The sequence below is a fragment of the Phycisphaerae bacterium genome, assembly GCA_018003015.1.
In the GTDB taxonomy this organism is placed as follows: domain Bacteria; phylum Planctomycetota; class Phycisphaerae; order UBA1845; family PWPN01; genus JAGNEZ01.
In genome coordinates, this window is record JAGNEZ010000043.1 from 1 (window position 1) to 55,428 (window position 55,428).

Annotated in this window: 34 protein-coding genes and 1 tRNA gene; 20 read left to right on the top strand and 15 right to left on the bottom strand. The window is 63.2% G+C overall.

Annotation, left to right across the window (positions count from 1 at the left end; all coding sequences use genetic code 11):
• Positions 1 to 142: 142 nt before the first annotated feature.
• The 7 genes from KA354_17120 to KA354_17150 all read left to right on the top strand — a co-directional run bounded on the left by KA354_17120 (position 143) and on the right by KA354_17150 (position 8,484).
• Positions 143 to 215: transfer RNA gene (locus KA354_17120), tRNA-Gln, on the top strand.
• Positions 216 to 1,009: 794 nt separating this feature from the next.
• Complete coding sequence (locus KA354_17125) at positions 1,010 to 2,143, top strand: hypothetical protein (GenBank protein MBP7936364.1); 1,134 nt, start codon at positions 1,010 to 1,012, stop codon at positions 2,141 to 2,143.
• Between the two features lie 77 nt (positions 2,144 to 2,220).
• Positions 2,221 to 3,318 carry a hypothetical protein gene (locus tag KA354_17130; protein MBP7936365.1) on the top strand — a complete coding sequence of 366 codons (1,098 nt, stop codon included), beginning with the start codon at positions 2,221 to 2,223 and terminating at the stop codon, positions 3,316 to 3,318.
• Between the two features lie 38 nt (positions 3,319 to 3,356).
• Positions 3,357 to 4,409: a hypothetical protein gene (locus KA354_17135; GenBank protein MBP7936366.1), complete on the top strand. Its 1,053-nt coding sequence runs from the start codon at positions 3,357 to 3,359 to the stop codon at positions 4,407 to 4,409.
• The gene (locus tag KA354_17140) at positions 4,393 to 5,016 is read left to right on the top strand and encodes a hypothetical protein (protein ID MBP7936367.1); all 624 of its coding nucleotides are present in this window, start codon (positions 4,393 to 4,395) and stop codon (positions 5,014 to 5,016) included. Before KA354_17135 ends, KA354_17140 begins: the two co-directional genes overlap by 17 nt.
• A gap of 16 nt (positions 5,017 to 5,032) precedes the next feature.
• Positions 5,033 to 6,667, top strand: a complete 1,635-nt coding sequence (locus KA354_17145) for a hypothetical protein (GenBank protein ID MBP7936368.1) — start codon at positions 5,033 to 5,035, stop codon at positions 6,665 to 6,667.
• A gap of 20 nt (positions 6,668 to 6,687) precedes the next feature.
• Complete coding sequence (locus KA354_17150; GenBank protein ID MBP7936369.1) at positions 6,688 to 8,484, top strand: hypothetical protein; 1,797 nt, start codon at positions 6,688 to 6,690, stop codon at positions 8,482 to 8,484.
• Here KA354_17150 and KA354_17155 read toward each other — a convergent pair.
• From KA354_17155 to KA354_17170, 4 genes are all read right to left on the bottom strand, one after another.
• On the bottom strand, positions 8,453 to 11,512 hold the full coding sequence (locus KA354_17155; protein ID MBP7936370.1) for an ATP-binding protein: 3,060 nt from the start codon (positions 11,510 to 11,512) through the stop codon (positions 8,453 to 8,455). The genes KA354_17150 and KA354_17155 overlap by 32 nt on opposite strands.
• Before the next feature lie 310 nt (positions 11,513 to 11,822).
• Positions 11,823 to 13,532: a hypothetical protein gene (locus KA354_17160; GenBank protein MBP7936371.1), complete on the bottom strand. Its 1,710-nt coding sequence runs from the start codon at positions 13,530 to 13,532 to the stop codon at positions 11,823 to 11,825.
• Between the two features lie 653 nt (positions 13,533 to 14,185).
• Positions 14,186 to 15,643: a M48 family metalloprotease gene (locus KA354_17165; protein ID MBP7936372.1), complete on the bottom strand. Its 1,458-nt coding sequence runs from the start codon at positions 15,641 to 15,643 to the stop codon at positions 14,186 to 14,188.
• Positions 15,644 to 15,738: 95 nt separating this feature from the next.
• On the bottom strand, positions 15,739 to 16,290 hold the full coding sequence (locus tag KA354_17170) for a hypothetical protein (GenBank protein MBP7936373.1): 552 nt from the start codon (positions 16,288 to 16,290) through the stop codon (positions 15,739 to 15,741).
• Between the two features lie 333 nt (positions 16,291 to 16,623).
• On the opposite strand from KA354_17170, the gene KA354_17175 reads away from it, so the two are divergent.
• The 4 genes from KA354_17175 to KA354_17190 are packed head-to-tail and all read left to right on the top strand — an operon-like array spanning position 16,624 to position 23,238.
• Positions 16,624 to 17,313 (top strand): radical SAM protein, encoded by a 690-nt coding sequence (locus KA354_17175; protein ID MBP7936374.1) that lies wholly within the window; start codon positions 16,624 to 16,626, stop codon positions 17,311 to 17,313.
• A 6-nt stretch (positions 17,314 to 17,319) separates the two neighbouring features.
• Positions 17,320 to 18,840, top strand: coding sequence for a hypothetical protein (locus KA354_17180; protein MBP7936375.1), 1,521 nt, complete (start codon positions 17,320 to 17,322; stop codon positions 18,838 to 18,840).
• Positions 18,840 to 22,133 (top strand): AAA family ATPase, encoded by a 3,294-nt coding sequence (locus tag KA354_17185; GenBank protein MBP7936376.1) that lies wholly within the window; start codon positions 18,840 to 18,842, stop codon positions 22,131 to 22,133. Before KA354_17180 ends, KA354_17185 begins: the two co-directional genes overlap by 1 nt.
• Positions 22,123 to 23,238, top strand: coding sequence for a hypothetical protein (locus KA354_17190; GenBank protein ID MBP7936377.1), 1,116 nt, complete (start codon positions 22,123 to 22,125; stop codon positions 23,236 to 23,238). Before KA354_17185 ends, KA354_17190 begins: the two co-directional genes overlap by 11 nt.
• A gap of 48 nt (positions 23,239 to 23,286) precedes the next feature.
• Here KA354_17190 and KA354_17195 read toward each other — a convergent pair whose 3' ends face one another.
• Both KA354_17195 and KA354_17200 read right to left on the bottom strand, forming a co-directional pair.
• Positions 23,287 to 25,245, bottom strand: a complete 1,959-nt coding sequence (locus tag KA354_17195) for a hypothetical protein (protein ID MBP7936378.1) — start codon at positions 25,243 to 25,245, stop codon at positions 23,287 to 23,289.
• Positions 25,246 to 25,630: 385 nt separating this feature from the next.
• The gene (locus KA354_17200) at positions 25,631 to 27,274 is read right to left on the bottom strand and encodes a carbohydrate-binding protein (protein ID MBP7936379.1); all 1,644 of its coding nucleotides are present in this window, start codon (positions 27,272 to 27,274) and stop codon (positions 25,631 to 25,633) included.
• 698 nt (positions 27,275 to 27,972) lie between these two features.
• Here KA354_17200 and KA354_17205 point away from each other — a divergent pair.
• From KA354_17205 to KA354_17215, 3 genes are read left to right on the top strand one after another with little or no spacing between them, the layout of a single operon-like run.
• Positions 27,973 to 29,394: a cytochrome ubiquinol oxidase subunit I gene (locus KA354_17205; protein MBP7936380.1), complete on the top strand. Its 1,422-nt coding sequence runs from the start codon at positions 27,973 to 27,975 to the stop codon at positions 29,392 to 29,394.
• Positions 29,391 to 30,617 carry a hypothetical protein gene (locus KA354_17210; GenBank protein ID MBP7936381.1) on the top strand — a complete coding sequence of 409 codons (1,227 nt, stop codon included), beginning with the start codon at positions 29,391 to 29,393 and terminating at the stop codon, positions 30,615 to 30,617. Before KA354_17205 ends, KA354_17210 begins: the two co-directional genes overlap by 4 nt.
• Positions 30,618 to 30,641: 24 nt before the next feature.
• Positions 30,642 to 31,853: an anion transporter gene (locus KA354_17215; GenBank protein MBP7936382.1), complete on the top strand. Its 1,212-nt coding sequence runs from the start codon at positions 30,642 to 30,644 to the stop codon at positions 31,851 to 31,853.
• 58 nt (positions 31,854 to 31,911) lie between these two features.
• On the opposite strand, the gene KA354_17220 is transcribed toward KA354_17215, so the two are convergent.
• The 6 genes from KA354_17220 to nifA all read right to left on the bottom strand — a co-directional run bounded on the left by KA354_17220 (position 31,912) and on the right by nifA (position 41,031).
• A complete protein-coding gene (locus KA354_17220; GenBank protein MBP7936383.1) occupies positions 31,912 to 32,391 on the bottom strand; it encodes a twin-arginine translocase TatA/TatE family subunit in 480 nt (159 codons plus the stop codon).
• Positions 32,392 to 32,797: 406 nt separating this feature from the next.
• A complete protein-coding gene (locus tag KA354_17225; GenBank protein ID MBP7936384.1) occupies positions 32,798 to 34,978 on the bottom strand; it encodes a glutamine synthetase III in 2,181 nt (726 codons plus the stop codon).
• Positions 34,979 to 35,291: 313 nt separating this feature from the next.
• A complete protein-coding gene (locus KA354_17230) occupies positions 35,292 to 36,674 on the bottom strand; it encodes a porin (GenBank protein MBP7936385.1) in 1,383 nt (460 codons plus the stop codon).
• A 497-nt stretch (positions 36,675 to 37,171) separates the two neighbouring features.
• Positions 37,172 to 37,525 (bottom strand): P-II family nitrogen regulator, encoded by a 354-nt coding sequence (locus tag KA354_17235; protein ID MBP7936386.1) that lies wholly within the window; start codon positions 37,523 to 37,525, stop codon positions 37,172 to 37,174.
• A 65-nt stretch (positions 37,526 to 37,590) separates the two neighbouring features.
• Positions 37,591 to 39,225: an ammonium transporter gene (locus KA354_17240; protein MBP7936387.1), complete on the bottom strand. Its 1,635-nt coding sequence runs from the start codon at positions 39,223 to 39,225 to the stop codon at positions 37,591 to 37,593.
• 228 nt (positions 39,226 to 39,453) lie between these two features.
• A complete protein-coding gene (gene nifA, locus KA354_17245) occupies positions 39,454 to 41,031 on the bottom strand; it encodes a nif-specific transcriptional activator NifA (GenBank protein ID MBP7936388.1) in 1,578 nt (525 codons plus the stop codon).
• 229 nt (positions 41,032 to 41,260) lie between these two features.
• On the opposite strand from nifA, the gene KA354_17250 reads away from it, so the two are divergent.
• On the top strand, positions 41,261 to 42,418 hold the full coding sequence (locus KA354_17250; protein ID MBP7936389.1) for a hypothetical protein: 1,158 nt from the start codon (positions 41,261 to 41,263) through the stop codon (positions 42,416 to 42,418).
• Positions 42,419 to 42,424: 6 nt separating this feature from the next.
• Here KA354_17250 and KA354_17255 read toward each other — a convergent pair whose 3' ends face one another.
• Entirely contained in the window at positions 42,425 to 42,937 is a 513-nt protein-coding gene (locus KA354_17255) for a hypothetical protein (protein ID MBP7936390.1), read from the bottom strand.
• A 179-nt stretch (positions 42,938 to 43,116) separates the two neighbouring features.
• Entirely contained in the window at positions 43,117 to 44,397 is a 1,281-nt protein-coding gene (locus KA354_17260; GenBank protein ID MBP7936391.1) for a matrixin family metalloprotease, read from the bottom strand.
• Between the two features lie 284 nt (positions 44,398 to 44,681).
• On the opposite strand from KA354_17260, the gene KA354_17265 reads away from it, so the two are divergent.
• Positions 44,682 to 44,861, top strand: coding sequence for a hypothetical protein (locus tag KA354_17265; GenBank protein MBP7936392.1), 180 nt, complete (start codon positions 44,682 to 44,684; stop codon positions 44,859 to 44,861).
• 132 nt (positions 44,862 to 44,993) lie between these two features.
• On the opposite strand, the gene KA354_17270 is transcribed toward KA354_17265, so the two are convergent.
• Positions 44,994 to 46,658: a fucose isomerase gene (locus KA354_17270; GenBank protein MBP7936393.1), complete on the bottom strand. Its 1,665-nt coding sequence runs from the start codon at positions 46,656 to 46,658 to the stop codon at positions 44,994 to 44,996.
• Between the two features lie 348 nt (positions 46,659 to 47,006).
• Between KA354_17270 and carB the strand changes: the two genes are divergently transcribed.
• The 4 genes from carB to KA354_17290 all read left to right on the top strand — a co-directional run.
• Positions 47,007 to 50,780, top strand: coding sequence for a carbamoyl-phosphate synthase large subunit (carB, locus tag KA354_17275; protein MBP7936394.1), 3,774 nt, complete (start codon positions 47,007 to 47,009; stop codon positions 50,778 to 50,780).
• Between the two features lie 320 nt (positions 50,781 to 51,100).
• Positions 51,101 to 51,949 (top strand): prepilin-type N-terminal cleavage/methylation domain-containing protein, encoded by an 849-nt coding sequence (locus tag KA354_17280; protein ID MBP7936395.1) that lies wholly within the window; start codon positions 51,101 to 51,103, stop codon positions 51,947 to 51,949.
• A gap of 6 nt (positions 51,950 to 51,955) precedes the next feature.
• Positions 51,956 to 52,348: a hypothetical protein gene (locus KA354_17285; GenBank protein MBP7936396.1), complete on the top strand. Its 393-nt coding sequence runs from the start codon at positions 51,956 to 51,958 to the stop codon at positions 52,346 to 52,348.
• Positions 52,349 to 52,855: 507 nt separating this feature from the next.
• Positions 52,856 to 55,428, top strand: a 2,573-nt coding sequence (locus KA354_17290) for a hypothetical protein (protein MBP7936397.1), incomplete at its 3' end; no start/stop codon positions are given.

The window sequence follows — 55,428 nt, forward strand, 5'->3', positions numbered from 1 at the left end:
AGGCGGTGGTGGGCTGCGGATGGGTCTTGCCAAGGCCTGACTGGCGGGGTATTATTCAGCTGTTGCCGGTGGTGGCGTGGCGGTGTGGGCCCGTTCGCGACGGCGACGCAGACGATGTAATTCCTTGCACGGCAAGGACTTCTGGCCCGTGGTGCAATTGGTAGCACGCCTGACTCTGGATCAGGAAGTTCTAGGTTCGATTCCTAGCGGGCCAGTCAGCACGCGAAGTGGGCGGCAATGGCAGGCTGAGCATGCTTTTCGGGCGTCTGGGGGTGCGGCATCTGAAGTCCGGCCAATCCGGTATGGAGCCGGAGGGGTCGGCTGAGGAGGTAGCGCCGAGGGCACGTCTAGAAGGGAACACCCCGCCCGGTTACGGTCTTCACCCGTTCAGGGGACAGGTGGTCGTCGCGCTGCTATCAAGGATGTGTACTTTGGTTTGTGCAGCCCTGCGAGAGGTGTTCGCTCACCCGAAGCGGAGAGGGACGGGGGGTAGGGCTGGAGAACGGGCTGCAGGCGGTGAGGGGCGCGGCGTAGCGGGCACGCGGGGCACGTCGGCCGAGGAATGGGCGAGGCCCATCGAGGTCTTGCTGAACCGGATGCGCCGGGAACTGGAGTGGGTACGACCGACGGGCACCTTCATGTAAGCGGGACACAGGAAGGGACAGGGGCTTCACGTCACTTTGGGGCCAAGGACAACCTGAAGATGGTGAACCGGGAGTGAGAGGCAGGCCGCGAAGTGGTGGGCAGTTCATGCCGAGACGAGCAGCCCCTGGTGGCTGGACACTCGCACGATCGGGAGCATCAGGACTCTTGGTGCATGATTCGTGTCATGACTTGGAGATTGCCATGGGTATGCTCCTGGCCTGGCGTTGCAGCGATCCAGGCATCAGGTATACTGGTGTTTCGGTCCTGATGCGTCAGTCCGAAGGAAGGCGTCTCCGACCGACACGTCCCTGTCGACGCACCCTCCGGTCTGCCGACCTGCCTCGTGGCGTTGAGGATCGGGGTTATGATCTGCCCGTACTGTGTCCGCGAAGTCTCGTTCAGGCTTTCCCGAGCGGGGGCGACGGCCATCTCTGATGAGCCTGCCGTGGGCCAGCAACAGCAGGAATCCCCCAGTTCGGCAGGTCAGGCGTATCGCTGCTCGGCATGCAACCGCGAGATTCCCACGATGTTCGTTCGCGACTACCACCGCTATCCGCTGGTGGTAGGCAGCGGGGTCGGCTTTTCCGGTCACGGTAAGACGGTGTTTTTCGCATCCATGCTCCACGCCTTGCGGGATCATCGCCTCGCCGAGGCCTGGCCGCGGTTTTTCAGCCTGGCTCTGGACGATGCCAGCCTGACTACCGTGGTAGGCAACATGAACAGGCTTCAGAGTGGGGTGCTGCCGGAAGCCACGCCGCAGACTTTTGAGAATCCAACGCTGCTTCGGCTCAACAATCTTCCGCATCTGGGCAGTGCGGTGCTCTGCATGTACGACAACGGTGGCGAGGTGTTTCGGTCGGGCGGTGGCATTCAGCATTATGCGCACTACCTGGTTCACGCCCACACCGTGCTGTTCATGATCAGCATTCCGAGGCTTCGGGAACAGGATGACCTGCCGACGGCCATGTTTGGGCTGTTGAACGCGTTCATCCTGGGCATCCAGCAACTGGGTGGAGACACCCAGCGGCAGCACCTGGTGATTGCATACACCATGGCGGATGTCATGCTGCCCGATCTGGCAGAATGGGAGGTTCTGAGCGAGCATGTCAAGGGTGAGTCCTTTGATGATCTGGCGGACGTACGGGCGTATCTGCGGAAGATCTACGCCGTGTCCAGCCAGCTGCATCGGTACACGCAGGTTGGTCTGCGGGCGGCGGCGTTTCTCAACGCGGCGTTGGCGAACTTCGCCTCGGTGAGTTTCACGATTGTTTCTTCTCTGGGCGCGGCTCCCCAGGAGCGGCGGCTCACGACGCAGATTGCGCCGCGGCGTGTCCTGGACCCAATCCTGCTTCTCATCGCCAACTCTCTGACCAGGACCAAGAGCTGCGAATCGACTGATGAAACGGAGCCGACTTCGGCCCCGTCGGACTGGAGATTGCGCGCCCAGGGTCTCCTGCGAGACTCGTGGACCAAGGTCCGCGAGCGGTTTCTGCAGTAAACGGGGACCATCGTTGAGAGGTATGCGTCTTGAGTGACGGCACCCCTACGGGACCGAGACTTGCTGGTGCGATTGTCATGCCGGGAGCGGGCGTCGTCCATTGGTGGCGAAAGCTGACCGCCTCGCTGGACCGATCGCTGCCGGAGGATGCCAGCGCCGTTCCGAAGCTGCTGAGTCTGTTGCGACAGACGCGCAGGTTCATGGCTTTGGACGTCAGGGGCATGCTGCTGAGCTGGCTGGTCTTCTGGGGAGCGGCCCTGGGAGGGCTGGTTGGTCTCGTCCTGGTTGTCGCGGTGGCCAACTACCTTCTGAGCTGGTTCTGTCTCTGGCCGCTGCTGTTATTCGCAGCCAATGTTTTCGGGGTATGCGCTGTGTTGGGTGGTTTTGGAGGCATTGAAGCGTCACGGCGTGTTTCCTCGATGGACTATGTCATCTACGCCGCCTTGTGCGGGTTGCCCTGGTTGTTCTACCGCCATTGCGATCTGGCCGGTTGGCTGTACGGCCACGGCCACCCGCACCCGACCATGATGTGGGTGCTGCACATATTGATTCTAAGTATTGCCCTCGAAGCCGGCTGGCTGGCCTACCTGGCGAAGCGCGCGGTTACTGTTCCTGAGATCGTCGGTGAGCTGTTGCGTCGCCTGTACATGAACAAGCTGAGAGCCCTGCTTGCCGCGCGGGTTCAGGCTCTGGATGGTGATGAAGAGTCGGCGCCGGGGCAGGCGTTGTGCGGCCCCTGCCTGTCGCGAGTGGAGTTGTACACCGACAGGTTGCTTGGTGCTCGGTACTACCGGTGCCGGTCCTGCCGCCGTGATTACCCGGAGGGCGACGACTGGGAGTCCTTCGAGGAGGTCGTTGCCATCCTGCACCAGAGTTGGAACTCTGCATCGATGGTCAAGGGCGGACGCCTCTACGTCAATGCCGACAAGCGGGACGGGCTCTTTGATTTCGACCGTGTTGAGATCCACGAGGCCGACGACGTGCAAGTCGAGCGGTTCGTGATGGCGGTGTCGAACGACCCGGATGCTGAGCGGCGTAGTCGCAGACGGCGATGCACGATCAACCCTCAGATCAGCCTGTCCCAGCACACCGCCCACATGCTGGATGCCGTGTTCCAGGTGGCCAGGACGCAGCATTCCGCACGCGCCCTGCAGGGCGAGGAAACGGGCGCGTAGGGTTTGCCTCAAACGAGGAGCGAAGGAACTTGCGAGCCATGGATCGCCACATTCGCTGGTTCGATTTCGAGCTCACCACGATACCGAAGGTGCTGCTGGTCCTCGACGCCTCGGAAAGTGCGGAGGAATACGAGGAGGAGGTCCTGGAACTAGCCTCGGGCATCATCGCCGCTCTCCCGCATTGCGATGCTGTTCGAGTGGCTTTCCTGGGCGGAACAGAGTTGTTCAGCGCGGAGCAGTTCTCCGCGGGCAAGACCGAGTTGTGGAAGAAGAACCTGGGACGATGCAGTCTGATCAACCCGGTGTTCCGAGCAGCCTGCCCGACTGAGGAGCATCGCGTCGTGATCATTGGGACGGGCACGATCTTCGACCTGGAGGATCAGGCGGAGATGCTCGGTCGCCGGCTTCTTCTGGTCAGTGTGGGCCAGAGACTTGGGCCGGACGACGGTTCCTGGTTCTCGTTAGCGACTCGTCAGCTGCAGGAGGTGGTGGACCAGGTCTGGACCCGGGTGACGGGCGTTACGATCGGCGGGCCGGGTCTGTTGCCGATCTGCTGGGAGAATGATGCGTACCGGCTGGTACTTGGCAGCGACGGGGCGGCGTTGAGACTCGAAGGGAGCGCCGAGCCCTCCACCCGCGTCGGTTTCCTCGCTCACGGGAACCGCCTACCCGCAGCGAGAGTCGCCTACGCCGACGGTCGGGAGGTCGAGGTGGTGCTGAAGACAACGCGGTCCTTCGAACGCGAACTCCGGCCGCTGCGGTTATTCACTGCCGAGGAAGCCTACCCGTTTTACCTGACGGTGACGGACGGGGCGGCGTGCGGCGCGGCCGTCCTGCCCCAGATGTGCCGGTCGGTCGCGTCGGACTGGTCTGGCTTCATCCTTGTAGCCGAAGCGGCGGAGGGTCTGGCGGCCTATGCCTACCCCTGGGAAGTGATCGCGACCGGGCCCGATCTGGTAGCCGTCTACCAGCCGGGGGGTGTGGTTCCGATCATCTTTGATCAACTCAGCCATGAGTGGCGGATGCACCCGGAGCAGCCCATGGGCGGATGCCTGGAACTGGGAGGAGGCGTTTATGGCGTCGCCCTGTGATCGGACTGGCTTTCCCCTGCTAGCGATGCCGAAGTTGGGCGCAACCATGCACCTGTTGCCGGTGACGAAGGTTCAGTTCGAGTGTTTTCTCGCGGAGCCGTGCGGCTTTGGTGACGAATGGTACGAGGAAGTTCTGGAGACCAGTCCGCGAGTCTCGCCGACGCGGGCAACTGAAGCCGATCGGGAAGGACTGTTCATGGCCGGGGTGATCCCGTCCGAAGTTGAAGCATTTGCCCAGTGGCTGGGGCCGAAGTGGCGAGTTCCCTTGGCGAAGGAATGGCGGCAGGCGTACGCTTTGCTGAGGGCGGCGCCGTTTTCATCCGACGGGCTGGAGGCATGGGCGGGTTCAGATCTGAACCCGCTCGCCGCGGCGACCCTGCGTCTTCTTGAACACCAACTGAAGCCGAAGACATGGCTGGATCTCTCCCTGATGAGTGGCGCGCTGCTGGAATGGGTAGGTTCCGGAAGGGAATGGGGTGGCTTAGGCGAACCGCGGCCGCAGTTTGCCTCTTATCTCATCGATCCTCTTCGGAGTGACCCGATTCGGCCGATCCACCGCGACCGGCGGCTGAGAGATTTCGGAATGCGGCTCTGGTGTCCCCTGTGAGCGAGGTAATACCTCCATGACCGAACTTCGAGCTGGCCAGATTCTCTACACGCGGTTGAGCAAGGACCGTTCGCGAAGCGGCAAGGACGGGTACCAGACGCTGTGCTGCACGCGAGCGATCATCTGTGACACTGAACTCCCGGAGATTGAGGCTCGCTTCCTGTACTTTCCCACCGAGACCTCGCCGCCCAAGCACGTGTTTTTCGGTACGCGTAGTGGGAAGCTGGTGGTGGCCCGGATCAGTCGACTCGGGGAGACCGATGACCAGGGCAGGTTGATCAGCATCGCCCATGGGCTGGTGTTTACGGCGGCGGACCTGATTCGGGGGGGTCTGCTTCCGCTGGCCGTCTTCGACGTGTTTCCTTTTCTCACCGACCTCCGGAGGGCCTTCGAGGTCGATCAAGGCCGCTCGGGTGGCGCTCCTCCGGTCACGATTGTGTTCCCTGATCCTGTTCCGCCGTCTGAGGCCGCCCGTTGGCCGCTCGAGGAGTTGCGCAAGCTGGCCTTCTACGCCCTGCGTGCCCAACGACTCGCGGAGAAGAACACTGCCCTGGCCATGACCGGGTCACCGGAGGCGATCCTGGCGGCCATGCGTGTTGCCCAGGCGTTGCTTGCTCCGGCTCGCTATGGTGAATGCCCGATGGACACCTACTTCGTGGACGCCCACAAGAACCCGTGCAACCTCCACGGCAATTACTGCTGGGCGGTAGGTCTTCCGGAGCCGCCTCGATTCGGCAACTTCATTGCGGTGGATGCCGAGCGATGCCGGGTCAACGACAACCCTTCCTGGAAACCTGCCGACGCCTACGAATACTGGCTGGCCGCCAAGTTGGCGGCCGGTCGCCTGGATGACATTGTTCGCGACAAGGGGGGAGTCCATCAGGTATCGCGGGCTTTGGCGGGCGAGTCTCTGGGTGAGGCTGTAGGGCCGAGGGTCATTGAAGAAGTGTGCAGGGCCGCGCCAGAGCTCCTGCGGAGCGGGTTGCGGGACCGCATGGCCCGGCTGATCGGCGGGGAGCTGGCCGATCGACTGGTCGATTCAGTCATGGCCGGCATGAACCCGGCCGAGATCATGGAGCGTTTGCGTGGTGGCTTTGACGCCGCGGCACTTCTTCAGCGTCTCTTCGAGCATTACGCAGCCAATCGCTTCCGCCGGCCGGCGGCGGAGGAGCTGAAGACGCTGGGTTCTGTTCTCGAGGCCCATCCCCGACGGAAGCTTCAGCTTCTCTGGGCGGCGTGGAGAGGTGAAGATGCCGCGATCCAGCAAGCTGGGAGAGCTTTTGACGACGCCGGCTATGAGCAGGCGTGTGCTCTGTTTCTCGAGTATGGTCTGCCGGAGGTGCTCGGGCTGGTGCAGCCGGGTCGCGGAGCCGCTTTCCTTCGCGGCTACCTGACCAGTGACAGGGCTCATGCCATACCGCTGCCCGAGCTGGTGGATCGTCTGCTTCAAGTAGGCGAGGATGCGGCACTTGACTTGCTCGAGCCTCGGCTGGCTCGACTGGGGCTGGAGGACTTGAAGGAGCTGCGTCGTCTCTGCAAGCGGATAAAGAGCAAGAGGAGCTCGTTCACGGAGGCCCTTGAGAGCGCGTACAGCCAGGCCGTGAAGGAACGTGGGCTCTTTGCCCAGTTGCGTAACAAGTTCGGTATGTGATCTCAGCAGGAAGCACCACGATGTCACCGATGTTCTGTCCCTACTGTGTGCGCAAAGTGACCTTCAAGCTCACTGTGGCGGGCCCTTCCGGAATGTCCGATGCCCCTGTCGCGGCAAGTGTCGTTCCTGGTCCCGCGGCGTCGGGGAACCGTCGCGACAGCGTCTATCGCTGCCCGGAGTGCAACGAAGAAATCCCTCCGATGTACGTACGGGAATACCGGAAGTGTCCGCCGGTTGTGGGCAACTTTGTTGGGTTCACGAGGCACGGCAAGACGGTATTGCTGGCCTCGCTGCTGCATGAAATGCGCAGTGATCGTCTGGCCCAGGCATGGAAGCACTTTCACAGCCTGGCCCTGGACGATCCAAGCCTACAGACGGTTTTGAGCAACATGGCCAAATTGCGGGAGGGCATCTTGCCCGAGGCCACCGCTGCTGGCGGCAACTTCACTCGACCCACGTTGCTGCGACTGGCCAACGTACCGACGCTGGGCAGCTCGACGCTTTGCCTGTACGACGTGGGTGGGGAGACGTTCACATCCGGCCAGAGCATTGGGCAATACGCTCGATTCCTGTCCCAGGCCAAAACGGTGCTGTTTCTGGTGAGCCTGAGCACACTGGAGCAACAGTATCCCACGCTCAGCGATGGCCTGCACCACCTCTTGGGCGCCTACGTGTTAGGTTTGAACAACAGCCTGCAGGGCGACACGCGAAGCCAGCACCTGGTTGTGGTGTACACCAAAGCGGATGAGCTGATTGCTTCCCATCTGGCTTCGAGACCGGGGCTGCAGGAGTACATTCGCCACGAGGATTTGGACGAACTGAAGGACCCCAAGAAGTACCTAGCCAGAGTGTTCGCGGTTTCCCAGGAATTGCACCGGTTCACGCAGGAGGAACTGAAGGCTCAGTTGTTTCTGAACACTGCCCGCGACAGTTTCGCCTCGGTGAGCTTTGCGATCGTCTCGGCGCTTGGGGCCAGCCCAGACACCGGCAAAGGACGATTGACAACCCAGATCGCGCCGCGTCGTGTGCTGGACCCGCTGCTGCTGATGATGCTCAAAGGCAAGCTGCCGGTTGAGGAAGGAGATCGCGAAGACGAAGACGATGACGATGACAACGACGTGATTCCCTCAAGGCCCTGGACTGCGGGGCGGCTTCTGGGGACAGGTGGCGTCGTTGCCGCCATCCTGGCGGTCCTGGTGGTGACCGGTCTGCTCATCAGTATGGCCGTTCGGAGCGAGCCGAACAAAACGGCCGCGAAGCCGGTTCCGCAGGTTGTCGATCGAGGGCAGCCGGGGAAGGCTGGTCCGGTGACACCTCAGCCGTTTCAGCCGAAACCCGCGCCTGGAGCCGCTCAGGGTGGCTCAAGAATGAATCAAATTCCGTCGGCGCAGAGGGAAGCCATACGAGCACGAACCGGTGGAGGGGTTTCTCCCGGGGTTGCCCGAGGCCCGGTCCTACCACCCAGAGCAGAGGGGACGGTGACCTCGGTCACTCCCGCATTCACTCGTGAAGGAGGTTCAGTCACGGTGACGATCACGCTGGGAGAACGAGATGGTGTTCGTCGTGGTGAGGAGTTGAAAGTACAGGCCAAGCGGCATCCCATTCCCGACCCGATGAAGCCGGGCGGGTTGCTTGGTTTCGAGGAGTACTCTGTCAGGGTAGTGACCGTTGCGGCGGATACGTGTCAGGCTGAACTGCTGGACAGCACGCAGGGGGGGTTGCCGGCCAGCGGCGACGCGGTATCGCGTGGCGTTGCTGGGCCGAGCAGGGCCCCCGCGGATGCCCTCAGGTTGCCGTCGGGAAGACGTCGGCGATAGCCGTTGTCGGAGCGAGGTGGGCCTGTTCTGTGCAATGGACGAGGATGCAGAGCCCGAGCGAGTCGACGACCTCGGGGCATGGGGTGAAGAGGGCCGCGCCGGCCCGCTGCCTGCAGAGATCGCGGATCGTCTGGACCGGGGCCTTTGCGGCGTAGAGATCGGACAGGGTCTTGCGTAAGCCGGGCGTGGCAGCCAGACGCTCCCCCAAGGGGCTGAACAGGCAGACGTGGCGGCACGCTGTGCAGCCTGCCCATGGGTGGCCATTTGGGCTCGTGGCTTCGTCGATGTGCTGTCGCAGCTGGCTGGCCTGCGATGGCGAGGCGGTTCCTGTCTGCCGTGATTCGTGGACCAGGTTGATGAGGCTCTCGACGACATGCTGGATCGTGCGCAGGGTCGCTCGGTTGGAGCCGTGGAGTGCCCACAGTGTGCTTTCGCAAGCGGTGATGAAGACGCACCAAGCCAGGGCTTCATCTTCCGTGTCGCTCCTGCGGCTCCGTTTGCGATGCGGGGCCAGCTGTTCGATCAGTTGCGGCCACGCAGCGATTGCAGCGTTCGGGTCGTAGGCGCAGGACAGGGCGTAGGCCCAGAGGGTCTCGGCGGTGCCGCGGCCGGCGGCCAGCCGGCGGGCCTCCGCTCCGAACGCACAGATCTCGCGGCACCCGTGGCAGCCATGCCATGGGTGAAAGATCTTCTCATGCTGGATGATCACCCTTTCGGCAGCGGCCTTGACGTCGTGATTGCCGACGGGTTGCGTGTGGGCGTATCGTGGTATTCGGACGAGGGCTGGCGTTTCGCAGCCCTCGGCGTACGCGACGGCCTCGCCCCGCCGCAGACTCGTCACCGCCATTTTCTGTCGGCCCATGAGATTCATGGCGCCGCCGATGAGATCGCGATCATCGGTGGCGACGATTCGGTGCATCACCTTGAGATTCGTGTTCTTGATCATGTCGTCCGCGAGCTTTGCGGGGATTTGCTCGGCGACCAGGAGCCCCTCGCCGTAGGCCCGTATTTCGGCCAACATGTTGCAGAACGTCTCGACCGACTTGCCTTTGGGGTTAGCGCTCTCGGCGGAGGAGGTGTCGGTCGAGGTTCGGGTGAGTAGCCGGTGAGCCTCTTCGATGAGGGTAACGTGCTCGAGTCCGGGCTGTTCGCCGCGACGCTCGAGGGTCTCGTACAGTCGCATCAACAGGAGGCCCATGAAGAAAGCCTTCTCCTCGTCGCTGCCGAGATGGGCGATTTCGAGGACGGTTGGACGACTGAGGAGATCCTCGAACGGAATGGATCGGGGGCAATCGAACGTTTGCCCCTTCTGGCCGATCCGCAGGGTATCCACGCGAGCCTGGAGCCCCGCGGTCACATCCATGCGAATACGGCTCTCGTAGCCGAGTTGGTCCACCACTTCGCCGATAGTTCGGTGCAGATCGCTGAGTGTGGGAAACGCCAGGGGCGGAGGCTCACCGCTGGCGGGGTCGGCCTCGGGATGATGGACGAGCAGCATGTCCCAACCGCGTTCCTCGTAGATGCGGTGGAGGGATCGCTCCAGGACGTAGGGCATGGGTGCGTAGAGAATGAATGCCGCGTTGAAGACCGCGTAGAGAAGAGAGATGTGCTGCTGGGGGATGGTTCCCGGGGCGAACTCGAATGGATTCAACGGGAACGGAGCCACTTGTGCCAGGCCGGGGGTGAAGACCTGCAGATTCTCGAAGCCGGGCACGCCGAGGAGGGTGCGGTATTGAGCCTTAGCCGGCTCGATGACCATGAAGGGCACGTGATGTCGAGTCCACAACTGGTGCAGGAGGTGAAGAGCGGTGTTGGTCTTACCGCTCCCGGTCACGCCGACGATCAAGGCGTGGCGGGTGAGATCATCGAGGTCGATGCTGAACCGCCGCCCTGTGGAGCCGGCATGGCCGAGGATCTCGCCGAGGTCGATGGCTCTGCGGTCAACGCTTTGGAGATCTACCGAGAATTCGCGGGGTGTCTTGATATAAAAGCCGCACACCTCCCTTCGGGGCAGTTCGGCGAGGAGGCCGGCCTCGGAGCTGGTGAGCACGGTCTGATCGCAGAGAGCGCCAAGCCCGAGAGGGTTAGGCCGGCCGGTGGTTGTTTGCCCGGCGCGGAGTTGTGCCAAATCGGCGATGGTCCCATTGGGCGGTTCGTGGTGGAGAATCATGACCGGTTGGGGTTTGGATTTGGCGCCGGCGAACACGGCACGAAGCAACGAGGCGGCCTGATCGAGCTGTCCTGCTTCCGAGGCTGCGAGCAGTGTGCTGGCCCTCCACATGCCTTCGCGGAGCCCGGCAGCCATTTTCTCATGGGCGGACTCCATGAGCTGTTCCTGGTATTGAGCGAGTCGATCGAGGCGTTGGCGTTGCTCGCTCTGCACGCTGGTTTGCTGCCCGCTTTCGGACCATGAGACGTGCTGGTGGATCAGGTTGATGCGGAGGCTGAGTTCCTGGAAGGCGGAGTCCACGTCGGCGGTGGAGACAGGTGAAGCATCGAGGAAGTAGCAGTAATCTGTTCCGGACAATGCCCTGACGATCTGGTCGACCGGGCAGAACCGCTCGACATCGGGAGCTTCTGGCCAGGGATGGCCGACCATGGAGAGAGCGACGCGCATGGCCGCAAGCCGCTTGAGGACTGGAGCGAAGTCTTCCTCGCTGCGGAGGGGGCGGAGGTCGAGTTCGGGATAGGCGCTCAGCAGGCAGGTTTGCAGGGAACGGAAGGCGATGGCAGCCCGGTTGACTGCGTCCTGCTCGGAGGCGGCTTCAGCTCTCACGCCCCAGTAGATTTCCACCTCCGGGCCGGAGTTCAACAGGAGATACAGCGTCGAGGCGGCTCCTCCGCTGAGACCGGTCAGAACGCGGCCCGCCGGCCCGGCGAGGGACTCATCTTTTCGCCTGCGTAGCCCGCCGTGCACGGCCATTCCTCGGCATCGAGCCAGCATGACGGCGTACGGGGCGTGGTCGAGGGGGGTGAATACCAAGCCGGCATCGCGGTACAGCCGGGCGGCGGACGGTGATGACCGCATTGGGAGGCCCGTTCCCTGCAGGTCGTGTCCTTCCCAGAAAGCGATTTGCTGTTGGAAATCGGGACGCAACGTTCCGGTCGTTGAAACCACGGGAGTTGACAAGGCGTTTGTCCCGGGCGGGGGGACCCCGGCGACAGCGGTCTCGGACGCCTGCGAGGGACCGGTGGCCCGAGCTGAAGGTGGCGGAGGGTGGGCGGTCGATGGCGGCCCAGGGCGGAAGCCGCCGTAAGCTGGGTTACCTGGTCCGGTGTTCATGTGGTCGAATCCCCTGGTTGGTTTACGGTCGCGGTAGCGACCGAGCTTCACGTCCTCACCGGCGTAATCTCGGAGTTGCGGGACGTCGTCGCTGGGTCTCATTGATCTTCTGGATCAGCTTGCGGGCTTCGGCGGCCTCGGCAGAGGCCGGAGCCTCACGAAGGACCGTGTAGCACTCTGTCCGAGCCTTGTCGTACTGCTGATTCTTGAGGAACGTGTTGGCTGCCTCAAGGCGCTCCTTCAGTTTTTCTGGTGGTTCGCGCTCGAGGGCAGGTTTCTTTGCCACTCCGCCTGGGCCTTGGGCCGAGGGCTGGGTGGCCAGACGGAGCAGTTCCGGATTACCGGGCAACACGAGTTCGCTGATCAGTCTGGAGTAGACACTGCGGGTGGCCATGTTCTTTCCCGCCTGATCGCTGAGGGTGATCTGGCCGTTGGGTTTCTCGAAGAAAGCGGAGATACGGAATATCATGGGCACATTGCCACCGGTCCAGTTGGTAGCCGCCAGATGATGATCTCCGTAGACGATGCGGGCCAGACTGCCGCTGGCCACCTGCTCGCTATTGTTGGTCACGACTGGCTTGTCGTCGATGGTCACCTGGTTTGGATACCAGGCGCTGCCGGAACCGGTGCAGAGCAACTCGGACCACGTAGACTGGGCATCGGGCCAGGCTAGAATCAGGTCCTTGAGGGCTCCTGCGGTCATTTCGACCTGCAGCATCTGCATCTGATTGGCGATCTCGGTGAAGAACTCGCAGCTTGCCCGCAGTCGGACCTCCACGTCTGTGGCGGACAAGTCTGCGCTGACTGAATCGATCGCCCGGCCCACGTTGTGCCACACGAGGCTGAGCTGAGTCGTTTGTCGCGCGGCGTTGAGTGGCGTGTGGCTGGCCACGACGATTCGGCTATCGGGGAAGACCCAGACGGACTCGCCCCGGGAACCGGCCTTGACCAAGACAAGGACGTCACCGATTTCAGCCAGGCTGCCGAGGGTCTGCAGGGCTTTCTTGACCGGGTCCATCTTGAGGACAACGCCGAGGTTGCCCTCGAGACCGGAGCGGAAGCCGTAATCCGAGGCGCGGAGGCCAGTGCGAAGGACGCCGCGGGCGTTCTGTGCGGCTCGCCTGTTCTGGCGATCCTCGAGTCGGAGCTCGATGCTGCATCCGGCCGGCGTGTTCTCCATGCTGACGGAGAGTTCCAGCGGGGCCTGCCCGGGCGGCGCCAATGGTGGCCAGCCTGCGGCAGTCGCCGCCGCCGCCATCGCGTCGCGCACCTCCTGTTTACCGATTGTCACATCTGGAGAGATCTTGACCGGGCCCAGGGCGACCCGGTAGCGTCCGCTGTCTCGCGATGGAATCACGGCATTCAGTCTGCCCTCGCTGTCGCGTTCCTCGGCCTTACCTTCGATCAACTCGCAGATCGACAGCTTCTCCTGGACGGTGGCCACCTTCAGCCGGCCGACCACTTCGCGTTTAGTGGCCGGTGGGTGGCCGGAGTTGGCCGGCTCGGGCTTTCTTCCCGTTGTGCGGACGATATCCAGGGTGTCGTTTTTCTCGATGCCGCTGGCTGATCCGAGGTTGATGTAGACCTTGTTGCCGCTGACTTTGGCGATGGCTCCTGTCGGCTGGGCACTGTCATTCTCCAGTTGGCCCAGCAGACCTCGGAGCGTGTCGGTGAGTCCCGTACTTGATTCCCCTTTTGTCGCGGATGCCCTGCCGAGCAGAGTCGTAGCGATGGCCAGGATGATGTATTGGCGCCTGTGACTCACGGTAGGCCTCCTCTGATGAAGAACCAGACGGCTTGACCGCCGGTTGCAGTCCATGACGTGTCCTTGGCGTGGGCGAGACCCGCGAGGGGTTCTTGGCCGCGTGGTCACCCTGCAGCAGCCAGCGAGCCAGTTGTGCTGCGGGGCGTACGACGGCGAAGCGTGCGGCCGTGCGAAGCCCGGACCGGTCGCGGATGCAGTGGGCCAGACGAGGCCCGAGGCGGCTGTAGATCGCGACGCCGATCCATCCCAGGGAGTGGTGTAGCAGCCACTCATCGCGAAGACGTCGTAACAGGATGACCTCCGGGGCCTCTTCGTCTCCGCAGACCGCGGTCAGGACGAAGCAACCGGTGCGGGCGATTTCGGCGCCCTGTTCGTTGGTGATGCGGGTCACGTTGATGACGCCGCGCCAGGCGTAGCCTGATACCAGGACACGGTCACCCAGGTCCAGGGTGCCTCGGAGGGCGCCGGCCAAGCGGCAGTTCACCACCTGGCCGTAGTCGGTTCGCAGCCGGAAGACGGTGGCAGGCGTGTTGTGTCCGAGGAAGCCGCCTCGTTCGGAGACCTGCTGGGGGAGACGGTCCACTGCGCCGCCGATGCTTCCGCCGCCGGGCATGTGACTGGTGTGTACGGGCATCCACATTTGGGCTGATTCCTCAATTTGCCGATCGCTGCGGTCCGGCCATGGCCAGGTAAGCCAGGCGCTCCATGAACGGTGGATGTGTGCGAAAGAGCCGCTCGGCCCAGAGGGTGCCAGCTTTCGGATCTCCCCCTGAGGCCAGACTGGCGATCAGGTCGTCGATGCTGTACTGTTCGTTGTGGGTGAAACGGGACCGTGCGTACCTACCGACCGCAGCGAGTTCTCCCGGGAACAGGGCCAGGCTGGCTGCGAGTGCGGCCAGCACGCCTTGGGTATCACCCAGCACGTTGACGGTGCGCAGATCGGCCCGTCGCTCGACGAAGCGGCTGTAGCCCAGGCATGCCGCGATGACGAGGAGCAGCCAGAGACTCAAGGCAACCGCGTAGAATGCGACCATTGACAGGAGCATGGCCAGGGCCAAGAGCACCAGCAGGCCAACGAGGCAGCCCATCGGGCTACCTCGTGACATCATGACGAACATGGCGATTGGTCCGACTCCGGATCCCTGGGTCATCTGGCCGGCCGCCACGCGTAGCCGCCACGCAAGGCCGAGGATGGCCTCCATTGCGGCAAGAACCGGCCCGCTGACGGTGAAGAAGAAGGTATCGAACAGCTGGAGATGGACCAGTTCGTGAACGAGGACTGCCTTGAGAGCGAAGGAGGAACCGGACTGGCGCATGGTGTCGACCAAGCCGGTGTTGACTCGCAGACGGCTGAACCGAGGACTGATGCCGAAGCTACGGATGTTGGGGGTCGGGTCGTCGATCATCACCAGCGTCGGCCGGGGCAGGTTCATCTCTCGGCAAGCCTCGGCGAGCGGATCGAGGACTTCTCGCTCCTCGGGTGTGGCGGTTGCCTCCGTGACCAGTCGTCCGGATCCGGGCAGCGCCCACCGGAGGGCGATGATCAGGTAGGCGGCTGATGCCGCCAGCCAGGCGAAGGTTGGGCCGGTTTCTGATTCAGCTCCCCCCACTGCGGTTGCCGCCCACCGGAAGCCGCCCAGCACGCACGCCAGGGTGAGGATTCCCAGCCCCAGGGATAGGGCTCCGGCCATTGGAGGAGCGGAAGGCAGGGTGAGCGTCGGCTGCCTGGCCTTTTCTTGTGAGGCGTCCGACGGCTCTGTTGTGGGTGATGGAAGCGGAGCTCGTTTTGACCGCGCCTGCTCCTGGACTGTTCCCATCCAGACACAGATCTGGCACTCGCGCGCGAACCGACCGGAGCTGACCCGTACGGTGGCCTGGTGTTGGCCGAAACCCGGCAATTGGGTGGCATCTACGGCGAGCATGAGCTCGCGGCCCTTGGCGGTTGCAGAACCCAGCACCGCCTCGACCCATGGTTCCGAGGTGGTCAGTTCGAAATCCACGTCACCGTCGATCAGTCCGAGCACGGTGATCGAGCGCCATTCCGTGGCGCCCGGAGCGATACGTCCGAAGTCCACGCTTGGACGGGACAGATTGAAGGACACCTCCGCCACTTGCCCACCTCACGCTCGACCAACCTGCCGTGTCTGGCCGCACAGCTGAAGGACAGAACGGCAGTCTAGGCCAACCGAAGCCGCGGTGGACCGACCTACTTGTCGGGCGTCTCCGCCTCGATGGTTACGGTCCACGTGTCGGTGGCCTTGTCGTATTGTGCATCGGTGATTCGCAGATGCTCCTGGCATTGAGTGTTGGGGATATCCCGCCACAACTGCATTTCCGCTCCATGCTGTGAACCGGCGTGGCGGCATCCCTCGTCATAGCCCAGTTCTCCGACTTGCCCGACCTGGGCCTTGAACCCGATTTTCTCAAGGTCGGCCGCAGCGGCCTCGATGGCATGCTCCTTATCGACGGCGTCGTAATTACCCACTTCGTAGTAGTGATGCTGTCCTTCCACGCCGTGGAGTTTCTCGTCGACGAAGTTGGCCAGGTGGTGCCAACTCTCGGGTCGAAGGCCGCTGATGGCTTCCGCCCGGGAGAGTGATCCGGGCTCGCTGCCTAACTCGCGCAGCTCGGCGCGGTCCATGGCATAGTGGTGATCGGCCTCGACCTGTTCGACGGGGGTCTTTTCGGTTCCGAAATCGAGGAGTTCAGGGAGCTCCTCGCGGGTTTCTCCCTCAGAGCCATTGTCACAGCCTGCCATGGGTGCGTCCTCTGTGGCTTCGTGTGAATCCCCGTCTGATCCGGCAACGAACAGAGCACGTGATTAGTGCATCCTAGCCCGAATCTGCTAGACTGTAAAGGGGGTGCTCGCTGGCGGACTTGGCCGGCAATGTCTGAAGGGGGTGATGCCCGGTCATTGACATGGTGCGATCGGGCGCGGGTCGACGCAAGCCGACCGCTGGTGAGCCCGGCGCGTCCCATGTAGCGGAGCGCGGACGGCAGGTCCGTCTTGGCGGAAGCGTCCACGGGGAAGCTGGCCGCCGCCCCGCTATCGGCCTGGCTTCGATCAGAGGCGGCAAGTGCGGGAATGACGATGATGCCTCCAGCCGGTTACACAACTGAAGGGCGATTGCGCGTAGCCCGGCGTAAGACCTGCAGCAGAGTGCTCGGGCCAGGCTCGCGGGCGGTGATCTGGTTTCATGGATGCGACCTCGGTTGCCCCGGCTGCGTTGCCCGGGAATTGAACACGTCTGCGCGTTACGAAGTGTGTTCAGCGGCGGAGCTGGCAGGCTGGGTGCTGGCCATCCCAGGCATCGAGGGTATCACGCTGACGGGAGGCGAGCCTTTTCAGCAATCCCCTGGGGAGCTCGGCGTGTTCCTGGATTGTGTGCGGCGGGCCAGCGAATTGTCGGTGATGTGTTACACGGGTTATACGCTGGATGCGCTCCTCGCAAGCCCGGAGGGCGAGGCCCATCAACGGCTCCTGGGCTACATCGACATCCTGGTTGACGGGCCTTATGTCGCGGGGCGCAACGAGGGCCATCTCTGGAGGGGCTCGGCCAATCAGCGGATCCATTTCCTGACCGACCGCTATCGCTCCATGTCCGGCACGGTCGAGCGATCCAAGGGACGAGCCATTGAGGTCGAGCTTATTGAAGGACGTCGCTTGGAGCTGACGGGTATCCCGGAGGCCGGCTTTCTCGATCGGTTCAGACGGCACTTGGACAGGCAAGGCATGATCCTGGACTTCAGCGAGGCTGCCTCCGGATCGGTGATAGGATGACGAGCCATGAGCGGACCGAAAGCAGCAGACGTTCGATTGAAGCTGAATCGGGCGTTGGAGACCATTCGCCGGCAGATGGGCGATATTGCGTCCTATTCGGCGGTTCTCGAGCAACTTGGGTCCTCGCCGCGGGATGCGGCGCGTTGCACGGCCCGGGCCGTTGTCGAACTGACGACGCGGGCGTTGCCTCCCGAAGCTGAGCAGGTTTGCCCGTGGGAGCTTCCGGAGCTAGCCGGGCTGCGGCGGCGGATCAGCGAGCTGATGAACGAGGGGGCGAAGTGTGACCAGCGCGCCGACGTGTTGCGGGCTGAAGCCGAGGCCTTGAACCAAGAGGCGGACGGGCTGCTGGCCCGGGCCACCACGACCTGTGAACGGGTCGAGCGCACGCTCGGTCAGCAGGTCCACTATCTTTACGAGGAGGACAAGCAGGCGTCCGAGGCCCGCACTGACGCTGAGCAGGCCCTCGCCCGGCGTGGGGAGGCGACGCGGAAGATGCAGCAGGTTGCCGACCAGCTGAAGCAGGCCCGCAACGTCTACGACGCCGTAGCCCGGCTGGATCCCCTGCTCCAAGCGGCCCGTCGGCGGGTGGAGTCGCTGGTCGCCGAATCACAGGCTGCCGAGCGTATCAAGGAAGCGGTGCATCGGCAGGCCCGTGCGATTCAGCAGGAATGGACGAGTCTGGCATCCCGGCTGCGGGGGCTGGACCATGCCCGCTTCGCCCCGGGGGTGTACGACGGCATCCGGTCGGACATTTCCCGGTTTGAGGCGGCCATGGAGAAGGGCAAGCACCAGCGAGCTCTGGAGCATGCCGGGCTGTTCATGGACCGTCTACGGCAGCTGGTCGAGCAGGTCGGGGCGAAGCAGGCCGAGTGGGATGCCGGCCGGCAAGCCGGGGAGAACGATCTGAAGGCGGCCCAGGAAGAGATTGGGCAGATGGACCGTGAGCAGCTCGAACGCTGGGCTGGCAAGCCGGAACAGGTAGCGGCCGCCTATGGCCAACTCAGCGATGCGAGCCGGCGGATCGAAGCTGGCGAGTTTTCCGAGGCCCGCCAGGCCATTTCGGCCGCGTTGACCAGTCTGCGTGAACTGCACAGTGTTGCCGGCGAGAACCAAGCCCGGCAGGAGCAGCGGCAGGCCATTGCCGACGCGATCATGCAGGCCCTGTATGATCTCGGCTATGACACGCCTCGGTATCAGTATACCGAGGTGGACGCCCAGGGTCGGGACGACGAGCTGTCGGATTTGAGCGTATTTGCGAAGCACCCGGGTGATGTTGGCGACATGGCGATGCACATTCATCTTGACGGCCACGTCGCTCTGGAAGTCAGGGACATCCCGGAAGGCAAGGAGGCCCTGTGTCACGAGCAGCTGGTGGGGCTGCAGGGTCGGCTGGCCAAGGAGGTGGACTTCGAGATCACGGATTGGGGGCGTGCGGCGTCGGTGGCCTTGGGGGGCAAACCGGAGGATGGGGGCGTCAGGTTTCAGAAGGCCGAGGGGCAGCGCGAGCAGCGTAAGGAGCGGATGTGATGTCTGCCGGCGGTGAAAACGAGCGACTACTCTCGCAGCTTCAGGTGCGTGGTGGCCGGCGGCAGTTGATTGTGAGCGGGCACGTCCACGATCTGTTTTTTGTCGATCTGGCCCACGGCCTGCAACCCTTGCGTGAGGCAATCCGCATCCATGGTGAACGGAACGGCTACGAGGTCATCCTCTTCGTCGACGCTGCCGGCCGGCTGAGCTTTGCCAGGCCGGGCATGCGTGACATCTACGAATCGCATGTGCGGGCGGTGACACCTCCTGTGGGCGGGGCCGGGACGGGCGGCAAGGTTTTCACGCCCACGAGCGGATCGGGGGTTGTCTCTGGCGGCGGGCATCACATCCGGGAGCAGGTTACCGGATCGGCCCAGAGTGAAATCCAGACCACCTACGACCACATTGCCCGCCTGCTGCGATCCGGCAGCAGGAGCATGGTCGTTTTCGAGTATCCGGAGAAGCTCTGGATTGGCTCACCAAACCACCAGGAATTGCGTCACATTGAAACGGTCATTCGATGGGGACTGGCCGACACCGGCCATCCCGACAATTGCTCGATTCTCGTGGTCAACCCCAACCGTCTGGCGGAATTCGAATCCGTGGCGAACCACTGCATTGACCGGTCGAACTTCAGCAGGACAATCCGTATTGGCCCGCCGCCGCGTAAGGAGCTGGAGCTTTTTGTGCAGCGGCTGACTTGTCGGTATGGTCTCCGCGGGTCGCCAAAGCGCATTGCGGCGGCCGCTCACGGCAAGCAGCTCAGCTTATACGATTTCAGCCAGCTGGTTCTCGACCACCTGGCCAAGTCGCCCGGCATCGACTTCCTGGAAGGTCTCTTCTCGGCCCAGGAGCAGACCCAGACGCTCGACGAGCTGTTGGCGGACCTTGACGCCCTGGTGGGGCTGAGCGAGGTCAAACAGAAAGTACGCGAGCTCCTGAAGATGGCGGAGGAGGACTCCATTCGGCGGCGTACCGGGGAGGAGGGGTCCCTGCCCAGCTATCACATGTTTTTCCTGGGCAACCCCGGCACGGGCAAGACCGTCGTCGCCCGCCTCCTGGGTCGGATTTTCTGGGCCCTGGGCATCCGGTCCGGCCAGGCGTTCGTCGAGATTTCCGCCCAGGACGTCAGCAGCCCCTGGAACCCCGGCGACGCGATCCAGAGGATGGCCCAGGCTGTCGACCGTGCGATGGGTGGGGTTCTGTTTGTCGATGAGGTGTACCTACTGGCCGAGGATCAGTGGAGCCGTCAGGCCCTCGAGACGTTGATGAAGGCGATGGAGGATCATCGGGACAATCTCACCGTGATCATGGCCGGCTATGAGGAGAAGCTCCCGGAGCTGTTCAAGGTTAATCCTGGTTTCAGGAGCCGCGTCAACCACACCCTCCGTTTTCCTGACTACTCAGCGTCCGAGCTGGGGTTGATCTTCGCCAGCATGTGCCGCAAGGCCGGGCTCACTCTCAGCGAGGAGGCCAAGTCCAAACTCGCGCGATACATCGAGTCTTGCGACCGGCGGGGTGGGCTGGGCAACGGCCGAGGTGCCCGCAACCTATTCGAACGGGTGCAGACCGCGGTCGCCTGCTCAGGCCGGCATGACGGGCAGATTCGCCCGGAGCATATTCCCGACCCGGTGTGTTTCCGCGAAGCGGATGCCAGGCGGGTGCTTGACCAGATCGAGGGGGAGTTCATTGGTTTGCAGAAGGTCAAGGCGGAGCTGAGCCGGCTGTTCATTCGGCAGAAGGGCATCGAGCGAAAAGGCGGGGCGCTCACCGGCTTCAATCATTTTCTGTTTCTGGGGGGTCCGGGTACCGGCAAGACCAGCGTGGCGCGGAAGATGGGCGAATTGTTCTACTTCATGGGCCTGATCAGCGAGCCCGGCAAGCTCATCGAAGTGGACATCAGTGACATGATGTCGGCGTACCAGGCGGAGTACGCGACCAAGGTGCGTGATTGTTTTGACCGCGCGGTTGGGGGTGTGCTGTTTCTCGACGAGGCCTACCGCCTGGCCGGTGACGATCAGGGGCGAAAGGTTCTCGACCAGATCGTGCGGCTGATCACTGAGAACCGCTACCGCGACCTCGTCATGATCATGGCCGGTTATCACGATGAGATGCAGAAACTCCTGGAGTCAAACGTGGGGCTCAAGCGGAGATTCGCTCACACGCTTCACTTCGAGGACTTCACCGCTGACGAACTAGTCACCATTTTTCACCGGTGCGTAGCGCAGGATCGGTGCCGGGTCAACGAAGCGGAACGAGCCTCGTTCGATGCCAACCTGCGATCCATGCTGGAGCAGATGAGTCACGAGCGCAACTTCGGAAACGCGGGGCGGGTGCAGACGTTCTACGAGAACGTGGTCAAGGTCAACCAGGAACTCCGGCTGGACCGAGAGCCGGGCGCTGACCCGCACGAACTGCGTCTGGCCGATTTGTTGGGCAAGGAGCAGGGGGCGAGTTCGGTAGGAGCCATCCTGGCGGAGCTGGACCGGCGGTTCGTGGGTATGGCCCAGCTCAAGGAGACGATCCGTCAGTGGGCCCGCCGGATGGAGTTCGAGAGCCGCCGGCGTGAGTTGCTGCCGGGCCTGGCTCAGAGTGGTGATCTTCGTCTCAACAACATGCGGTTTGTTGGGAACCCCGGGACAGGAAAGACCACTGTCGCCCGGTACATGGCTCGCGTTCTGAACGCGCTTCAGATGATCGCGAGCACTTCGATTTACGAATGCCGCGGCGTCGATCTGAAGGGAAGCTGGCTGGGCCAGACCAAGGACAAGGTCAATGATCTGTTCACCAAGGCGGCCGGTCAACTCATCCTCATCGACGAGGTCTACAGCCTTTACGATCCTCAGGCGGGGCAGACGGACACGTACGGTCGGGAGGCGATCGACGCCCTGGTGGGGAACATCACCGATCCCAAGAATTCCGGCACGGTTATTGTTCTGGCGGGCTACAAGGATCGGCTGGATACCTTTCTGAGGGCCAACGCCGGACTTGCGAGCCGTTTCCCTTACGAAATTGAGTTTCCTGACTACTCCGTGGATGAGTGCCTGGAGATTCTGTGGCAGAAGTTCCGGGCGGAAGGGCTCATCTGGCCGGAAGGTGACCCGGCGTTCGAGGGTACCTTACGGCGGCTCTTTGCCCGAGCCAAGAGCCAGCCATTCTTCGGTAATGCTCGCGAAGTCGGGAACGCGTTCGAGCGCATCAAGACGAATCTGGCCCAGCGGGTTCTGAACATGCCGGCCCCCCAATCGCGGGACTACTCGTGTGTCACGCTGGAGGACATTCATGAGCTCTGAGCAAGCCTTTTCCGCGTCGATCCGAGCCGCGTTCGATGAAATCCGCTGTCGGGCCGGCGGTGAGGGGGCCGCCCCGGCGTTGGTGGATCTCGCCGAGGCCGCGATCCGGTGTGCCTGTGACGCCGGTGGCTCCGTGGCACTCTCGCCGGCGGCGACGCGCCTGCCCGGCGTGAATCTGGAGGGTGTGGACCGCTCAGCGGCGGCGGCGACACTGGTGCATCTCGCTCACCGCTCATCGCAACTTCTGTCGAAATCGCTGCAAGCGATTCTGACCGTGGGCACAGCGGATCCGTCCGTCGAGCAGCTTCAGGTGGCCGCCGACCGCCTCACCGAGCGCGTGGCGATGGCCATGGGATGTGGCAAGGAGGCTGCCGAGCGGCAGTGCCAGCGGCTTGAGCAGGCCACAGCGGAACTTCGGCCGGTGGCCGCTCAGCTTGCGGAACTCAGCGCCCGGTTCTCCACTGAGACTGGCCAGCACGGCGGCCAGGCCGCCCAGATTCGAGCCCGTCTCGAGGAGAAGCGCCGGGAGCTGGCCCGCCTATCCACTGAAGGACAATCGGTGCGCGACGAGCTGGTACAGACCGAGGCCCGGATTGGGCAGCTCGAGGCCGAGCGGGGTAGCTGCGTCGAGGCTCGTGGGCGGCTCCAGCGTCTCGAATCCGAGGAATCCGAGGTGGGTCACCAGTTGGATGAGCTTCGCGCCGATATCGCCGACCTCGAGGGAGAAGTCGGCCGCATGGCTACTGAGCTCCGCACGGAACAGCAGAGGTCCGCTCAGCTTCACGAGGAGCGGGCCCGACTTGAGAAGGAACTCGATGAGGCCAGGCAGATTGTGGCCACGGTGGCCGAGCTTCGCAGCCAGTTAACTGCCCTGGAAAGCCAGACAAAGGAATCCGAAGGGCAGATCGCCACCTTGAGAAAACGGGAGGTCGAGCTCAAGGCCCGTGCCGCCGAGTTGCGCGAGCAGCTGGCCGCCACACGCCAGCTTGTGGAAGGCGTGGACGACTCGGCCGGTCAGGAGTTGGTGGCCCGAATCCGGCAGATCTGGCAACAATTGCCTGCCGACGCGATTGACCAGCGGCTTCAGAACATCCGGGCCAAGTGAGGCATTTTCACCGTCCACGATCAGCCGACCGAGTACGTCGGAGGCGGCTCAGCGCGAGGGCGATCCGAACAGTTGTCTCAGGCCACCGCGGATCAGCAGGGCGATGATGATGAGGCCGATCAGCAGTCCCCACAGGCCTCCTCGACTCAAGGACCAGGTGTCGCACATCCAGGCGATTCCCACCATTCCCAGGGCGATGAGCACGAGCCCGTTGGACAGCCGGCCCAGGACCGGCCGCAGGAGGAAGCTGAAGCCGATCATCATGATCGCCAGCAGGACGAGCCAGGTCATGCCGCCGGTTGGTGTGGGAGTTGGCGGCAAGGATTCGTTTGTGAAAAGCACACGGTAGGAGACCGAGTCTGCTTCCGAGGCGTAGACGCGCAGCAGGAGGGTGTCCGGCGGCGGAGATAACTCTGTGCCGAGGGGGATCTCGATCGCCGGTGCGCCGTCGCTGAGAACGACTTGTCCCTGGATCGGCTTGGTGTGATTAACCGGCCAAGCCTGGGCGTTGACCAGGAGGCCGGCGGAGGCGGGTGGCCCTTTCAGGATACTGATCCGCGCATAGCGATATGAATTGCCGTGGACAGGATAGTAGTCATCACAATCGATGCCCCCGAGCGAACAGGTTCGGTCTTTGAACTCTGCTGGGGCCACAGAGGCCGGGCTTTGGCTCACAGACGCCTGGCCGTTGGCCATGCCGAAGAAATTCGTCGCATCTCGGGCATAGACCTGGTCGGCGGAGGTGGCCGCCGCAGAGAAGGCCCAGTCAATGACTCCGGCAGCGACCGAGACCGAGCCGCCGACGATATGCAGATAGTGCTCATCGCTGGGCGGTGGAGCTTCATCTCGCCGAAGCCACTGATCATGGGATGTGGTTGCAGCTTGGATCAGGGCGGCCGGCAGATCCATGGACGCGAAGCCGTCGGGATATGGATGGTCGGTCGAGCCCAGGCCCTTGCCGCTGACCACGGTACAGCGTGCCCTGCCGCCACGATACTCGAGGATAACCTGCGGCTTGATACCTTGGATGCTGGTCAGATCGATGAAATACAAGTCGCCTTGTTGGTCGAAATCACCGTGGGTGTGGGCGTAGCCCAGTCCCTCCAATTGCCACCAAGAATCCCAGGCGGTATGGCCGGCGGAGAAGAGATCGGCGACGTAGTGGATTGTGGCCCCCAGGCAGATCAGGGCATCGCGAAAGGCGCGGTCCTCGGGATCGCCGGGGCGGGCCTGCCTGGCCAGCTGAATGAAACCCTTATGGGGTGCACCGCCGCAGGGATCACTCGGATCGTTTGTTCCTCGCCCGTTCAACAGGAACAGGATGGAGGTGAGCGCATTGTAGCCCGTGCCGTCGGCACCGGCGATCGGCCAGTAACCCGAGCCTCCCCGGTAACAGGCATCGAAATCCCGAACCAAGCCTGGGCTGAGATTATAGAGGGTGTCATAGAGAGCCGTGATCCACCCTCGGAGCAGCTCAATCTCTGCCGACCAGTCGGGATTCTGCTCCTTCAGGCGGTCGACGACGCCGTTGAATGTCCAAGGTCCGGCGACCGCCGTGGGGTTGGTTGGGTCGAAGTAGTGATCGGCGGAGTTCAGGCTGTCGGGCAGGGCGAGTGTCTCGGCGAGGGCGCGGAGCCCGGCCGGCAATTGGGGCGGTGCTCCCTGGCGAGCCAGTTCATCCGCGAGCGCAATCAACGGAGCCAACTGGTCGTCTATACTCGTGTACACCACGGTTGCGTCAGGATACTCGGAGGTTTGCAGCCGCCACTCGTCCCAGCCGCTCGGCCACTTCGTCGCACATCGGGCGGGGTCATTCGCGTAGAGAATTCGCCACGCATTCTCTATCACGCCCTGGTGGCCGGGAGGGCCGAACGCGGGGGCGTTCGACAAGGTGAGCAGAGCTGTGGTAACCGCGACGGCGCCGGCCAGGGCGTATCGCGTAGCGGGTCGACTCTTGCAGCCTCCGGCGCACTGACATGGGGTTCTGTTGGGGCGCTGTTTCGCCATAGTACGACGACTCCCGTCGAGTTGGCCCACTGACTGGCAGTGACCGGCTTCGAGCATGGTACCCGCTGCCATGTCGGCGCGTCGAGTCTGAGGAGGGCTTCAACCGGGTTCTTGCTGTCGGCGTTTTCCGGTTAGGGCTGTGCAGCTCGGGATTCGAGGCCAGGTCTTCGAAGAATACGGGCCCGGGGCTTCTCTCTGGGCCGGTGGCCGACATTGTGAGCGGGGCGGATGGGCGTTTGGGAGGGTGGGCAGAGGGGTGGATGGTGCGTTCATTTCAGCGGGTGGTGGCGGAGCGAGGTTATCGTGGCGCAAAGAGAACCCCGCCCCGAAGGAGTTCAGGGCAGGGTTCTCAAGACGGGCATGCGGTCTCAGGACGAGCAGCGCGTCAGGCGGACGCGTGTCGTCGGCGTGCGCGGACCAAGCAGCCCACGGCGCCCAGGGCCAGCAGGATCAGGCTGGACGGTTCGGGGACGAGGGCCAGGCCGCCGCCCCACTCGTCGCCGATGAGGCGGAACATGTCGGGCATGAAGCCGGCGATTCGCCAATCGCCCTCGGCGGCCCAGAGCTGCACCCAGGCCCCGCCGCCGGTTTCCTGGAAGATCAGCTCCAGGGGGGACATTCCGGCCTCCGGGAAGCTGACGACCAGCAGATCGACAGCGACGGGGTTGACCGACTCGATGGACTGGCCTTCGACGGTCAGCCGCACGTGGTCGTCGTGTCCGACGGCGAAGGTCCATGTTCCGGCGTGCGGGATGTCGAGCATGGCCTTGGCCAGCAGAGCGAAGTGGTTGTCATCGGCCTCGGTGTCAGTGAGGAATGGGACGCGCACGAACTCGCCGTAGCCGCCGCCGGATTCAGGATCGGCGAAGCTGACGGCGTAGGACTCCCCTTTAGCCTGGGCGGCGATGCCCGGGGACCCGTCGGGAAGACTCAGCAGCTCGATGGCCTTGGCCAGATTGCCGACCTCGCCGAAGACGGTGGTGTCGGCCCGCCGCTCGACGATGTCGAATTTCTGCTGGTTCAGGCTAGTTTCGTACTTGACGATCACGGGGAACTTCGGGCTATCGGCCTTCTGGCCGAGCGTAGGGCCGGCGCCATTGTCGTTCCAGTAGGCATCGCCGCGGAGCTGGATACCGTCTTCGGCGCCGTCATAATCATTGGGCTCCCCGCTGCCCCAGAACGTTGGGGACGGGGTGGTTCCGTCGAGCCAGCGGTAGTTGCCCTCGGAAGTGCCGAGGGTTGCCCCGAGGTTGACTCCGTCGATGGTGCTGGTCGCGTCGCTGTCGGTCAGTGGAATCCACGAGTTGCCCAGGCTGCCCATTGCGGCGGACTCGGCCCGGGTGGTGATCTTCGGCCACACGCCCTGGACGCCCTGGAAGGTATGCGTACTTGTCTTGTTGTCTACGCGGGCCTCGTCCCAGGTGAAGTTGCCGACGCGCTCGTAGTAGTGTCCGGTGAGCGGGTCCATTTTTTGGGCGATGGGTGCACCGGGGTTGACCAGATCGGTCTTCTCGAACTCGATCCAGTCTACGTTGAAGCCGCTGGAATCGACGTTGAATTTCACCTCGCGTGAACCCGTAGCGATCGGGGCGGTGGTGAGGGTGGTCTGGGTGGTCCAGGTCTGCCAGCCGTCGGTATTAGGGGCACTCATGACGTTGGTGACCGGCGAACCGTCCACGTCGATGCGGTAGGTGCCACCGTAGCCGGCCAGTCGTGACCGGACGATGTAGTAGGAGCTACCCTCGAAGACGGGGTTGGTCTGCCAAGTGCCGGGGTCGGTAGTGAGGATCTGCCACTCTCCGGCGTTAGTCCAGCCGACGTTGTAGCCGCCCTCGGACGCGCCCTCGATGTCGACGTCGTCGGCGCGGTATTGCCCGCCGTTGTTACCGGCATCGGAGTCGACGTACCCGACGCCTGGTCCTCCTGCCCTGTAATCTTCGGATTGGAGACGAACGAGGTCCGCTGACGCACCCTGGGCCAAGGCCAGGATTGCCGCCAGCGCAATGAGCCAACTATACCGCCTAGCCATCTTTCTCCTCCTATTCAGTTGTGAAGTTCCCATGCCTTCGGGAGCCATCCCGAAAGAGGTGACGAACGAGCACGGGCTACACGTCTATGTTGACCTAAAGGCGTCCGCTTGTCAAGTAGTTGTAAAGAATTGTCTGCGTCGACTGGCCGGGCGTGGCCTGGCGAAGTTGGGCCACTCAGAGGCTCTGGTGGTCCTAAGCTTTGATGCCAGCAGGAGATCCGCTTGTCGAGGTTCGAGGCGATTGCGGCCGGGCGGACGCTGCCCCAAATCGGGGCGATCGCGGACGGGGATGGGGAAATGATCGATGGTGGTTTCAGGCGAGTGGGCTAGGCCGGTTGGAGGCCTGGTGGCATCGTGGAGACGGTTGGGGTTGTGGCTGGGAGATCAGGTTGCATGGGACGGCGAGGAGCTGGCATCAGCGGGTGATGCGGGGCGGGTCTGGACCGGGTTTTCGCCGGATCGGGGTCGTCGAAAGTGGAGGCCCGGCGGGAGGAGCCGCGTTCCGAGGAGGCGTTTGACAAAGCCGTATGGGCCGCATAGTCTAGGCCACGTCGATCGCCCGGGCAGTGATGTGCCACTTTCTAGAGCTTTCCTTCAATTTGGAACCTCTAGAGGTGATCTTGGGTAGTCCGGTTGGGCGCGATGGGTGATCTTCACGCCGTTGCAGGTGTTCCGCACTTCCGTGGGAGGACTGATCCGTGGAGTATCCGCTGTTCGAGATTCCCCGGCTTGGGGGGGGCATGTTTGTCGGCATCGTGGCGATCATCCACGTGATCATCGCGCACCTGGCCGTTGGTGCCGGCCTGTTCATCGCCGTGTCCCACACCTGGGCGCTCAAGTGGCGTGATGCATTGATGCTCGATTTCCTCTACCGCTACGGGCGCTTCTTGATCCTGTTATCTTTCGTCAGTGGAGCCGTCACCGGTGTCGGCATCTGGGTGACCATTTCGCTGGTCAGTCCGGCGGGCACGAGTGCGCTGATCCATCTGTTTGTCTGGGGCTGGGCGATCGAGTGGGTGTTTTTCCTTTTGGAGATCGTTGCGGGATACGTGTACTACTACGGCTGGCACCGGTTGACGCCGCGGCGTCATCTGGCGGTTGCGTGGCTCTACTTTGTGGGCGCGTTCATGAGCCTGGTGGTGATCAACGGCATTATCACGTTCATGTTGACGCCGGGGACGTGGCAGCCTCCGAGTGGTTCGAGTTACGACGCCGAGAGAGCGTTTTTCACTGCGTTTCTGAATCCGACGTGTTGGCCCTCGCTGCTGGTGAGGACGCTTTCGTGCATGGCCATTGCGGGGATTTCCGTGGCGGTGGTGGCGAATTGGGTTGGGAGCTACTCGGGCGAGCAGAGGGAGCGGATCGGCCGTGCGGGGTTATGGATGCTTGGGCCGATCGCGCTGATGGTTCCTGGGGCGGTATGGTATTTCTCGTCTGTTTCCTCGGCGGCTCGTGATTTCGCGTTCGGCGGCTCCATTGCGATGACGATGTTCTTCGCCTTCGGTGTGGTCAGCAGTCTGTACATTGCCGGGCACGCCTATTGGGGCTTGATCCGGAATCGTCCCTGCGTGCATCTCCAGACGTCGATCCTGCTCCTGGCCATCGCGGCCGTCGCCACCGGTGCGATGGAGTTCGTACGTGAGGGCATACGCAAGCCGTACATCATTGTTGAGTACATGTACAGTAATCAGATTTCGTGTGATCGTTCGACGCGGGAGGTCATCGACCGTGACGGGATTCTGGCGCACGCTCGTTTTGCCTACCCGCCGGACATGACGCTGGAGGAGGTTTACCGGTTGCCGCTCAAGGACATCGGGCGATACGTGTTCAACGCCGAGTGCCGGGCGTGCCACGAGCCCGGGGGCACGAACGACATTGCTCCGCTGATTCACGAAGCCTCGCGGGAGCTGGTTACCGGCATCACGAGCGAGCTTGGACAGCTGAAGCACTTCATGCCGCCGTTCATGGGGACCGACCTGGAGAGGCGGGCGATTGTCGAGTACCAGCTTTTCCTCGCTCGAGGCGATTTGTACCAGCCTCCCCCAGGCGAGGGCTGGCGGGGGATAGTGACCCAGCCATCGTCTCTGACCCGGGTGGACCGCAGGGAGGTATGGCGATGATGCTTGCTGGATCCGCCGTGGTCGTTCCGAGCCTTGATCCGCTGGGCATTCCGGGTCCGCCGCTGCTGTTTGTGGGGTTGCAGATGCTGACCCTGGTGCTGCACCTGCTGTTCATGAACCTGGTGGTCGGCGGTCAGGTCCTTGCCCTGGTGCTCAACGTCGCGGCCCTCACTGGCCGTCGTGAAGCCAACCCCATGGCCAACATACTCTACCAGACCACGCCGGCGGCGTTGAGCATGGCCATCACGATGGGCGTTGCCCCGCTTCTGTTTCTGCAGGTGCTCTATGGGCCCTATTTTTACAGTGCGAACCTGCTGCTGGGTTTCGCGTGGTTTTCCCTGGTGGTGGTTCTGCTGGTCGGTTTTTATCTCACGTACCTGCTTTCGCTGCGTGGGAGCAACGGGTTGCAGAAGCGGCTTGGGCGGTGGGACGAGCGGCCCGGCCGGCGGCTGGTGGTGGGTTTGCTGACTACGGCCGCGGTGCTGTGGGTGGCCTGGATTCTGACGATCAACCACGAGCTAGCCATCAATCCCAAGCTGTGGGCCCAGGATGGTGAATGGGCGAGTCCGCGGTGGTACGTCCCCGCGTCGAGCACGATTCCGCGTTATTTGCACAGCATGGTGGGGGCGACCGCGATTGGCGGCTTGTGGGCCGCGGGTATTGGTTGGTGGCGAGGGCGCCGGGAGACCGGCCCGGCGGACGTCAATGCCGGGCTGGTGCGTTTCGGGCTGACTGCGGCGGGCGTGTTGACGGCGGTCCAGATCGTGCTCGGCCTGCTCTTCCTGTTCAGCCTGGACAAGGCCGTGTTCGGGCAGCTGATGGGTTTCAAGGGGTTGTGGGGTTCGGTTTGGACGATTGCTCTTCTTCCGGCCATCTGCCTTCCCGTGGTGCTCGTGTATGCCGTGCTTCGGCGGAGGGACTTCAAGTGGTTCCTGGCTGCGGCGGGCCTGGCGATTGTGGTGTTCATCGGCATGGCCTTTGGCCACGAGCAAGTCCGACTCACCTCGCTGGCCGCCAACTCTCCGGGTGGTTTCGAGCTGAGCCGCTGGAGCGTCTATCCGCAGTGGGCTCTGATGGTGGTGTTTCTCGTGCTGCTGGTTATCGGCCTTGGGGTGGTGGGTCTGATGATGAAGTGGATCACGGATCGCGGTGCGACGAGCGACGGCGCGGGCGGGTCACCGACTTCGGGGGCTTCCCTGACTGAGACACCGCCCTCCGCCTGACGGCGAGGGTGGCTGACAAGCCGCATGACCATTCTCCTCGTTTTTGGCTTCGTTTACCTGGGCATGGTGCTGGGCCGTGTTCCGCTGCTGGCGCTGGATCGCACGGGGATTGCCCTTCTCGGGGCCATCATTCTGCTGGCCACGGAGCAGGTTACGCCTCAAGACGCATGGCAGGCGGTCGACGTGCCCACGATGGGTCTGCTGTTCGGGTTGATGGTTCTCTCCGCCCAGTTTCGGCTCGGCGGTTTCTACACGGCCGTCACCAGGCGGTTTGCCACGGCGGACATTTCGCCTGCTATTCTTCTGGCCCTGGTGATCGGGGTATCCGGACTACTCTCGGCGCTTTTGGCCAACGACATTGTCTGTCTGGCCGTTGCCCCCCTGCTGGTCGAGGCCTGTGCTCGCCGGCGTTTGCATTCGATTCCGTACCTCCTGGCGTTGGCTTGTGCGGCCAACATTGGCTCGGCGGCCACGCTGATTGGCAATCCGCAGAACATGCTCATCGGCCAGCGGTTGCAGTTGTCTTTTGCGGGCTATCTGCTCGACGGAGGCGTACCGGCCGTTCTGGGGATGGTTGTTCTCTGGCTGGTTCTCCGGAAGGAGGCTTGCCAGCCGGCGATGGTGCCGCGACCGGTCCCGGACGTCCATGCACCGGTTTTCAACATCTGGCAATCGGGTAAAGGTGTTCTCATTCTCCTGGCCCTGGTGGTTTCGTTTCTTGTTCTCCCGGTCCCGCGTGAGATTCTGGCGTTGGGCGCTGCCGGCCTGATCCTCACCAGCCGGCAGATGCACTCGCGGCACATGCTTGGGCTGGTGGATTGGCAGCTGCTCATCCTGTTCCTGTCGTTGTTTGTCGTGAACCACGCCTTCCAGTGCACTTCCGCCCTGCCCCGGGCCCTGACGGCGATGAGCCAGTTGGGGGTCGACGCTCAGCACCCGGGGTGGCTGTTCGCGGTGACGGTGGTGTTGTCGAATCTGGTCTCGAACGTTCCGGCGGTGATGCTGCTGTTACCGGCGGCCACGCATCCTCTGGCCGGTCCGGTTTTGGCTCTGTCGAGCACGCTGGCCGGCAACTTGTTCATCGCGGGGAGTATCGCGAACATCATTGTGGTGGATCAGGCGGACAGGTTGGGCATTCACATCTCGTGGCGGGAACACGCCCGGATTGGCTTGCCGGTGACGGTGTTGACGCTGGCCATTGCGGGGGGCTGGCTGGTGGTGCGGTCGTTGATGTAGGGCGGGCGTCGGATGTCGGTGTTCCTGGTCGAGTTCATGGGCAACGGGATTAGCGCGGTCAGCCGGGATCGGTCATCCACTCGCCGTTGGGCCCCAGTCTGCGACTCAGCGACGCGGTGGCCGGCTCGGTGGTCTGGTCGGGCGGTGGCGCGGCTTCCGGGGGTGTTTCGGGGGTCGAGGATTCGGCGGACGGTTCGGAGGGCTCGGTGGACGAGGTGGGCGACTCCGCGGTGACTGTGGGGGATTCGGCGGAGGATGCAGCGGGTTCCGCGGAGGACTCGGTGGTGGCTGGAGCGGATGACGACGGTGTTGACGGGGGTGGCAGGACGTCCGTCTGCTGGGAGGAGTTGATGGAGCGCTCGATCTCGTCCTGGACTCCGCTGAGTCCCCTCTTGAACTCGACGACGCTCTTGCCCAGGGATTTGGCGACCTCTGGGAGACGGTTGCCGAAGATCAGCAAGCCGATGATGCCGAGGATGATCATTTCCCCGCCACCCGGCATACTGATGAAGGCCACGAAGCCGTCTGTTGGACCCATGCTGAGCTCCTTGCGCGAAGTCAGGCCCTCTCGCCCATGTTGCGCGGCGTGAGGCATTCTACCACAGGACCGAAGCGGCAGACAAATGTGCCGGTCACCGGTAGGTGGCGGACGGCCGTGTCGCGGAGACCGGTGGCTGTCGGCCTGTTCGCCCGGGGGATCATCCCGGGTGTCCCAATAACAGTATAGGCTGGGCAGGGCCCGGATGGCGCGTAGCAGTGGTTGTCCCGCGATCGCCTGCCGGGACCGGATCTCGCCGGTTGGGGTGTGGGAGGTGCGTGCACCGGAAGGGGTGGTCAGTCTGGCCGGGCACTACCCGTGTGGCGGTGCTCGACGAAGCGGGGCCGGGAGAACTGGCGTCCTCGCTGGCCCCGCGGTCGGTTCATGCCTGCCGATGTTACGGCGGTCACTTGATGAAGAGCATTTCCTGATAGGTTGGCAGTGGCCAGAGGTCGTCGGCCACCATGGTTTCGAGCTTGTCGGCGACGGCACGGACCTTCATCATCGTTGGCACCACTGTTTTGCAGGCGTGCTCGGATTCGGCCTTGAGGTCTTTGGCCTTGTGGCCCAGAAGCTGTTCGAGGGATGCCAGGCTGTCCTGAAGTTCCTTCACCAGGCCGGTCATCAGATCCAGGGTGTCGGTGTCGAAGGTGTAGCCGACCGCCTTGAGGTTGGCGCAGGTCGTAGCCAGTTCGCTCTGGTAGCGAATCGCCGCCGGGAAGATGTAGGTTTTGCCGAGCTTCAGGGTCAGATTCGCTTCCAGGTGAATCACCTTGCAGTACTGCTCGACGTAGATCTCGTAGCGGCTATGAAGTTCCCGCTTCGAGAGGACGCCGTGTTTCTCGAAGATGGCCTCGACCTCCTGGTCAATGATTGCCGGGAGGGCATCGATCGTGGTGCGGAGGTTGGGCAGACCGCGTCTCTCGGCTTCCTCGTGCCATTCCTCCGAGTAGTTGTCGCCGTTGAAGATGATGGCACCGTGTTCGGTCATAATCTTCTTGAGCACGCTCTCCACCGCGCTGTTCAGCTTCTTCGAGTCGCCGCCGGTGGCCTTCTCCAGCTCGGTGGCCACGTAGTCGAGCGAGTCGGCCACGAGGGTATTGAGGGCCACGAGCGGACCGGCAATTGACTGGCTGGACCCTACCGCCCGGAACTCGAACCGGTTCCCGGTGAAGGCGAACGGGCTCGTCCGGTTGCGGTCCCCGGCGTCTTTGGGGATTGGCGGCAGCACATCCACTCCGAGATGGAGGAGCCCGGTCGTCTTGGACGACTTGGCTGCACCGTTCTTGATCTGCTCGAAGACCTCGGTGAGCTGCTCGCCGAGAAACACCGAGATGATCGCCGGCGGAGCCTCGTTGGCCCCGAGCCTGTGATCATTTGCGGCGTGGGCAACGACCGCCCGGAGCAAGCTCGCGTGCTTGTGGACCGCTCGGATGATGGCCGCACAGAACACGAGGAACTGCATATTAGCCTCCGGCGTACCGCCCGGATCCAGCAGATTGCCCTGGGTTGCGTTGCCCATCGACCAGTTCAGATGCTTGCCGGAGCCGTTGACGCCCGCGAACGGCTTCTCGTGGAGAAGGCAGGCCAGACCGTACTTCTCGGCCACGCGTTTCAGCGTAATCATGGTGAGTTGCTGATGGTCGGTGGCGATGTTAGCGGTCTCATAGATCGGGGCAATCTCGTATTGAGCAGGGGCCACCTCGTTATGCCGTGTCTTGACGGGGACACCGAGTTTGAACAGTTCGTGTTCGACCTCGAGCATGCAGGCCAGGACGCGTTCGGGGATCACGCCGAAGTACTGGTCTTCGAACTCCTGCCCCTTGGGCGGCCGCGTTCCGAACAATGTCCGGCCGGCATTGAGCAAATCAGGACGGGCAAAATAGAAATTCCGGTCGATCAGGAAGTACTCCTGCTCCGGTCCCGCGGTCGAGGAAACGAGGGCCCCATCGGTGTGCCCGAACAGCTTGAGAATCCTCTGTGCCTGGGTATTCAGGGCCTGCATCGAACGCAACACGGGCGTTTTCTTGTCGAGAGCCTCACCCGTCCAGGAGAAGAACACCGTAGGAATGCACAATGTCGTGCCGTTGGGATTCTCGAGGATGTAGGCCGGACTGGTCACATCCCAGGCCGTGTAACCGCGAGCCTCGAAGGTGGCCCGGATACCGCCGGAAGGGAAGCTGGAGGCGTCGGGCTCGCCCTGAATCAGCTGTTTGCCGGTGAACTCGACCATGGCTCCGCCGGCGCCGTCGGGGACGAGGAAGCTGTCGTGTTTTTCGGCGGTCAGGCCGGTCAAGGGGAAGAAGACGTGGGCGTAGTGGGTTGCGCCCTTTTCGATGGCCCAGTCTCTCATGGCGGCGGCGACGACGTCGGCCAAGGAAGGATCGAGCTTCTGGCCGGACTCGATGGTCCGCTTCAACGATCTGAAGGTCGGCTTAGGCAGTCGTTTCTGCATCTCGGAGATGCCGAACACGTTGGTGCCAAAAAGTTCGCCGGGCTTATTCTCGATGAAGTTCAGGGGCTTGCTGATTGGCTTGTAGTTGGTGACGGCCGCAATGGCCTGCAATCGTGTTGCACTTCCGCTCATATCATCTCCATCCTGTTGAAAAGAACACCGTTCAGATCGTCCTGAGCCGACAACCGTACACCATCGGCCGGACAGGGTCCAAGCTCGGCCTCGCCCCCCGCACCGTACGGAGAGTGGCTCTGCACCATTCCCGGCGCTCCCGAGCTTCCTGAATCTCTACTTATACATGCGTCGTGCCAAGAACACCCATTCTGATAGCGACACTTAACGCTTTAGCCAGGAATAGGTTACGGGGAGGCGCGTTTGTCTTAGCTGCGCGGAGTCCTACCATTTGGTAGAATAGGGGCCCGTCTATCAACCGTTTGGTAGGTTCTCAGAACTTGTAGACCACGTCAAACGCCGCGGTGAACTGCCCTTCGCGGGCGAAGGGACTGTCGTTCGCCGACCAGTCGCCGCGGAGTTCCGGTCGAATGGTCAGGTTCTTCAAGTAGCGATCGTGCGGAAACGGCGTGATACCCAAACCGGCCGTGGCCTCGAAGAACGTGCCGCGATAGCCGGTTCGCACGCCGTGGTTGTCGGTGAAGACCTCGGCTCGCCCAGTCGTGCTGACATAGTCGTTGATCACATAGTTGAGGTAGTAAGCCAATCCGTACCACGCCGAGTCACGTACCGCCGGAACGTTGCGTTCCCCCAGGGCTCCCGGCACATCGTCCTGGAAACCATAGTCCCCACTGAGCACTTGGGTCAGCTTCTCGGTATAATGATATGTCCACACCGTGTTGAGTAGCACCCGGTTGCCCGGCCAGCCTTCACCCGTTTGTTCGGGTCCGGCGATCGCGTTGAACGCCAACTGCGATCTGGGATTGGCGCCGACGAGGTCATTGCTGGAGAACTGGAAACCACCCATGAACGACGCTCCGTCGTTGTTGTCGTTGAAGACATCCCAGCCTCGCACGACGCCCAAGTAGACGAAATCAGCGGGGTCGAAGAAGTAGCTCAATTTGACACCGGTGTGGGTCAAAGGCTCGGCATAGTTGTACAGGTAACCGTGAGAGTACAAATATGTGTTTGCCGCCGCGGTCGATTCGGCACCGATCGGCGTGAAGAACTTGCCAAAGGTCAGATCGAACCCTTGTCCGTCGCGACCTGTCTTCAACCACATCTCACCATATCCCTGAACAATGTCCGGCTGAACATCGTGGTTCTGTTTGTCCAATAGGCCCGCGGAGTGGGTGAGCCGAGCATCCGTGCCGTACAGGAAAGTGAACGTGCCGCCGATGTCGAACGACTTGTTCGTATCCACCGGACGGTCCAGGAAGAGCATGAGCTGGTTGAGCCGGAGGTTGTGAGTCTTGGCCGATTCAAAGGAGCGGAGCGGGAGTCCCGCTCGGTGATTGCCCGGCCCGTCGAGCTCGAAGGTCATGCCGCTCTCGACGAAACCGTAGGCCCTCAGGCCCAGGTCGCGGATCGGTTTCCCCATCCCGACGGCGTCCAACCCGTCCATGAGCACGCCCGGAGGCCAGGCCGCGGTGGTCTGAGAAGCCGCCGCAGCATCATCGGCTCCCGCCGGTTGCGAGGCCGGAGACTTCTCCGTCGGAGCCTCCTGGGTGCTTGCCGGCGGTTCACTGTCGGCCGCAAGCCGGGCGGTTTCCAGCCGAATCGCAGCGGGTTCGACGGCCAAAGCCGCCGAGGTGAACGGTATTGCCAGGCCGACGGACAGCCATCGCCTTACCAGCATTCGCTTTCTCGTGTGCACGGTCGTGTCTCCTCTGAAGCAAAGGAGGAGTCCGCGCCGCCGCCCGAGGCGCGTTCCGGCGAGGAAGGCGCGGACCCCGTCTTCCCTCGCCTCGAAGCCCTAGAAACCCAACGCAGTCAGTATCCGAGTTTGCACCGCTGCCACCGTGCCCGTCACAAGCGTGTCCGCGAATACGGTGGCCCAGAAGTTGGGCGGGAGGCATCCCCCGCTCAACATGACTCCGCCCAAAGCCGTCATTGCCAACATTCTCGATACTCTGATCATCCTTTTCATCGATGTCTCCTTTCTCATTGGAGCGACGTCAGTCGCAACCGATCTCTGAACAGAATGCGCCCCCGCGGACTCAGTTCATGAGCCTGCCGAGAACCCACCCCACATCAATTGGCTGGAGTGGAAGAAACCTGCTGTGTGGTGCCGGGCACCCGTGTTCTCCGGAACGGCGGTCCACTCACCCACACCATCCCGGCACAGCGGTCTCAGCACCCATCTGTGCCAACTCAGGGGCCGATCGCCACGGTGCCCGTTTCGCCTGTACGGATCTGGACGCAGTCGTCCATGGGCAGGACGAAGATCTTCCCGTCGCCGACCTTGCCGGTATCACCACTTCGCGCGGCACGCACGATCGCGTCGATCGCCGAGTCCACGAAAGCATCGTTTACGGCGATTTCCAGTTTCAGCTTCGGCACCAGTCGAATCACGTGCTGCTGGGCTCGGTACAGCTCGGTGAATCCCTTCTGCCGACCACAGCCACGGACCTCGCTGACGGTCATGAGGTAAACGTCGACCTCGGCCAGTGCTTGCTGGACTTCCTCGAGCTTCTCAGGACGAACAATCGCAACGACCATTTTCATCGCATTCACTCCTCTTCGCGCGGTACCGACCAAGCGCCGCATCGCGAATCCATCACTCGAGCGCCTCAGCTCTCGACAACCTTCGCCGACGCTGGTTTGAACAAGGCCTCAAGTCCCTTGCGAGCCAATTCCCGATCTCCACCGCGGAACCTGAACTTCGTCCCCTTGATCGTCGCCAGGTACGGATACACCGCCTTGAACTCCGGCGAAACCGGCGAGCCGTTATCCTGGCATAGCGACCGCCAGCGGCTGGAAATGCCGTCGAGTTCGATGCCAGCCAGTTCGATCGCAAAGGCCTCACCACGGACAGGCGGGATCGATGCCGCGCGCGGCTCGCGAGCCGCCAGGATGGCCACGTTCTCGCCGCCACCGATCAAGTAGGCTCGCTCGCTGTGCTGGGTGATGTCCATACCCATGATCTCTTCTTCCTGATCGGCACGAACCTTTGTGATCGCATTGACCACGACCAGCAGAATCAGGGTGCCAACGCCGCAGAACACATATGTGGCCAGTACCGCGATTGCCTGCTTGGTGAGCAACGCCAGGCCCCCACCGTGCAATCCACCGGTCAGCGAGGGAATCGCTGAGTTCACCAGCTCGGTGGCGAAGATGCCGGTCAACAGCGCGCCCAGTGTCCCGCCAACCATGTGCACACCCACGACGTCGAGGGCGTCGTCGTAACCCCATCGGGGCTTGAGGGAGACGGCCGTGTAACACACTGCCCCGCCCAGGAGGCCGATGATGATCGAGGCTGCAGGCGTGACGAAACCCGCCGCCGGCGTGACCGCAACCAAGCCTGCCACCGCGCCGGAGGCGACGCCCAGCATCGTCGGCTTGCCCGACCGGAGCCATTCGGCGATCATCCAGCCCAGCGCCGCCGCCGCTGCGGCCGTATTCGTGTTCACGAACGCAGTCGCGGCCAATTCACCGGCCCCACAGGCACTGCCGGCGTTGAATCCGAACCAGCCGACCCAGAGCAGAGCCGCGCCGACGACCGTCAACGGCAGGTTGTGCGGAGCCATCGGTTCATGTCCGTAGCCGAACCGCCGCCCGAGGTAGATGGCCGTCACTAGCGCGGAAACACCGCTCGAAATATGGACCACCGTGCCGCCGGCGAAGTCCAGCGCACCCATCGTGCCAATCCAACCGCCACCCCAAACCCAGTGTGCGAGCGGAGCGTAGATCAGCGTGGACCACAGAACCATGAACAGGGCGAACGCCGGGAACCTCATCCGCTCGGCGAATGTACCTGAGATCAGGGCCGGCGTAATGATCGCGAAGGTTGCCTGATAGATGACAAACAGCATCTGCGGGATGGTCGGCGCCAGAGCGTGGGCTGTCCCGAGTACACTCTTGGATCCATCACCCAGGAAGCCCAGCAAGATCAGGTGCAGATCACCGATGAACTTGCCGCCTCCCGAGAACGAGAGCGAATACCCGAACACGACCCAGGTCACGCTGATCAGCGCGGCGCAGAAGAAACTGTGCATCAAGGTGGAGAGCACGTTCTTCGACCGCACCAGACCACCGTAGAACAAAGCCAAGCCGGGGATGGTCATCATCAGCACGAGGGCGCTGCTGGTCAGCATCCAGGCCGAGTCACCGGTGTCGAATTGGGGCGGTTGGTCGGCGGCCCAGGCCAGGGAAGGCGTGCAGACGATTAGGATGGTGGCCTGGGCGATCCAGCGTTTTGCGTTCATGCTTGCGTCTCCTGAGCAGGTCGATCGGCCCGCGGACCACGGCGGCGCGGGGCAGGTCGTGCATGGGCTGCCAGGGTTAGCATTTGCCGTACCTAAGGCGGGGTGCCGCCCAGGGCGATTTCTATCTCCAGCATTGACAGGGACTTTGACTTTTGGCCGCTCCAGGGGGGGATGACGGGTTCCAGCTGGATTCTACCGATTGGTAGCCTCAGGGGTGGTGTTCTACATTCAGGTGTGTTCCCGGTGGGGAGCGGTCTTGAAGCGTTTCGGTTCGATGCCGTGTTTACGAAGTTTCAGGCCCATGAGTCGTTCGGTGATGCCCAGGACGGCCGCGGCCTTACGCTGATTCCCGCGGGAGGTTTTCAGGGCATCGACCAGGAGGTCATGTTCGATGACCGAGAGGGTTGCGGGGAGGGTGCCGACGTGGACGGTTCCGCTGGCCTCGGCGGTCTGGAGTGTTGGGGGCAGATGGTGGGCGTGGATGACGTCGTCGTTGCTGACCAGGACGGCGCGTTCGATGCAGTTCTCGAGTTCGCGGACGTTTCCGGGCCAATGGTAGGCCATGAGCATGTCGATTGCTGGGGTGGAGATCCGGCGGACGTTCTTATGGTTGGCGCGGCTGTACTTTTCGATGAAGTAGTCGGTGAGCAGGAGGATGTCCGACTTTCGCTCGCGGAGCGGCGGGAGGTGGACGGGGAAGACGTTGAGGCGATAGTACAGGTCGGACCGGAACAGGCCCTGGCCGATGGCCTGCTCGAGATCCCGATTGGTGGCGGCGATGACCCGGACGTCGGCCTTGAGGGTCTCGGTTCCGCCGACGCGTTCGAACTCGCGTTCCTGGAGGATGCGGAGCAGCTTGATTTGGGTGGCGGGCGAGAAGTCCCCCACCTCATCGAGGAAGATCGTCCCCCCCGAGGCCAGTTCGAAGCGTCCCTTGCGTTGGCTGACGGCTCCGGTGAAGGCTCCCTTTTCGTGGCCGAAGAGTTCGCTTTCGACGATTGTTTCGGAGAGTGCGGCGCAGTTGACCTTGACCAGCGGCTTGCCGGCGCGGAGGCTGTTATAGTGGATGGCGTTGGCCACCAGTTCCTTGCCGGTGCCGCTCTCCCCGCGGATGAGGACGGTGGTATCGCTTCTGGCCACCTGGCTGATGAGATCGTAGACGGCGTGCATGGCCCGGGCGTTGCCGATGATGTTAGCCGGGCGGAATCGGTCTTTGAGTTCATCCTGCAGGCGGAGGTTGTCCTGGAGGAGTTTCTGACGTTCCTCCTGGGCCGACTGGCGTAGCCGGACTGCCTGGGCGATCAGGGAAGCGATGATGGCGAGCAGTCGGACATCCTCTTCGAGTCGGACCTCATCGGCGAAGAGGCGGTCGACGCTGAGGGCGCCGATGGCCTCGTTTCCGAGTTTGATCGGGACGCAGATGAATGAGATGTCCTGTTTGCGGAGTCCTTTGCGTGACTGGGTTCGGTCGAGGAACATGGGTTCCTCGGCCACTCGGGGGATGACGGCGGGCTTGCCGGTCTGGATGACCTTACCGGTGATGCCCTCGCCCTGTTTGTAGAGTCCGCGGCGTAGCTGGGCGGGGGACAATCCATGGGCGGCCTCGATGGAGATTTCGCCGGTCTGGCGGTTGAGGAGTGCGAGGGTGCCACGGGACATGCCCATGTGATCGTGGAGGGCCTTGAGGACCGGGCCGACCACGTCTCGAAGATCGAGGCTCTTGTCGAGGGCCTGACTGATCTGGAAGAGGAGCGTCAGTTCCTTAACTTCTTGCCTGACAGTAGGTTGTCTTCCGGCACCTGGCATAAGGTTATCCGATTCCTGCTGGCCCGGAGGCATGCGGCCGGTCGGCTTCGGCCGGCTTGGAGCCGCAGGGGCGTCCGCCTCGGACTTACCGGATGGTAGATTCCAACCGTGGCCGTGTAAAGGGTGCGTAAAGGTCAACGGGGAGACACCTGGCTTGGACGATGATTCAGGGGATCGGGCCTGCGGCCCGACTTGCCTGGGGGGCGGGCTTGGCGTAGAAGGAGAGATGATGAGAGCACAGAGACACCGATGGGGTGCCGTCGTTCTCGGGGTATCCGCGGTCCATGCCTTGGGATGGGTAGGTTGTACGCCGGTCTCGCTCTGGCCATCGGCGGAGGATGGCAACGTTGGGGTGAGCCCGAGCAGCTACCCCAATCTCCGGGTGCAGGGTGATCCGAACGACACGTTTTCCCAGGCCCTGGACGTGATTCTTGACAGTGCCGGGCACGGTCATCTGGAGGGCACGATCAGTTGGGCCGATGACGTGGACGTCTACGCGTTGCCGGCGTTGGCCGCGGGAGACCGCCTCATAATCGATGTGAGTTCCCGGAACACGGAGCTAGACGCGGAAGTCGCGATCTTCGATGAGGGTGGACTCCTCTGTTTCGAGAACGACGATCGGAGCGAGACGCCGGTGCTGCTGGATCCGTTCATCAACCACCTGATCCGGCATGACAGCAGTGTGTATTTCCTGGCGATTGCCCGGTCTCCGCTGGCGGAGAGGTCCTCGTACGGTGCCTATGAGGTCTTGGTTACGGTGACGCGGGGTGGGGAGATTCCTGTCACGGCGGGGCAGATCGTGCTGCTGGATTTCCAGGGTGGCTCGATCACGATTCCCTCGGACAGGACCTACACGACGGGGCCATTTGACGCGGGTGACATATCCATGGTTTATCATGGCCTGACGTCCTCGGTGATAAGCCAGATTGCGGCCGTGGTTCGAGCGAACTACGAGGGTCTGGATCTCGACGTCCGTGTTGTTCCCGGCGACGCGGTGCCGACTGACCCCGGGTACTCGACCATCTACTTTGGCGGCCGTAACCCCGAGGCGTACGGGATCTCGCAGGCGGTGGACCCGTACAACTCGGACAACGGCGATTGCGCGATCGTGTTTGCCTCGAATTTCACGCCGCAGCGGTTTGGGCGGGTACTGACGGCGACGGAGCTTGGCACCGTGATCGGGCACGTTGCCGCCCATGAGTTGGGGCACCTGCTGGGTCTGAACCACGTTGCGAACGTGTTGGACATCATGGACACGACCGGCGGATCGAGCACGCTGCTGGATGATCAGCGGTTCACGACTTCGCCGCTGGACGAGACGATTTTTCCCATCGGCAGCCAGAATGGCTGGATGCTGTTGCTGGAGACCCTGGGGGCGGAGGAGTAGTCGGGCTCAGTAGTAGAGCGTGAGGATCAGGTTCGGCTCGATGTGTTTGCCCTCCCAGGTGCCGACGGTTGTGGTGGCGAACTTGATCGAGACTTCGGGATCGGAATCCAGCCACTCGTTGACCAACTGCTCCATATTGCGGATGGCGCCGTCGGAGAGTTTGGCGTGGAAGATGCGTACCCGGGTTGCCCCGTCTGCGACCTGGTTGAGGGGGCGTTTGAACACCCGGCTTCCGCGGGCGACGGAGTCGGCGAGGCCGGGGGCATGGGTACCATGCAGGGTGGTGCCGTGTGAGGACTGTCCGGAGGGCCGCTCGGGTACTTCGCTTTCCTCGACCAGCTGAAGCGGGACGTCGGCATCGGCAGTGGTCTCCGGTTTCTTCTTTTCGGCCAGGCAGCACGGGCAGAACAGCTCCCCGCTGACACGGGCGGCGAGGCCGCGCTGCAGATGCTCGGGATAGACGCTGGCACCACAGGAAGTACAAGTGAGGACGTTCTCCACTTGGACAGGCGAGCCCATGATTTGTCTCCTTCACATGTGCGGCGCACAACAACGGGATATGTCAGCATTTCCGGCCGGCACGAGGACCCTGTTCAAGAAAGGAGAACCAGCCCCGATGGGTCCTCGTCTCGGCAGCCATTCTCAGTATAGTCCACATCTGGCCGGGATACAAGCGGGCTGGCGGCTTCGCCCAGGGGTCAGTGGGTGACCGGCGGGTCTTCGTAGGCACAGGTTCCCAGGAGGCCGTGGGGGATGTGGAAGTCTTCGGTTGACGCGCCTGCCGGCCGCTGGCGTGCGACCGTCGGTTTTCCGGACGGGACGGGCCCCAAGATTCCGCCAAGGCCCCAGGCCAGGAGCGACGGGGCGTCCTGAAAGCCCACGGGCAGGACCGACGAATGCATGGAAGCGATGCGGAACCACTGATCGTCGAGCATCTCGCGGGCGTTGGCGGTGATGTCCATCAGGTCCTGGACGTCGGCGGTGTGTCGCAGGCCCAGCAAGTGGCCGAGCTCATGGCTGGCGACGTTGGCGAGGCACTGGCTCATCTCCTCGACGCTGGGGAGGAGCGGTTCGAAGAGGGCGAAGGTATCGGTGAAGACGATGGCCGATTCACTCGTATCGTTGTTGTAGGCATCGATGCTGTCGGCCAGCCCGAGCAGATCGGCGTTGTAGGTACCGAAGTAGAGATTGGTGACTGAGCCGGCGGGTATCGCCGCGTCCCCCTGGCGGTAGACCTGGATCCCGAGGCTGGCGTAGTCTTCCTGAAGTCGCTCCAAGACCTGGGCGATGATGGTCTCCGTCTGGCCCGCGAACCGGGAGGAGATCCGGGCGGCGTCGAAAGCCGGCACCTGCACGGGCGATGAACCGCCGATGCGCACATTGTCGGCCCCCGAGAAGTACAGCACGACGGTCTGGGGGTTGTACCCGGGCACGCCGATGCCGGTATCGACCGCGTACTGCACCACATAATCGTAGGAGGTGGCCGAGGACGAACGTCCCGCGACCACGACATAGACGTGCTCACTGGCCTGGCGGAGGACGACGCTCATTTCCCAGGGTACGAGCCAGGTGCCGCTGGTCGACATTTGCTGGAGGAGGTTGTAGTTCTGATCCAGGATTCCCACCAGGAAGCTGCCGCCGTTCGCAGGGCTCAGCCTGATGGTGACTCTGTCGCCGGCGGCAACTGAATCGAAGCGATAGACATCTCTATCGACCGTGGTTGCGCCTCCCGTGATCGTGCCGAAGAAGGTCACGTCCTGGGTATCGGTGATGATGTCTGCGAGCTGGAAGGTATCGTTGGATTCCTGCTCCTGGTAGGCGTCATCTGTTCCCGGCAGAGTTGGCTGATTGCCCAACACCTGGAGGGGCCACAGGGCGGCGAGACCGTCGGCGGGCTGGACCGGACTGCATCCGACCGAAGCCAGCACCACGAGGAGGCTCATGACACCGGCGCGCAGCGAGGCTCTGTCTGAAGACACTGCCGATCCCTTTCCAAAACGCTTCTTCTCCCCGCCCACTGGACTGGAACTCCCGCAACCGTACGATTCAGGTCAAGGGTGAGGCAAACGGATTCGGAAGAAAGTCCGGCCCGGGGTGCGGGCGACGGCCGTCGGGCCGTTCTTATCGGGTGGACGTGTCAGGGGCCTGCCTTGGTGTGGACAGGAGGGGCTGGTTGCCGCGAACATGGCGGCCGGCAGAGCCACGAGAAGATGGAAGGCATGGACATTGAGGCGATCAGGGGGTTGTTTCCGATAACCAGGCGTTGGGGGTCTCTCGACCACGCTGCGGGTGTCCCGTTGAGTGGCTGGGGAAAGAGTACCGGATCGTAGCGGCGCTGGGCCGCGGCGGTCTGCGAGACAGTGTGCGTTTCTACAACACGCTCGAGGAGATCGGCGACCTGATCGAGGTGTTGGGGGCGGGCATTGAGGTCATGGCGGCGTGACGAGAATGTGGGCCGGGGCAAGCGAGCAGGCGACCCGCGGTGTGTCGCGAGCCGCCTGCCGTTGGTTCTGTGCTTGGGGATCGGGTCCGGGCAGAGTCCGGGATGGCGGATCTCTGTCGGTTTGATGCCGCCCTACCAGGCGGCGCCGTTCTTTCGTTTTCCGCAGAGGGACACTTCCATGCCGATAGCGGCGGCCATGGCGGCCCTGGCCAGCAGGGCCTTATCCGCGTCGGCCGCGTTCCTGGCGTAGGCCACCTGAATATGGTTGGCCTTATGCTTGGCCATGAACTGATCGCGAGAAACGCCGTAGGTGACGGCGTGCATGACCGGCCACTGCGGGGTGGTGAGTTTCCAGCGTCGTTCGGTTTCGGCCTTGGGCAGCCTGACGACGGCGCCGCGGCCGATATCCAGTTTGAGCCTGCCGTCCTCGACGAAGACTCGCGACCAGACGATCTCGCCGGGCTTGGAGACGCCCTTGAGGGTACCGCCGCCGAGCCGGAAGTACACGCCGGGCTGTCGTTCGGAGGAAGCCCCTCGCCAGCCGCCGATCAGGTGGGCCGGGGGCACGGCGCCGCTGATTTCGAGGACCCACACGTAGTCCTTGATGGTGCCGGTGGCATCCCAGTCTCCCCAGCGGACATCGTGGAGCGTGTTCTCGACCGGCTGGCCCATGGCCTTATGGACGCGGTAGATCATGAGGCCATCGAGGCCTGCGCACTCATCGACCTCATTGAAATGCGGCAACGGCTCGCCGGGGTAGAGGATGCGTTTTCCGTCCCGGCTCTTGACTGGGGGGCGGTCCTTGTTGTTGAGGGTTCCCTCGACCAAGTCGCTGGCCGGCAGGAGGTCTTTGAGGCCCTGCTGGTACTGGATGCCGATGGTGGCGCAGCCGAAGTCGTCGGCGATGCGCATGGCGGCGATATACATCTTGCATTGAAGGAGGATCTGCTGGTTGGTGAGGTGTTTCCTGGGATCTGGCCCGGTGACGAACCTGATGCCCTTGGCGTCGTACCACCTGCGGACAGCTTTGGCCTCAGTGTCACTCACCTGGGTGGTCTCGTAGTAGAGCGCCGACTGGCTGAGTCGCTCCTTGTAGACGCCGGTCGGGTGCAGCAGTTCGTCGGGGATGATGGCGTTGTACATTCCCATGCAGCCCTCGTCGAAGATGCCCATGATGGCTTTTTCGATCTTGAGCTGGGCGGCGAGGGCCTGGCCGAGTTTCCTCTCGGGGCCGGGCACCCTGATCCTGGACAGGGGCTTGACGTGGCTGATCCTGTGCTGAACGGAGCCGGTCTTGAGCCAGGTTTTGAGTTTCTCCCTGAAAGCCGGACTGCTGAAGTCCTCGGCCCAGAGCGTGGAGTACTTTTTGCCCGCCTTGGTGAGTGAGCCGTTGAGGTTCAGCATCCCGACCAGTCCGGGCCAGGTGCCCGACCAGTTGGCCACGGTGCAGATGGGGCCCTGGTGGGTCAGCAGGCCTGGAAGCACGTGGTGGGTGTACTGCCAGACCGCTTCGGCCACGATCAAGGGTGCCTTGGGGTCGATGCGGGCGAAGATGGACATGCCCTGCTTCTGAGAGCTGATGAAACCGTGCTTCTCCTTGGGGTTGTACGGATGGGCCCGGACGATCCTGTAACCGAGCGAAGCGACCGCCTTGCCCAGGGCTTTCTCCATCTCATTCTGGGCGGCCCAGCAATCCTGATTGGCTGAGAGACGTAAATCACCGCTGGCAACCAGCAAAACCTGCTTGTTCTTCACGTTTGGCTTCTTGGCGAGTTTAGGCAACTTGTAGCTGGACATGTGATTGAGTATCCCCATGCAGGGGGTTGCATTGCCTCGGGTTCCACACCGGGCAAGGCCTCTGCTATGTGATTATGTACTGTCGGCGGTGGATTTGTGCAAGTGGCGGGTATCGCATAGACTTCCCGCCGGCCTGGGGTGCAGGTCCGCGCGCCGGGACTAGCCCGAGGGGTGACTCTTTACGTCTGGAGTACTCCCGGGGGTGTGTTCCCGGGGCTTAGCGAGCCGATTGGCATCGCCTCTTGCCGGGGTGAGCGGAGGCTGGATTCTGCGACTGAGGGCCACGTCCAGGTTAGTCTGACGGCCGGCCGGCGCCGGGGTTGTGTTGCGTCACGGGTGGAGCAGTCGATGCCGAGAAGGAGAGATCTCGACAGTGTGATGATCATCGGGTCGGGTCCGATCGTGATCGGGCAAGCCTGTGAGTTTGACTACTCCGGAACGCAGGCGTGCAAGGCCTTGCGGGAGGAGGGCATCCGGGTGGTGCTGTTGAACAGCAATCCGGCCACGATCATGACGGACCCGGAGATGGCCGACCGCACCTATGTTGAGCCGATCACGCCGGAGGCGATCGACAAGATCCTGGGCTTGGAGCGGGCTCGGGGCACGCCGATCGACGCCATACTGCCCACGCTCGGGGGGCAGACCGGTCTGAACTGTGCGGCCAAGGCGGCGGACGCGGGGATTTTGGACAAGCACGGGGTAACGCTGATCGGCGCCACCCGGGCCGCCATTCACAAGGCCGAGGACCGCACCGAGTTCAAGAATGCCATGCTACGGATCGGCCTGGACCTGCCCCGTTCGGGGATTGCCCACACCTGGGAGGAATGCCAGGCGATCGTCAAGGACATCGGTTTGCCTTGCGTGATCCGCCCGGCCTACACGCTGGGCGGGACCGGTGGCGGGTTCGCCTACGCCCCGAAGGAGTACGAGACGATCTGCAAGCGAGGGCTCGAGTACTCGCTGAACAGTGAGGTCTTGATCGAGGAGAGCTGCCTGGGCTGGAAGGAGTACGAGCTCGAGGTCATGCGTGACCGGGCGGACAACGTGGTGATCATCTGCTCGATCGAGAACTTTGATCCGATGGGCGTGCACACGGGCGACTCGATCACGGTGGCCCCGGCCCAGACGCTGACCGACAAGGAGTATCAGCGGATGCGGGATGCGGCCATCGCCATCATCCGCGAGATCGGTGTGGATACGGGCGGCTCGAACATCCAGTTTGCGGTGCATCCCGACACCGGCCGGATGATCGTGATCGAGATGAACCCGCGTGTTTCGCGGAGTTCGGCCCTGGCCAGCAAGGCGACCGGCTATCCCATTGCCAGAATTGCCGCCAAGCTGGCCATCGGGTACACGCTGGACGAGATTCCCAACGACATTACCAGGAAGACGCCGGCCAGCTTCGAGCCGACCATCGACTACGTGGTCACCAAGATTCCGCGCTGGGCCTTTGAGAAGTTTCCCGAGGCCGACGAGACGCTGACCACGCAGATGAAGAGCGTAGGCGAGGCCATGTCCATTGGGCGGACATTCAAGGAATCGCTGCAGAAGGGTATCCGCTCGATGGAGATCAAGCGATTCGGTCTGGGGCTGGACGCCAACGACGCGTGGCTGACGGCCATGCGAAAAGCCGAGAAGTCGAAAGCTGAAAGCCGGCAGAGAGAAGGCCAAGGCAGCGGGCAGACCGGGGATGATGACGATGCGACCATTCGCGGCTGGCGCGAGGGTGAGCCGCCGGCCGACACCCAGGAGAAGCGGGCGGGCGACTGGCCGATCCCGGTGGATGTTCTCCGGGACAAGCTGCAGCGGCCGTGTCAGGGCCGGCTCTACTACATTCGCTACGCCTGCAAGATGGGCTGGACCACGGAGCAGATCTTTGAGGCGAGCAGGATTGACCCGTGGTTTCTGGACAACATCAAGGAGCTGGTCGAGTTCGAGCAGGAGTTGTTGCATGTTGCCCGCGACGCCCTGGAGGTGGGCCAATGCATGGACTGGGCCCACGAAGTGATGGCGTGGTGCGACGGCGTGCGCACCTCGGACCAGGCGGCTGACAGTTTTCCCGAGCGTCCGGGGAGGCTGGGCGAGACCTGCGAGCGGCTCGCCGAGGTCGTGATACACGCCAAGCAATGGGGATACTCGAATGTCCAGCTGGCCACGGTGTTGGGGGTTTCCCCCGAGCGGGTGCGTACGTTCTGCCGATGGTGCGGTGCCCAGCCGGTGTACAAGCTGGTCGACACCTGCGCGGCGGAGTTCGAGGCGTACACCCCCTACTACTACTCTTCCACGGAAAACCCGCCGGGCACCCGCGAGTTGTTCGGCATCACGAAGGACCTGCCGCCCGATATCGAGATCCGGCTCACCGGTTCCGGGGGCAGGTCCGCGGTTCTCCCTCCGGAGCTGATGGCGGTTTGCGGCACCGATTCGATCCCGATGCCGGATGACGAGATCCGCGTCACCGAGAAGCCCAAGGTGGTCATTCTCGGTGGAGGTCCCAACCGCATTGGGCAGGGCATCGAGTTTGACTACTGCTGTGTCCATGCGGTCATGGCCGCCCGCAAGCTCGGCTACGAGACGGTCATGATCAACTCCAATCCGGAGACCGTCTCGACCGACTATGACACCAGCGACCTTCTCTTCTTTGAGCCGCTCACTCACGAGGACGTTCTCAACATCTGCGAGCGACTCAACGGCCGTCCGCTCGGCCCGGGGCGGGCCGCTCGGGGGTCATGCGGAGAGGAGTGGGAGTCGGGTCGGAGCGGAGGTCTGCTGAAGGGGGTCATTGTCCAGTTTGGCGGGCAGACGCCGCTGAACCTGGCCATGGGTCTGAAGCACGCGGGCGTACCCATCCTGGGCACCACGCCGGAGAGCATCCACCTGGCCGAGGACCGCGAGGCTTTCGCCCGAGTGCTCAACGAGCTTGGTCTGCGCCAGCCGCCCAACGGTATCGCGTTCAACCTGGAGGGTGCGGTCGAGATTGCCCGGGAGATCGGTTACCCGGTGCTCGTCCGGCCGTCGTATGTACTTGGCGGCCGGGGCATGCAGAAGTGTCACCTCGAAGCGGACCTGGTTCGCTACATGCAGGACGCTCTCCAGGCCACTGATCGCAGTGCCACGGTGGACGAGAAGCACCCGGTCCTCATTGACCACTTCCTCACCGAGGCGATCGAGGTGGACGTGGACTGCATCAGTGACGGCAAGGACGCGGTCGTCTGCGGTGTCATGGAGCACATCGAGGAAGCCGGCATCCACAGCGGCGACAGTGCCTGCGCCTTACCCCCCTACTCGCTCCCGCCGAGCCATGTGGACGAACTCAGGAGCCAGACGGTCGCCCTCGCCCTGAAGCTCGGTGTCCGTGGACTGATGAACATTCAGTTTGCCCTCAAGGATGACGTCGTCTACGTTCTCGAGGTGAACCCGCGGGCGTCGCGGACGGTACCATTCGTCAGCAAGGCGACCGGGGTGCCGTGGGCGAAGCTGGCCACAGAAGTCATGCTCGGCCAGTCGCTGGTCGAGGTCATGAATGAGCGTGGCCTGTCCGACGCCCCGTGGCCGCGGCACATTTCGGTGAAGGAGGCGGTTTTCCCGTTCAACAAGTTTCCGGGGGTGGACTGCATTCTGGGGCCGGAGATGCGTAGCACGGGCGAGGTCATGGGGGTGGACTTCTCGTTTGGCTTGGCGTTCGCCAAGGCCCAGATGGCGGCCGGCAGTGCGTTGCCGACGAAGGGCACGGTGCTGATCAGCGTGAACGATCACGACAAGCCGCTGATTGTGTCGATTGCCCGGGAGTTCGCGGAGATGGGATTCCGGATCATTTCCACCAAGCGGACGCGTGAGGAGCTGGTCAAGTGGGGTATCCGGGCGGAGCTGGTGTACAAGGTTCAGGACGCGCAAGGTCCCTATCTGATCAACATGATCAACGCGGGCGAGGTTCATCTGCTGATCAACACGCCGATCTTCTGGGGCAGTGCTGCCACCGAAGCGCGGATCCGCTCGGCGGCGGTGATGCACAACATTCCGCTGGTGACGACCATGGCGGGGGCCAGGGCGGCGGTGCAAGCGATACGGGCGCTGCGTCAAGGGGAGTGGATGGTACGGGCCCTACAGGATTACTGCCCGACCTGACCGATGGCGTGCGGCACCTGGCCGGCGACGGGCATTCACCGACGCCCGCCGAGATTCCTCGCTTGCGTGCCGGGGGCTTGCCCAAGCGACCACGGGGTTGGGCGCGGCCGCCCAGGCTGCCTGGGGCCCGCCCCGCCTTTCACCTGGCGGGGAAGAGCACGGGGTGAGCTCATTGCACGGTAGGCGGATGTTGGTACACTAAAGAGATCAACCCGTTTGTGGGAGCAGCCGTTAGGCGAGGGTTCTTCGTCTGCAGACAGCTCGTACGATGGTCGGCTCATCCTGAGGTTGGGGGGGCAGGAGAATGTTGCATGACACCCATGGCGGTCGATTGCTCCGGCAGGGTCAAGCGGCTCCGACCGGGTTTCACGCTGATTGAAGTGCTGGTGGTGGTGGCGATCATCGCCCTGCTGGTTGCGATTTTGCTGCCGTCGCTGACGCGGGCCCGGGAGTCGGCCCGCCGGGCCGTTTGCGCGGGTCGCTTGCACAACATGGGCCTGGCCGTTCTGGAGTATGCGCACTCGAACCAGGGGAAGGTGATCCAGTGCCGTGAGGCCAGCGTGCAGGTCGCGATCGATCCGCGTCTGGCGGCCCCGGGAACAGGCGGGGCCAGCACCCCGTCCTGGTACTACGTGGATTGGCAGGGGGCGGCCAAGAAGCACCACCTCGACAAGGAGTTATGGGAGTGTCCGAACCGCGCAGGCGTATTCGGCTACGAAGGGACCCCGAGCGTGGCGGAGCAGGGATACACGGCGGCGGCCCTGAGGGCCGGCGGTTACCGGGTGACCGAGGGGACTGACTACGATCAGTGGATCATCGGCTTCCAGTATTTTGGCGGGATCAAGACCTGGCGAACGTCGATCGGGGAGTTCAAAGGATGCTCGCCTCTAGACACCAGTTCCAAACCGCAATGGGCGCTGGCCGCGGATGCCAATCTGAAGGTCGACGGTTACTGGGGCGGGGGTCGTCCATCGGCTTTCGGCTGGATACCGCCTCATCCGGGCGCGGGGGGCGTGCCGGAAGGTGGGAATGTTCTCACGTTTGATGGAGCGGTCAGCTGGATCCGGTTGGTCCGCATGATTCCGATTCACTCCTGGGAACCGACGACGCGGGTGTGCTACTGGTATCAGGCCGACTTGGGTGAATACGGCGTGGCTCGGCGGCGTTAGGCGAGCATGAACAAGAGAGTGCTGATTCCCCTGGCTGTTCTCGCGATCGGTGGAGCCGTGGTGGCCATCGTCTATGGCATTCGATCGTCGATTCAGCATCCCTATGAGCGGGTGAGTTATCCGTATATCTGCAAGGGCTGCGGGGTTGTCTTCGACGTGAGGGAGCTCAGGAAGTCGGCTGACCTGTGGCGGATTCCGCCCGGGGCGCCGTCCGACTCGGTGGTGATCTGCATCAAGTGCAACAAAGGCTGGGCCTACCCGGTGGCGAGATGTGAGACGTGCGGGACGGAGCACATCCTGCATCTATGCCGCGACTCGCGGTGCCCGAAGTGTTTCCCGCAGGCCGCCGAGGCTGGAAAGAAAGCCGGCGTCGATGTGTTCTTCAGGCGGCCCGGCTGACCGGCATTCGTGCTGTTTGCTGGAGAGCTGGCATCGTGGCTGAGGGCCCCTTCCGGCTGCCGGTTGATTGTCTGGGGAGGTTGGGCGAGAGCGTTTGCAGAGGGGCGGCCGTCGTCTGGTCAGCGATGGACTTGCAGGTTCAGGCGGGGCGGGCTAGCCGGGCGGCGTGGCCGAAGGGAGGTTGGCGGGGAGAGCCGGATTTTCCTTGCGTGGGGGCCCAGGTGCGGGCTATTATGGGAACAAACCGGGGTATGGGGGTTTCCGCCCTGCGCGGGTGGATTTGTCTTTGCAGTGGAGAGGAGCATTCAGCAGCCGTTGACCGGTTCGGGATGATCTCTTCCGCTTCGGCTTTGTCGGGGCGGCGAGGCTCGCGGGCATCCGAGGTTACGCTTCCGGCTCGCCGCAGCCTTGTTCCGGATGTACCCGGCACTTCGCTCGCGGCCTCAGTGGTACCCGGTCGAACGGTTGTTCGTCGTTGCGGTCTTCGACCAAACAGAGGAGGTGCACATGACACGTCTCATCGCCGCCACAATCATCTTGATCCTGGCCATGGCCACCGCAGTCCAGGCAGAGATCGTTTACGTTGACGCAACGCCCAATGGCACGGGCGCCAATGTGACCGTTCAAGGCGCGACGCCCACCGAGGATGCGCCGGCCAATTTCATGCTGGACGAGGAGGATTCGGCCACCAGCCCGGCCGAGTCAGACGCGGACGGCATCTGGGGTGAGCGCAACCGCACGGCCATGAACGGCGGGAATGTCCTCGTCGCGAAGGGCCCGACGGACGGGACTGACGACGGCGATGGCATTCTGTGGACGAGCACGCCGACGCTGGCCGCCGGCACCTACAACGTGTACTTGTTTTTCTGGAACAACAGCAACGGCAATGGAATCTGGGACATCTCCGCGGCGATCGGAGAGTTGAACAGTTTTGACGGTCTGACGGACTACACCAAGAACAACGCCACCAACATCGCCAACGCCACGCAGTTTGACGGCTATGACCTTCCCACGACCCTGAAGAAGGCTGACGGCGCGCAGAACCTGTTTGCCGTCAAGCTGGGCCAGGTCGTTTTGAGTAGCGACAGCGTGATCACGGTTTCCACAGCGGGCCGTCTGCAATCATCGACCACCACTGAGAACCGGACATGGTTCGACGGCATCGGGTACCAGAAAGTGGAGACCTGTGGTGAGATTCCGGTGGTGACGATCCAGAAGCCGGTTTTCCCCGGCGCGACGACGGTGACTGTCACCGGGGTGTCGCCGCAAGCGGAGTCGGTCAACGTCTACCTTGACCCGGCGACGCTGGTCGGTTCGGCCGCGGGCAGCCCGCCGAACACACCGGCGAGCCTGACCGTCACCCTGAATCGGTCCGCGGCGTTCAGCGAAGTGTTTCTCGGCCGCCAAGTCGTGGGCGGTGTCGAACAGTGCGGGGTAGCTCCGACGGTGAGGGTCATCGTTCCGCGGATCACCTATGTGGACGCGGTGCCCAACACCACCGGCAGCGACGGCAATACGACTGTGGACGGCAGCCTGGTCAACACCGGCGAAGGCGGCAACGTGGCCACCGGCAAAGACGTCGGCGGGCCGGGCGACGACGGCCTGTGGTACCTCCGCCCGCGACCGATGACCAACGCCGAGACGGTCTGGGAGGCCCCGGAAGTCGTGTCACCCCTTGTGACCACCCTGTCTCTGCCTGCCGGCACCTATCAGCTTTACGGGCTGTTCTGGAACAACGCGAGCAACGACGGGGTATGGGACGTGGCATTCAGGGTCGGGTCGGGCCATTCGTTCGTGTTCGGCAAGGGCAACGCGACGCTTTCGACCCCTGACGGCAGCGAGTTCACGAACGCCACACCCGTTTCCACGCGCGACGCCACGCAGTGGATGCTAATCGCTCCGCTGGGCCAGTATGAGGTCGTCGGCTCGATCGAGATCCGCATTGACTCGCCGCAGCGCGGGACCTCGGGTGATGAGCGGACCTGGTACGACGGTATCGGCTATGAACTGGTTGACCCGGCGACGCCGCTGCCTGTGTCGGACGGTTTCGGCGACGGCGACCGCGACAATGACGGCCTGCTTGACGATCCGGACGGAATGGGCAGTGGTCTTCTTGATGATCCGGCCGACGTGGGCCTCCAGTGGTCGCGTGTGTTCCGGACCGGTTCCGAGAACCACACCCTCCGGGTCGCCCATGACCTGGCGGCTCCTGACGGGCTGGGCGACGACAACGCCCTGCAGGTGAGTGTCACTGGGAACCAAGCTTACCAAGTTGCCGGTTTTCCCCCCAAGCTCCTGGCCGATGCCGGTGAGTTCATCCGGCTGACCGCCCAAGTCCGCTTCACCAGTATGACCGATTACCGCGACACGCTCCGTTTCGGTCTGCTCAACCAGGGGGTCACATCCGTCACGCTGGACCAGCTCACGCCGGCGATCATTGAGGATGACTGCAGCTACTTCGCCACGGTCGCCACCGGCGCGGTCGGTGCGACGGCCCGCATCGCCGCCAACTCCTCCGGCGGAGCGGACGGCTCCATCTTCGGCATCGACGAGAACCTCGTGACCGAGAACCCGTTCGGCCGGATGATCAACGACAACCTCCCGCACACCCTCTCGCTGACGGTTATCCACGCCTTTGGTGATAGCGCGTTGATCGACTACTCGATCGACGGCAGCACGGCCCTGCGCGGACAAGATCTCTCTCTGCCAGTTTTCTACTTCAATGGGGTAGGCTTCGGCAGCGTCCCGTCCCCGGGCATCAGCTATCATCTCGATGATGTGCTGATCGAATCGGGTGTGGCCACAACCTGCGAGGCGATTCCCCCAGTTACGGTCGAGAGTATCATCCCCTCCGATGCGACGGATGTGGTGGTCAACGGCATCGTGTCGGAGGCGGAGCAGGTGAACGTTTACCTCGACGGAAGCCTGATCGGTTCGGCAAGCGGGAGTCCGCCCGGGACGCCGGCCACGCTGACGGTCCCGATCAGCGCAAGCCCTCCGCTGAGCGGCCTGGTCACGGCCGGGCAGGTGGTGAACGGGGTGGAGAGCTGCTGGCCCGCGCCAAGCGTGCAGGTCAACAA

Coding starts and splice junctions, on each gene's coding strand:
- KA354_17125 (MBP7936364.1), top strand. CDS start 1,010: ATGATCTGCCCGTACTGTGTCCGCGAAGTCTCGTTCAGGCTTTCCCGA.
- KA354_17130 (MBP7936365.1), top strand. CDS start 2,221: ATGCCGGGAGCGGGCGTCGTCCATTGGTGGCGAAAGCTGACCGCCTCG.
- KA354_17135 (MBP7936366.1), top strand. CDS start 3,357: ATGGATCGCCACATTCGCTGGTTCGATTTCGAGCTCACCACGATACCG.
- KA354_17140 (MBP7936367.1), top strand. CDS start 4,393: ATGGCGTCGCCCTGTGATCGGACTGGCTTTCCCCTGCTAGCGATGCCG.
- KA354_17145 (MBP7936368.1), top strand. CDS start 5,033: ATGACCGAACTTCGAGCTGGCCAGATTCTCTACACGCGGTTGAGCAAG.
- KA354_17150 (MBP7936369.1), top strand. CDS start 6,688: ATGTCACCGATGTTCTGTCCCTACTGTGTGCGCAAAGTGACCTTCAAG.
- KA354_17155 (MBP7936370.1), bottom strand. CDS start 11,512: ATGCGGTCATCACCGTCCGCCGCCCGGCTGTACCGCGATGCCGGCTTG.
- KA354_17170 (MBP7936373.1), bottom strand. CDS start 16,290: ATGGCAGGCTGTGACAATGGCTCTGAGGGAGAAACCCGCGAGGAGCTC.
- KA354_17175 (MBP7936374.1), top strand. CDS start 16,624: ATGATGCCTCCAGCCGGTTACACAACTGAAGGGCGATTGCGCGTAGCC.
- KA354_17180 (MBP7936375.1), top strand. CDS start 17,320: ATGAGCGGACCGAAAGCAGCAGACGTTCGATTGAAGCTGAATCGGGCG.
- KA354_17185 (MBP7936376.1), top strand. CDS start 18,840: ATGTCTGCCGGCGGTGAAAACGAGCGACTACTCTCGCAGCTTCAGGTG.
- KA354_17190 (MBP7936377.1), top strand. CDS start 22,123: ATGAGCTCTGAGCAAGCCTTTTCCGCGTCGATCCGAGCCGCGTTCGAT.
- KA354_17195 (MBP7936378.1), bottom strand. CDS start 25,245: ATGGCGAAACAGCGCCCCAACAGAACCCCATGTCAGTGCGCCGGAGGC.
- KA354_17200 (MBP7936379.1), bottom strand. CDS start 27,274: ATGGCTAGGCGGTATAGTTGGCTCATTGCGCTGGCGGCAATCCTGGCC.
- KA354_17210 (MBP7936381.1), top strand. CDS start 29,391: ATGATGCTTGCTGGATCCGCCGTGGTCGTTCCGAGCCTTGATCCGCTG.
- KA354_17215 (MBP7936382.1), top strand. CDS start 30,642: ATGACCATTCTCCTCGTTTTTGGCTTCGTTTACCTGGGCATGGTGCTG.
- KA354_17220 (MBP7936383.1), bottom strand. CDS start 32,391: ATGGGTCCAACAGACGGCTTCGTGGCCTTCATCAGTATGCCGGGTGGC.
- KA354_17225 (MBP7936384.1), bottom strand. CDS start 34,978: ATGAGCGGAAGTGCAACACGATTGCAGGCCATTGCGGCCGTCACCAAC.
- KA354_17235 (MBP7936386.1), bottom strand. CDS start 37,525: ATGAAAATGGTCGTTGCGATTGTTCGTCCTGAGAAGCTCGAGGAAGTC.
- KA354_17240 (MBP7936387.1), bottom strand. CDS start 39,225: ATGAACGCAAAACGCTGGATCGCCCAGGCCACCATCCTAATCGTCTGC.
- nifA (MBP7936388.1), bottom strand. CDS start 41,031: ATGCCAGGTGCCGGAAGACAACCTACTGTCAGGCAAGAAGTTAAGGAA.
- KA354_17250 (MBP7936389.1), top strand. CDS start 41,261: ATGAGAGCACAGAGACACCGATGGGGTGCCGTCGTTCTCGGGGTATCC.
- KA354_17255 (MBP7936390.1), bottom strand. CDS start 42,937: ATGGGCTCGCCTGTCCAAGTGGAGAACGTCCTCACTTGTACTTCCTGT.
- KA354_17270 (MBP7936393.1), bottom strand. CDS start 46,658: ATGTCCAGCTACAAGTTGCCTAAACTCGCCAAGAAGCCAAACGTGAAG.
- carB (MBP7936394.1), top strand. CDS start 47,007: ATGCCGAGAAGGAGAGATCTCGACAGTGTGATGATCATCGGGTCGGGT.
- KA354_17280 (MBP7936395.1), top strand. CDS start 51,101: ATGGCGGTCGATTGCTCCGGCAGGGTCAAGCGGCTCCGACCGGGTTTC.
- KA354_17285 (MBP7936396.1), top strand. CDS start 51,956: ATGAACAAGAGAGTGCTGATTCCCCTGGCTGTTCTCGCGATCGGTGGA.